Genomic DNA, 57,671 nt, shown 5'->3' on the forward strand with positions numbered 1-57,671 from the left:
TATTTTTGAGTTGTCATATTGACCTCTTTCTAAACGAAAAGTCTCAGACTTACTTCCACCATAAAAACACGTTTCAGACTAACTTCCAGTTTGACTAGAGGACTGGAACTTACTTTGCGAAGTTACCTCAATAGTTTCTTCATGTGTTTGTCGTGAAATGCTATTGACTCTAACCTAGCACCTCTGCTATAATAAATTGTCATACAATTATACGCAATTTATTAAAAAGAAAGGTATTTTAATGAAAGTTAAAAATACATACATCATTATTGGCCTGATGTTGTTTGCCCTCTTCTTCGGTGCGGGTAACCTCATCTATCCTGCATTTCTAGGTATCTACTCAGGAAGCAATCTAGCCTTGGCTGTCCTCGGTTTCTGCCTAACAGGTGTAACTCTTCCTCTTCTCGGAGTGGCCGCTGTCGCTTATTCAGGAACAACGGATGTCGAATCCTTTACCAAACCTGTTTCTAGCAAATTTGCGATTATCTTTGCCATAGCGCTCTATCTATCCATTGGACCCTTCTTTGCCATCCCTCGGACAGGTGCTACTTCTTTCTCTGTAGGAATTCAGCCAATCTTTGGTGACGGTTTGGTTGTTAAGATTATTTATGGTGTGATTTTCTTTAGCATTTCTTACTTGCTTGCTGTTCGTCCCAATAAAATCGCTGACGCTATCGGAAAATATTTAACACCTTTCCTACTACTGGTCTTAGCCATTTTGATTGTAGCATCATTTATCCACCCTGCAGACAGCATCGGAATTGCTCATAATGCCTCGCCAGCTGTCAATGATGCCTTCAAGGACCTTCCCTTTGTAGCAGGGCTCATTCAGGGCTATGGAACCATGGATGCTCTTGCTTCCCTTGCTTTTGCCATCCTAGTCATCAATGCCAGCAAGCAATACGGTGCCCAAACACAGACGGAGGTCGCTTCAATGACACTTAAATCTAGTTTGGTTGCGACTGTACTCCTTGCTCTCATCTACATCTTCGTCGGTCGCATCGGAGCAACATCACAGAGCCTATTTACCTTTTCAAATGGACAATTCCTGCTGAAAAACGCTGCTATCGATGGTGGAAATGTTCTTGGACAGGCAGCCCATTTCTACCTTGGTAACCTTGGTCAATCCGTCCTAGCCATTACCATTTTCCTAGCTTGTTTAACCACAGCAACCGGCTTGATTACAGCCTGCTCAGAATACTTCCATAAATTAGTTCCAGAGGTATCGCACGTCGCTTGGGCAACCATTTTCACCTTAATCGCTACTGTCTTTTACTTCGGAGGGCTATCCGAATTGATTAAGTGGTCGCTTCCAGTACTCTACCTGCTTTACCCATTGACGATGGTTCTCATCGCCCTTGTTTTCCTAAGTAAATTCTTCCACGGGGACAAGCTAGTTTACCAAATCACCATTGCTGCAACAGCAATTGCTGGGCTCTACGATGCCCTTTCGACTCTCTCAAACATGACTGGACTCTTTACCATCGCTGAGTCTATCACCAACTTTTTCACAAAAACAGTCCCGCTCGGTCAATATTCAATGGGCTGGATTAGCTTCGCTATCTGCGGATTTATCATTAGCTTGATTGTCCGTAAATTAAAGAAATAACCATCAAGGGGCTGAGCAAAAAGTCAAAATCTCATTGATTTTTTCAAATTTTCGAAACAAGAAACCGCATGAAATCAACGTTTGTAAACGAAAGATTTCATGCGGTTTTGTTTATATTAGACTTTTTCCCCATCCCCTTTTTAATACTAAAAAAGCAGCAGTCTGTTACAAAGACTACTGCTTTTTACTATTTATGACTAAGTTTACGCGTTAAGAAATCGCCGACAAATTGAATGACAAAAATTAAAATGACAATCAAAATGGTAGCTGTAATCGTAATGTCGTAACGAGAATAGTTGTAACCTTTGGTAATGGCAACAGAACCAAGACCTCCAGCACCGATAGCACCAGCCATAGCCGTTTCACCAACAAGAGAAATCAAGGTCACGGTTGACACACGAATCAAATCTGGAAGACCTTCACGAAGGTAAACAAGGATAATATCCCAAAGTGTTCCACCTGATGCTTGAGCCGCTTCGATAACGCCGCCATCAAGCTCTGCCAAGACTACTTGAACTTGGCGGGCAAAGAATGGAAAAACTGCCAAAGATAAGGGAACCAGCGCAGCTTTTGACCCCAAAGTAGTCCCCACAATGACACGTGTCACTGGCGAAATCAGAGCCAAGAGAATGATGAAAGGAAGGGCGCGGAAAACAGAGACAATCTTATCCAAAATATTAAAAGCAAGGCGGTTGCTAATAACACCACGCTCACTGGTCAATACTAAGAAAAGACCTCCCAGCAAACCTAAAAGACCTCCCACAACAAATGACCAAAAAGTCATGTAAAGGGTTTGGGTAATGGCTACTTGCCAACCGTAAGTTCCTGACCATCCCATCTGATAGACGTTGGGCAGATGTGTTTGAATCCAGTCAATCATGCTTGTCCTCCTTCTTTCAAGACAGTTAATTCAACGCCAGCAGCGAGAATGGCTTGGCAAGCTTGCTCAAGACGAGCCTTATCACCAGAGAGTACGACAACCATCTCACCGACAGGCACATTATCTAGAATTTCAATATTTCCATAAAGAATATTGGCTGTCACTTCAAAACGCTTGTAAATGTCATTCAAGATTGGTTCGTCTGTGCTTGTACCAGCATATTTCAACTGCACTAAGCGACTTCCAGCAGAAAGATTTTTCACCACATCTTGTTGTTCAATCTTAACCATGGCCTCTTCAATACCAGTTGCTGTTTTGATGAAGTCTTGGGTCAATTCTTGCTTAGGATGAGAGAAAATTTCTAAAACTGAGCCTTCTTCAATTAATTCGCCATTTTGCATAACAGCCACACGATTAGCGATGTCCTTGACAATCTGCATTTCGTGAGTGATGAGCACCACAGTCAAGCCTAACTTCTTATTCAAATCCTGCAAGAGTGCCAAAATTTGCTTGGTCGTTTTTGGGTCAAGAGCTGATGTTGACTCATCTGAAATCAGGATTTTAGGGTCATTGGCAAGGGCTCGCGCGATAGCCACACGTTGCTTTTGTCCCCCTGACAATTGTGAAGGATAGTTCTGAGCACGGTCTGACAAACCAACTAGGTCTAACAGCTTTGTCACCTTAGCAGCCTTTTCTTCTTTTGATAAGCCTGAATGTTTGAGCGCGAAAGCCACATTTTGCTCAGCTGTCAATTGTGACATCAGATTGAAATGTTGGAAAATCATCCCGATTTCACGACGTTGTTCACGCAACTGACCACCATTCAAGGTCACTTTGTTATCATAAGTCACTTGGCCATCAATGGTAATTTTCCCAGCCGAGGGCACCTGAAGAAGGTTAATGACACGAACAAGGGTTGATTTCCCAGCACCAGAATAACCAACGATACCATATATGTCACCTTGGTTGATGTGAATGGTCACATCCTTAACAGCCTTAATATCACGCTTCTTCTGATGGAAGGTAACATCAATATTGTCTAATTTAATAATTGCTTCTTTACTCATAAGATTCGATTAAAGCCTCCACTAATTCAATATGTGTGTAATAATCTGCGATTTTAACATTTTCATCGCCACCGTGGTCACGACTGTTGGCATGCCCGATTCCCATTCCAGCAATCGGCACACGCAAAGCATCATAGACGGTGTGCATTGGACCTGTCCCTGGCGAAGTCGGCAGCACTGAAACACCAGCCTCATAAAACTGCTCTGCAAGATTGATGAGCTTGAGAATGGCTGGCGCAGACATATCACTGCGGTAGCTCATTTCACCAAGAGTGTAGGTTACCTCAACCTTATCAAAGCCATTTTTGTCCAAATGCTGGCGCAAGAATTCAATAACACCGTCAGGCGTCAGACCAGGTACTAGGCGCATTTCAGCCTTACAAGAAGCTGTCGCTGGCAAAATCGTCTTAACACCCTGTCCCTGATAACCAGATGACACCCCTTCAATATTAAGCGACGGTTCAAAGAATAAATTCTTCAAGAAGGCTTGACGCTCCGCTTTCAAGATCGGCAATTTAAGACCATAAAGCTCCGCAACACTTTCAGCAGAGCGATTGGCAAATTTATTGATAAGCGCAAGTTCACGCTCATTAGGCTGATGAATCTTATCATAAATGCCGTCAACCAGAATGCGTCCTGTCTCATCACGCAGACTCGAAAGAGCGCGGATAAGGTACCAGCTGGCTGATTCAACAACACCACCCAAAGAGGAATGGACATCTACATCAGCTGACCGTACGGATAAATCAAAGGTCACAATGCCTTTGTTGCCACCAGCAATCTCCAACTGTCCTTGAGCATTTTTAGGACCATCTTCCCAAACTAGAAGTTCAGCACCACGCAATCGTTCTTTATGCTTGGCCAAATATTTGTCCAAATCAGTTGAAGCCGACTCCTCAGCTCCTTCTATGATGAAGGTAATATTGATCGGAAGATTATTAGCATGCGCTCGCATGTACTTCCGAACCGCTGATAAACGTGCGGTAATATGCCCCTTATCATCATCAACGCCCCGTCCATACATGATACCATAATGCACTGAAAGTGTAAAAGGATCATCTGTCCAAGGCTGGTCATTGTCAGCAGGAACCGTATCATAATGATTATAAAAAATAATGGTCGGAGCATCAGGATTTGAGGACTTAAACTCAGCAATCACAAAAGGCGCTGTGTAGGTATCATCCACAATAACATGGGCACCCGCTGCCGTAAAAATTTCCCCCAAATAATTAGCCACATCCTTGAGACCAATCTGCTGAGCAAAAATCGATTTTTTAGAAATGAGCGTCCGCAAAACCTCAAAGTAGTGCTGAGCCACCTCATCATTTTGAAATTTTTCAATCTGCTCAGTTTCTGTCGAAAATACCATGATCATCCTTTCTACGATATAGTTATTTAGTTTGCTTTTAGCAGGAGCAAAGACTGCTATGGCTTGCGTCGGAGGTTGGAAATAAGGAAAGTTTAGCTTTCCTCAAAACGACGACAAACCGAGTTAAGGAAGTAATAAAAGATAAGCTAAATAACTATAAAAACAAGTTAAGGTTGGAACAGCTATCCCAACCTCACTCTTATTGTTGCTTCGTCTTGACTTTTCGAGCAATCTCTTGCCTTTTGTTCAAAACTAAGATTTTCATTACTATCTTACCATTGTGGAATATCTGATGATGTTTCTTTGATGACTTTTTTCACTTCATCAGAGTGGTAAGCTTTGATGATAGCTTTGATAGCACCTGCATTCTTTTGTTTCTTCCAATCTTTACGAGCAGCAATGATGTTAATCCATTGTTTTGAGTTAGCGTCTTTCTTTTCAACATAGATAGCATCGTCAGTTGTTAGATTAGCTTGTTCGATGTAAGTATTATTGATAACAGCTGCATCCACATCAGAAAGTGAACGTGGTGTTTGACTAGCATCAAGCTCTTCAAATTTGATTTTCTTCTTGTTTTCTTTAATGTTAGATGGTGTTGCCACTTCAGTCCCTGAAACGTTCAATTTAATCAAACCAGCTGATTGAAGAACGTATAGGGCACGGCTTTCATTGGTTGCATCGTTAGGGATAGCAATAGTTGCACCTTTTTTAAGTTCTTTGATGCTCTTGATTTTATTTGAATAAAGACGGATTGGAGCCAAATAAGTGTCTGCAATGGCAACTAGATTTTGGTTATTTTCTTTATTCCAGTTGTTCAAGAAGTTATAATGTTGGAAGGCATTGATATCAATATCTTTGTTGGCAACAGCTTGGTTAGGCTGGCTGTAATCTGTGAATTCAGTGAATTCAATGTTGGCTTTGCTTCCAACCAATTCTTTAATTTTGTCCCAACGTGCTTTTTCAGTGTCAGAGAAGGTCATAACACCCACTTTAACATCTTTCTTAGAATCAGCTGAAACGGCTGATTGACTAGCGACAGCAAGTCCCAAAACGGTTGTAGCAAGAGCAAGTCCTGTTAATACTTTTTTCAATTTCATATTCTTTTCCTCTTCTTTTTCTTTGATGAATTTATTATCCCATAAGTAGCTATAGGAATCAAATTGTTATAAACAAGGTTTCCTTATAGTTTTAAACTATAACATGACAAGATTGTTTAAAAAATAAAGCTGATACTAAGCTCAACCTTACTCTTGATTATTAGTCTGCTAATGGTACTTTCAAGTCCTTAGTTGCAGGAACATAGTCACCACCAAGGTACTCTTTAGCCAATTTTGTCAAAGTGCCATCTTTTTGGAGAGCTTTAAGACGTTTGTTGACAAATTTTTGCAAATCATCTTGGTCTTGACCGAAAATGAAGTAGATGTATGGTTGCTCTTCTGATTTAAGTTCGATTGTTTTAAGGTTATCAAGACCTTGGTTTTTGATAACAGTGTTAACTGTTGGGGCATCGAAAATCTTGAAGTCAGCTTTGCCATCTGACAAGTTAGTCAAGATTTGAGTGATATTTTCACTAGTGTATTTCAACTCAACTGGTTTACTACTATGTTTAGTGTTGTAGTCTTCCAATTGTTTTGCAGTTGTTGTTCCTTGAACGACTTGTGTTGAATGACCACCGATTTGGCTATATTTTTTGATTTTGCTGTCTTTTGGCACTACCAAAACTGATGGTGTTGAACCGATTGGATATGAGAACAAATATTTTTGAGCACGTTCGCTTGAGAAGCTGATGTTGTTACCACCCATTTGATATTTACCTGAGTCAATCCCTGTAAAAACTGATGACCATTCTGTTTTTTGGAAGTTAACCGTATATTTATTTGAACCTTTGAAAACAGCTTTGGCAACTTCAATATCGTAACCAGTCAATTTTCCATCTTTTTCATATGAGAATGGTGCTGTTGTTCCAACTGTCGCAAAGTTAACCGTTTCTTTTGAAGCAGCTTGTGTAGTTGTAGCTGTAGCAAATACTACTGTCGCTGCGGCTGCTACACCAGCAAAACCTAGAATTTTCTTAAATGACATAAAATAATCTCCTTTGATGTTCATAAATTTATCTTAACATGTTTGGTTCACAAGTACCAATACTTTGTACCTATCGTCGTGATAGAAAATTTATATCACCCTTTTGGTGCAAAATAGTCCAGTAATAATTGCGCATTTTCAACATAATAGGTGACTGCTGTTTCCAGAGCCTCGTCCTTGACTGTATAAGTATCGTGATGGAGGTCAGCAGCTCCCTCATCACCATTGCTTCCAATCAAGGCAAAAACGCCAGGAACCTGCTCTTGGTAGGCAGCGAAGTCTTCACCAATGGACAAGGGCTCAACTTCAAAAACATCCGCAAATCGTTTGGAGTTTTCAAAAATTAGCGGTGTCAAGGTCTCATCGTTATAAGTCACAGTCGGAGTACGTCCCCAATCAATGGCAACGTCAACACCAAATTGGTCAGCTGTATTTTCGACAATTTTGTTAAATCGCTGGCGTAGGGTTGCACGGCCTGCTGGGTCAAAACTGCGAATGGTTCCTTCGAAGAAGCCGTCTTTAGGCATAACATTCCATGTAGAGCCGACTTCAATGTGCGTTACGGATAAAACCGTTGGTTCGAAGGGTGATGTCATGCAGGCAACGATGGCTTGGAGGCTGTTGATCATTGTCGTGATGGCAAGTACGGTATCAGAACCCAAGTCTGGTCGCGCGGCGTGGCCACTGACTCCTGATACTCGGACAGTGAATTTTTCAACCGCTGCCATTATCGCCTTAGAGCGCAAGCCAATTTGCCCCGGCTTAAAATGAGGGTAATTGTGATAGCCGATAACCGCAGAAACGTCCTTGAGACCATCAGCTTCAATGACTTGATAGGCTCCTTTTGAAACCTCTTCGGCGGGCTGGAAAAAGAGGCGGAGCGTCCCTTTAAGGTCGGGCTCCATTCCCTTTAAAATCTCGGCCGCACCAAGCAGGCTAGTCTGGTGAAAATCGTGACCGCAGGCGTGCATGGCGCCGTTGTGGCTAGCAAAATCGAGACCTGTTTTTTCTTTAATAGGTAAGGCATCAATATCTGCGCGTAGAGCGATGACCGGCAAACCGTGACCGATTTCTGCGATGACTCCTGTTTTCAAATCATCTTCAACGATGTGAATGTCAAGCTCTGCCAAGTAACCCTTTAGAAATTCGGTCGTGTTGTATTCACGCTCAGAAATTTCTGGATTTTGGTGGATATCATGGCGAATAGCCGCTAATTTTTGATAAAAGTCATTCATGATAAAATCCTCTTAGAGCTGATGCACCAAGTAATTGAAGATGCGCTTGCTGTCTCTTTTTTCTAGTAGTAATTCTGGGTGCCATTGGATGCCCAAAACTGGGAGATTTTGGGTACTTTCATAGGCTTCAATGGTGCCGTCACGAGGGTCTCTAGCTGTCGCTACCAAACCAGGCGCTAGCTTTTTGACACTTTGGTGATGAAAAGAATTGATGCGAACTCCTGATGAAACTAGGCTACCTACTCGACTATCTTTCGCAACAACCACTTCATGGGCAGTTCCTTCTAAGTCCTTTTGCCAATGATTGTCCACATCTTGATTGAGGGTACCACCTAGAGCGACGTTGAGAAGTTGCATCCCTCGGCAAACTGCGAAAATAGGTTTTCCTTGTTTCAAAGCCTCTTTAACCAAGGCAAATTCAAAGGCATCGCGTTCTGGAGAGTAATCATCGCTATCCACAAGTTTATCCTCACCATAGTAGGTTGGATCCACATTTTGACCGCCTGATAAAATGAGCTTATCAATCATATCCACATAAGCCTTGGCTAAATTCGGTGTTCCGACCGGCAAAATAATGGGAATACCACCAACTTCCTTGACACCATCCGATAAACTGCGTGAGACAGCATCAAATACCAGACCTGACATCACTGGCATCTCCTTTTCATTTCCTGTAATTCCAACAATGACTGGTTTCATTTGAGCTCCTCACTTTCAGATTTCTTAATATTAGTATTTTATACCTCTTTGGTCAATTTGACTAATACTGATTTCTTATCAGGTGATTAGGTTTCTTTATCGCAAGCGCTATTTCTCCAAATCTGCTTTATCTGGGACATATGATCCTTTAAAGAATTTTTGACTTAATTTTTCTAAAGTCCCATTTTTATACAATGTCTTGACGGCCTTATTAAATCGTTGACGAAAGTCCTTGCTGTCTTTTGAAAAGACGATGTAGTTGTTGGTGTTTTGGTCTGTTTTTAACTCTGTGACTTGTAATTCTGACAATCCTTTTTGCTTAATGATAGTATTGACCGAAATTTTATCAAAGATGAGATAATCAAAATTGCCATTATTCAAATCAAACAAGCGCTTGGAAACATCTTCTCCAGTATAATCAATCGTTGATGCTTTAGAAGCATGCGCTTTATTCCACTCTTCTACAATTTGAGCCGTAGATGTTCCTGTGTCATCGTGCGTCGTCTTTCCAGCGATATCTGCTAAATCTTTGATAGCACTGCCCTTTTTCGACACAATGACCAATGGATTTTTAGCAATCGGTAGAGAATAGCTGTACTTTTTAGCACGCTCCTCAGTGTAACTAAGATTATTGGCTGCTGCTTGATAACGCCCACTATCAATTCCCGGGAAAATAGATTTCCAGGCTGTCTTTTTGAACGTAACCTTATAACCATCAATCAGCTTATCTGCTGCTTTTAGTACTTCCGCATCATAACCAGTAATTTTCCCAGATTTATCCACAAAATCAAAGGGTTTCACATCACCAGCGGTAGCAACGACGATTTCCTTGTCTGCAGCAAAAACAGTCGTTGCTACAAGACTTGATAAGATGGCTCCCGCCACAATAATTCCTTTTTTCATAAGACTGACCTCCTAATCTTTTTCAATATCATAACACCTATTGGGCTTATTGAAAAATAGAGATTTTCTATCAAAACTTTAACATTTTCTATCAGTCGAAATTACAAAATAAAAAAGCCCGACATATTCTGTCGAGCTGTGCAATCATTCTTAGAAATCTGCCACATTGTGGTAAACTTTTTGAACGTCGTCATCTGCTTCTAAAGCATCAATCAATTTTTCAAATGTTTCTAAATCTTCACCTTCAAGGGTCACTTCTGATTGTGGAATCATTTCAAGTTCTGTTACTTGGAATTCTTCGATACCATTATCACGAAGAGCTTGAATACCTTTGTGAAGGTCAGTTGGTGCAGTGTAAACAGTGATTGAGCCATCTTCTGCTTCAACATCATCAACATCAACGTCTGCTTCAAGCAATTGCTCAAAAACAGCATCAGCATCATCGCCAGCAAAAACGATAACACCTTTTTTATCAAACATGTATGATACAGAACCTGATGCACCCATGTTACCACCGTTTTTACCGTAAGCAGTACGGACATTAGCAGCTGTACGGTTAACATTTGAAGTAAGGGTATCAACGATAATCATTGAGCCATTAGGACCAAAGCCTTCGTAACGACCTTCAACGAAGGTTTCATCAGTGTTACCTTTAGCTTTGTCGATGGCTTTATCGATAACGTGTTTTGGTACTTGCGCTTGTTTTGCACGTTCCAAAACGAATTTCAAAGCTGAGTTTGACTCTGGATCTGGTTCACCTTGCTTAGCAGCAACATAGATTTCAACACCAAATTTAGCATAAATCTTAGAGTTTGCACCGTCTTTAGCAGTTTTCTTAGCAACAATATTGGCCCATTTACGTCCCATGGGATTCACCTCTTGTATGATTTTTCTTATTTTGAAAATAGCAGAGCTACTTTACAATATCTCTATTATTATAGCACTTTGATAAGAAATCGTAAAATGGAAATTCTTTGACCAAAAATAAAATATAGAAACCTATCTGTTAAAGACCTAACCCTATAACCACTTGGGGAACAATCTCATCCTCACCTGTTAACGCGTCATCAACACAGCTGAACACAAAAAGCAAGAACCTTGATATATCAAGGTTCTTGCAGGAGATTATGAAAAAGAAAAGTTTTAGAATGGTTATAGTATATAAGCTGATGCTTAAATAAATCTAAACTGATGACAAATTTTTCCTCTTCTACCAGGCAAAGGCATTAGTTGGTGCTTGTAAATAGTCTAACCAAATCTTATCTTGTAAGAGACAAAGTGTGATGGAAAGACCTGCCATATCCAAGCTAGTAATAAGATGACCAGTCTTCGTAAAAACAATATTTAGCTCATCTAATGCCAAAAATTCAAGAACATCATTAGTAAAAATCTGCTCTTCCAAGGTTGAACTGCCACCAAGATTATTGATCAACAGAATAAAAGAATCCCCATCATGCCACTTAAATTTCATTTTTAATTTATTGATCAATTCATTAGCTAAGACCTCAGATGATTCAAAAGGAACCGTACGGTAACCTGGTTCACCATGGATACCAATCCCAAACGAAATTTGCCCCTCAGGTAATTCAAACATTGGTTGCTGATCCCAAGGCAGAGTTGCGGGCTTAGTTGCAACACCTAATGTCGCAACAGATGTTGATAAAGATAGCCCAATTTGTTCCAATTCATCCAAACTAGCTCCACGATGTGCAGCTTCACCTAAAATCTTATGGAGTAAAATGGTACCTGCAACCCCACGATGACGCATCTGGAAGTTTGATGTCTCCACTGAAATATCGTCGTGAGAAATCACATACTTGACTGGAATCCCTTCTGCACGCGCGTCATGAATGGCCTGACCAAATTCGTGCAAATCTGCCTCGAAGTTCTTGACAATGACAAAGACACCCTTGCCACGATTAAGAAAGCGAATCACTTCTAAAATATCTGCTGCCTTAGGAGGAACAAAGAGCGGTCCGCTAATGGCAGCCGTCAACATGCCCTCACCAACGTAACCAAAATGGGCTGGCTCATGACCACTGCCACCACCTGACAAAATAGGTATCTGTTGATCAGATGCTTGACTATTATAAATTGCTGGCAAGTCCTTAATTTGCTTGAGATGAGGATGAATGTTAACAATAGCTGCAATGCTCTCTTGCACATAATCCATTCCTTGATTGTAAATATGTACCATATTTATACCCTAATCGTCTTTTAAAGTTGTTTGAATATAGTGAATCACAGCTTGACTATCTAGTTGACAGCTCCGAGCTGAACTTGTCAAATGATGTTTAATCAAATTGGCCAAGGCCAAGCTATGATAAGTAACAAATAATTGGCGCTCTTCCGCCGTCGCAAACGGTTTATGCTCATAATCATCAATAATTTTACAAATAATCTGTTGGCAATAGCCTTCAAAATATGATGAGAAATCATTTTGATCAGCAATCTGAAATAATTTACTGTAAAAAGCAGCATTGACCTGAAAAAAATGAAACAGCTCAGTAATCAGTTGAAAGCCAGAAATGTATTCTAGATTATCTGTGATTTGTTCACTCAACTCGGTCTGAAAAATCCATTCTAGTAGCTCATACTTATCCAAAAAATAATTGTAGAAAGTTTGCCTGCGAATACCTGCTTCTTCCATAATAATACTAACGCTAATTTTATCAAAAGGTTGCGACACAAAAACTTTCTTAAACGCCTTAGCAATACGCTTTTTAGTAATAAGTGAGGAGACCATTTTTCCTCCCGTAATAGTATTAGCTGATTCTCTTCTGACAAGAAGCCTAAAAGCAAATCTACTTAGCTTTCCCACTATTAAGTTAGAGATAAGCTATAGATTATGAGAATCGTATTTTAGTTTCTTCTATAAGTTTAACACCTTTTGACAGCATTGCAAACCTTTTCAAAGAGGACAGAACTAATTTTTTGTCCATTCTCAAATATCCATTAAAGTTTTATAATGAAGACGAAAAATAACAAAAGGAGTTAGACTCATGAAAAAAATTATCAACAAACCAACAGATGTGCTTCCTGAAATGCTTAATGGTCTTGCCTTTGTCCACAGCGACCTTGTGCATCGTGTGGAAGGCTTTGACATCATTGCCCGCAATGCTGAAAAAACTGGCAAAGTCGGTATTATCTCTGGCGGTGGTAGTGGTCACGAACCTTCTCACGCAGGCTTTGTCGGTGATGGCATGCTGTCCGCTGCTATCTGCGGAGCCGTTTTCACTTCGCCTACTCCTGACCAAGTTTTTCAAGCTATCAAAGAAGCTGATGAAGGCGCAGGCGTTTTCATGGTCATCAAGAACTATTCTGGTGATGTCATGAACTTCGAAATGGCACAAGATATGGCTGAAATGGAAGGCATCAATGTTGCTAGCGTCATCGTTGACGATGATATTGCTGTTGAGGACAGCCTCTACACCCAAGGACGTCGCGGTGTAGCTGGCACTATCTTTGTTCATAAGATTCTGGGAGAAATGGCTCGCGCTGGTAAATCACTTGATGAGATTAAAGCTTGCGCTGATGAATTGGTTAAAAATATCCACACTGTAGGACTAGCCCTCAGTGGAGCAACGGTTCCTGAAGTTGGTAAACCAGGTTTTGTCCTTGCAGATGACGAAATTGAATTTGGTATTGGCATACATGGTGAACCAGGCTATCGCAAAGAAAAAATGCAGTCTTCTAAAGACCTAGCCAAGGAATTAGTTGATAAATTGACTGACTCATTTGATGCTAAAGCTGGAGATAAATTCGGTATCCTCATCAACGGCATGGGTGCTACTCCGTTAATGGAACAATATATCTTTGCCAACGATGTCGCGCAGCTATTGACCGAAAAAGATCTCGATATTACCTACAAAAAACTCGGCAACTACATGACTTCTATTGATATGGCTGGCTTGTCCTTGACTTTGATTAAGTTGGAAAATGAAGACTGGCGCGCTGCTCTTGAAAGCCCTGTGACAACTATTGCTTGGGGATAGGAGGAAACTATGGATGTACAAACTGCAAAAGCTTGGATAACAGCCTTCAACGCTAAAATCCAAGAAAATAAAGATTACTTATCAGAACTCGACACTCCTATCGGAGACGGCGACCACGGTGGCAATATGGCTCGGGGCATGACTGCCGTTATGGAAAACATGGACGGTGCTGATTTTGCCAGCGCAGCTGATGTCCTAAAAATGGTGTCTATGCAACTTTTGAGTAAGGTGGGCGGAGCATCTGGTCCCCTTTACGGCTCTGCTTTTATGGGCATGACTAAGGCAGAACAAGCTGGCGCTGGCATCGCAGATGTCTTGGCTAGCGGCTTAGAGATGATTCAAAAGCGTGGTAAGGCGCAGATTAATGAAAAAACCATGGTCGATGTCTGGACCGGTGTTGTTACAGCAGTCAAAGAGGCTACCTTAACCGAAGAAATTATCGACAATCTGGTTGAGGCAACCAAAGACATGAAAGCAACCAAAGGCAGGGCTTCTTATGTGGGGGATCGGTCTATTGGACATATCGACCCAGGCTCTTTCTCTTCAGGCTTGCTCTTTAAATCCCTTCTTGAAGTAGGAGGGGTCTAAATGGCAGATGTTGGAATGGTTGTCGTTTCTCACTCAAAGTATATTGCTCAAGGTGTTATTGAATTAATTTCTGAAGTGGCTAAAGACGTTTCCATCACTTATGTCGGTGGAACTGAAGACGGTGGCATCGGCACCTCATTTGACCAGGTTCAGGCTGTGATTGATCAAAATGACAAGGATACACTACTAGCTTTCTTTGACCTGGGTTCTGCCAAAATGAATCTGGAAATGGTAGCTGATTTTTCAGACAAAGAAATCATTATTAACTCAGTACCAATTGTGGAAGGGGCTTATACGGCTGCAGCGCTCTTGCAAGCTGGCGCTGACCTTGACAGCATTGAAACACAATTAGAGGAGTTAAAAATTAATAAGTAAAGGAGATTATCATGACTCAATTTTTTGGAGAATTTATTGGAACTTTCATCTTAGTTCTCCTTGGTGACGGTGTAGTTGCCGGTAATGTTCTTGGGAAAACCAAGGAAGAAGGTACTGGTTGGGTTCCAATTGTATTTGGTTGGGGAATTGCTTGTACTATTGCCGTTTACGTTGCTGGGCTTTTCAGTCCCGCTCACTTAAACCCTGCCGTCACTTTAGCTATGGCTACAACAGGATCTCTGCCATGGAACCAAGTTTTCACCTTCATCCTAGCACAAATGCTTGGAGCTATGGCTGCCGCTGTGGTCTTGTGGCTTCACTACTACCCACACTGGGCTGAAACCAAGGACCAAGTCGCTATTTTAGGTAGCTTTTCAACTGGTCCAGCCATCCGCCACACGGCGTCTAACTTTTTGGGCGAAGCCCTTGGAACAGCCATTCTTGTCATCACCATTATGGCGATTGGCCCAAATAAGGTAGCTTCCGGTCTCGGTCCGATTATCGTTGGCCTTGTTATTATCGCTGTCGGTTTTTCACTTGGTCCAACAACCGGCTATGCTATCAACCCAGCTCGTGACCTCGGTCCTCGCATTATGCACGCCATTTTACCAATTGCTAACAAAGGGGATTCTGATTGGTCTTATGCCTGGATTCCAGTCCTAGGACCAATTGCAGGTGGCATCCTCGGAGCATTACTTTACAACCTAGCACTCGGTATGCTTTAACAAATAACCTCCCAGAGAGTTCATTGACTTTCTGAGAGGTTATTTTAGTTGACAAAATTAATAATTGACCTTCCAGTCATACGAACATACTTGCAACAGCTACCGCTAGGATACTCATATGATATAAAGTCATACTCAAACAAACCTAAAATTGATATGCTTTTTCGCTTCTATTCTCCAAACCAGATTTCAATCTCACGTTTAGCTGCTTCTACGGAATCTGAACCGTGAACCATGTTGCGCATGTCGCCATTTTCATCTGGACCTTGAGCAAAGTCAGCACGAATAGAACCTAGTTCTGCTTCAGCTGGGTTAGTCACCCCCATTGTTTTACGCCAAGTCTTTACCGCATCAGAACCAGTGAAAGTTCCAACGATGATTGGTCCTTCTAGCATATAAGTCTCGATTTGATGGTAAAAAGGTTTCTCAAGCAAATCTTCATAGTGCTTCGCTAAAATTTCCTTGCTGGCTTGTAGCATCTTGATACGGGTTAGCTTAAAACCACGACGCTCAATGCGACGTAAGACCTCACCAGCCAAACCACGCTCAACGCCATCGGGCTTGATGATAAATAATGTCTCTTGCATAAGACACCTCCATAGTTTTTATTTTATTATATCAGAAAAGGTTTTCAAAACAAACTATCACCTATGACTCATTAAAAACTTTCAAGATAAAAGAAAGAACACCGTTATGATACGTAGCTGCTAAAAGTTTCTTGCTTACAGATACGGGGATACCAAAGCCTGTCTTCTGTAAAAAGTTTACTCTAAGTTTGCACCCTAATCTATCAAACTAACAGCACTTGTACAATCGAACCTTTCTTTTCAACTATTATCACTAAACACAAAAAGATAAGCTCTTGCTACTACTCAAGGGCTTATCTCGGAGATTTTACCGTAGTCGTAGACCTTCAGGTCGTACGAATACATATGCAACGGCTACTGTCAGATTGAACGGCAAAGCCGTGAAAAGATGACTAGTAGCCACTGCCATGAAAAAAGATACGTTCACTGTTTGAACTTTAATTCACTACAGTGACGAATACCGAAGCTTGCCTTCGGTGAAAGTTTTTAGGATGATTATAGTATACGAAGTTTCTCTTAAATAAACCTTAAAAGACAGCTACCAATCCCAACCTCACTGACAATAAATCTCAATAGCTTGTGTTATAAACTCTGCTGTTCTCTGACCACCTGCACTGTCAATGTTCTCGGTGAAGCGCTCATCAGCGACATACATTTTCTCCAAGCCTACCAAAATCTCCTTGGTACCGGGGTAGAAGTTATCGGTGATGAAGTCTTGCAAGACCTTGACTTGTTCCTGAACCTTGTTGTCTGACGCTGGCCGGTCCTTCATTTTTCCGAAGACCACCAGAATTTGGTTCATTTTCTCTTGTTTTTTTGAAAAATCGCTAGCGCTGTGTTTGCTTTCAAATGCTTGATAGGCTGATGTCTGTCCCCAACGTGCCTTGGCTTCCTCTTGAAATGCATCTAGTTCTGCTTGATCATATGCTGTAAAATCAGTCATTTTTAGTCCTCCTTGCATGTCTTTAGCCTGACTAATGACTGCTTCCAAGTGTTGTTTTTTCAGTTCTAACCAAGTGATTTGGTCAGTTAGGGCTTGGTTGCGGTCAATAGTTTGGGCTGTCCATGATTTCTTTTATAGTCGTTTAGTTTTTGGAGAGGAAACTCCAGTTCTCGAAAGAGGAGAATCTCCTGCAATCTAACTGGACTGTCGTCATCATAGTAGCGATAGCCATTTTCCCCTACAAAAGCAGGTGACAATAGGCCAATCTCATCATAATAGTGGAGCGTGCGCACGCTGATACCAGCAATGGCGCTCATGTCTTTAACTGTCTTCATGGTTACCTCTCTACTAGGAGTATAAGCTATGACGTGGCGGAAGGGTCAAGGGTTTGCTACATTTTTATCGGCACTCGTCCCCAAGTCTGCTCTGCTACTCCTTCCCCCCCCAGCTGATAAACAGCGTCAGCTTGCTGAGTAACTGTATCCCACGGCTCCGCCCCAATTCGTGCGACGATATCCACTGACTTTTTCACAGTTTTGAGGTGTTCTCTGCCTTTCTGTGTAAAACCAAGGATATGAACCGCCTCTGGCAGTGATTTTTCCACAGCGTTTACTAGAATGTAAGTCAAAATCCGTCGCACGCGCGCTTTAGTGTAGCGTTTTGTAGCGACTTTATCCACCAGTTCTTCCACTGTTTCCACATGGCGGATGTTGCTTGTGATACGATTGGCGACTTCGTCGTTGACTTGGTAAATCTGCGTCAAGTCTGGGTTTGTGAGAATTTGGTATTTGAGCAACTGGAAGTAGTTCTCCCATGACACCTGTGGACTTCCTAAGAGCAGCTCTGCATTGGGCATGAAGGCATTCACGAAATCCTTGTCAGCTTTGTGCTGGCGGATACTGGTTGCTGAGGCGTAGGCAACATCTTTTTCTTTGGAATGATAGCCTGCGCCCTGACGCTCTATGGGGGTTAAGCGGATGCCCTTTTGGCTTGCTGCCTTGGTGTAGGCAAGCCCCAAAATATGATTAGGGGTGTCGCCTGTGAACTGGATGCCTGCAAAATGCTCCCACATGGCCTGGGTCTTCTGTGGATAAGAGCGGTGAGTTGGCTGGTTCTCTAGAAAAGTCGCCATTTCTTGAGCCTTTTCTATATAGATGTCCCCAATGAGGTTGTAATCAAGGACGGACTCGGTGCCGAAGGTCAGGTTATCCACACCTAGCTTAGCCAAAATATCTATGGCGCCCTCAGCAAAATAGTCCGCCGACTGGACGGCGACCAGAAAAGGAAGCTCAACCACCAAATCAGCCCCATTTTCCAGCGCCATCTGAGCGCGGATCCACTTGTCAACGATGGCAGGTTCCCCCCGCTGCATAAAATTGCCTGACATGGCAACGATTTTCACGCCCTTTGCCTGGTCTAGGAGGTACTTGTGCCCGTTGTGGAAGGGATTGAATTCGGCGATAATTCCTGTGACTGTCATTTGAAACTCCTTTTTATTTCTTTTATTATAACATGTCAATTCAAACAAAAAATGCTTCCCGTTTAAAAAGGGAAACATTTTAGTAAACCTCCAACATCGGTTGGAAGATTGTTTTCGTTCTTCTCTATCTGAAAATGAAAACGGTAGGCTCTTAACTGTCTTGGTTGTGATTGGTCAGGGGGTGACTGGCTCATTAGGTTAAGTTGGGCTAGGCGTCTTTGTCTGAGCTATCTAGCTTTTGCTGTCAAGATTATCAGACTTGACTGTCTTTTGCTTGCTAGTAGTTTTTCGGTAACGGCTACGGATAGTATTTAGCTGGTCTCGTAGGTCGGCATACTTGGATTTATCAGGATAGGCGTAAGCATTGATAGCTGTGAAATCAGTCAGAAAATCATAGACTTCAATCATGTCAGCTCGCAAGGCTCTGCTATTTGACCTAACCGTACCCTTTTGCTCCTGCAAGCGAGACTTATAAAGGGCTTCAAACTTAGCTTGGGTCAGTCTGAGCTGTTCAAGGTGAGGCGTCAAATTAAGGGCCTCAAGTGCCGGCTGGTAGGTTTCCTTATCCAGCTGGGCTAAGAGGTGGTTGATGTTTTCCGTCTCTTTCTCATAAGCGGCAACAGTAACGTTTTTGTAGTTTTTAAAGAGGTCAGCTAAGAGCTTGTAGGCCTTAGCCATACTCTCCTGCTGGACGCAAGAGAAGGCAGCCACCAGACTCGTCAAAGTCGTCAGCGCATCATCTCTGTTCTTATCCGCTTTTTCCAAGTCTTTAGCAAACTGGCTGCTACGAGACTTGTGCAAACCTGCTTGAAAGTCGGCAAGGAGAGTTTTAAGAGTTTCATTTTTGGACGCATAGAGAGACTCTCTTTCCTTTGTCGCAAAGGTGGCAATGGCAGAGCTGCTCTCAATCATCAGTTGGGCAAGACTCGCATTATCAAGTTTCGTCAAATGTAATGGTGCAATTTGGTAATCGTGCATTGTCATCTACTTTCTATCTTTAGTCGGGTTTCCATCAAGTGGAAAATGAAAATGAGACCTGTCAACAACAAGCCCCAAAACCAATCAAGAAGCAGGAAAGTTAAGAACCTATCGTTTTAATTTTCAGAGAGAAGGGAAGAGGGCTGGTGGCATAAGAAGATGAATTAGTTCGGTAGCCGAGGAAAGAAGCGACGTGCGGAAATGGGGTGCCTAGCTCTTAAGGAGAGTGGCGGCGCTCGGAAATGAGATGCCTAGCTCTTGGGGTAGTTGGCGGTGCGCAGAAATATGTTGCCTAGCGCTCAGGGAAGTTGACGGCGCGCGGAAATATGTTCCCTAGCCACTCAGGAAGAGTAAGGGCGCGCGGAAATTTACTCCACAGCAGTTAGGAAAGATCAAATTCGGTTGGAAATTAGTTTTCTATACTTCAAGGAAACCCATTATCTAGCAGTTAATATTTTCTTTAGTAGTTTTCTTAGATAAAAAAACATTTTTAGAACTCATTACGAATAATAAATTGTAGACCTGTTACGACGTGACGTAGTTCTACGAAGCAAAGCGAGTTAGAAATACGCATGCTACAGATACTTAAAATGGCAAGATGGCAATCTTAGCCATTTTTTAGTATCCACTACGTGGTTCCGAAGTTTCTGTATGGCTTTCAAAGTCTGGGGGACTTTGAAAGGTGGGAAATAGGGAGAGCTTCGCTCTCCTCCTTCGTTTGCTTATGGAAATAAGTATTAAATCTAACAGAAAGGCTAGGCATTTACGCCAACTTCTATGGAAGATTGGCTATGCCTCGCACCAGTCTCAGTTGGCGAAAAATATCGTTTCGCCAACTGTGCCATCGGAGGAGCATTTTGTTAGCTGATGTCGTAATGGTTATCATAGCTTTCGCCAGTTTATTACTAGACTTGCTTAGCTTAATAATCGTTATCATCTTAGCAATCGTGGACAAAAAATAACCGTCAGCAAACTTTAATACAGTTCTGACGGTTATTTTTTAACCAACTAACTATGAATCACTGTTAAGCAGTTCTACAGAAGGTGTTGAGTTGGCGCTCAACACCTTTTTAATTAGTCTATCAAATTCCTGTCTATCTGTCAAAATAGACTTTTTACTGTCAACAACTAAAGCAGACTTATTTCTGCGCCACAAAGAACCAACGCGCAGACGTTTCAGTTGGCTCTTTGTCTTCAAAATCTGCATAGAGTTTGAAAGACTTAAACCCCGCTTGCTCTAAGAGAATATCATAAGTTAAGACCTCGTAAGTGCGTTCTTCATGAATTTCATCATGGCGCGTAAAGCTGCCATCCGCCTCTTGCACAAAAAAGGTCAGCTCATGCACGATAGAATGCGGAACCTCATCTTCATAAGTATCCCAAAGCATGGCAAACTCTTCAGCATTTTCATGGTAAGAATAGCCAGGGAAGACCTGGTCAGTCTGGTAGGTTGAGTGAACGTCAAAGATGAAGACGCCGTCGTCATTGAGGGCGTCATAGACCTGCTTGAAGACGTCGCCAACCTCAACCTCGTCCTGCATATAGCAGATTGAGTCCGAGTAGCAGGTCACAAAGTCGTACTTGCCAGCCTGCGACAAGTCCAACATATTGCCTTGGAGGAAGTCAATTTTCTTCTTGGCAGAAGCTGCGCGTTTCTCAGCAATCCTGAGCATATCAGCGCTCAAGTCAAGTCCAGTCACCTCAAAGCCAGCTTGCGCAAAGCGAATGGACTGAATCCCAGTCCCGCAAGCCAGCTCCAAAAGTTTCTTTTTATCCTTTGACTTTGGCAAATGTCGGAGCGAAAAGTCCGTCCACTTGTCATACAAAGAATCGTCCATCACCGCATCATAAACCGATGCGAAAGTTTCATAAGTTGCCATGGTTATACTCCAATTTTTTCTAATGCGTTCAGAAGGTCCTGCTTCATTAAAGCCAAGTCATTTGCTGTCGGTTTCTTATCCTCATCATACATAAGTTCCATAGGATACCACCAGACTGGTCCTTTTCCCTCATGACCATATTCTCCTAAGTCACCTGATCGTCTCGGAAATAGATGCCAATGAACATGCGCATCCCCATTTCCAAGCAACTCACAATTCATCTTATCCGCACCAAAAGCAACTTTAACAGCCTCAGCAACATCTGCCATATCAGATAAAAATAGATTACGCTCTTCTCTATCAAGTTGGTCTAGCTCGGTAATATGATTTTTCCCTAAGAAAAGTGTGTAGCCCCTAAAATGTTGGTGGTCTCCTAAGACAACATAACCTGTCCGTAACTCTTTGACAAAATAAGGATTTTGATTTTTTGCTATCATCTCAATCCGAGAACAAATTAAACACATAAAACTCCCCTTCTTTCACGAAAACCTTGTCATTTGACAAGGTTCTTTTTGCTCTATTTCAAAAAATCCTCAACATCAAGCATTGGTGCTTCATGCCAAAGTTTTTCAAGGTTGTAGTGCTCGCGCTCGTCTTCTGAGAAGATGTGAACGATGATGCTGTTTAGGTCAAGGAGAACCCAACCCGCTCTGCTGTCGCCCTCTGGTTGGGCAACGTAAGCGTCAGCTTCCTTGACTTTCTCACGAATATTCTCCGCAAGAGCATCAAGCTGACGACTATTTGACGCGCTCATAATCACAAAGTAATCTGCAAGGCTAGTCACCGGTTGCAAATCCAAAATTACCATATCCTCAGCACGCTTCTCATCAGCGGCCTTAACAACCAATTGCAAAAGTTCTTTTTCAGTCATATTAATCCTCATGTAAGCAATGCACGTAGGCATTGTAAGTTTCTATTGTTTTAGGGTAAATGGGCTGCGCTTTGCTAGCTAGAAAAGCCACTGTGTGGGCAGTTTCGTAAGCCACAGCCTTATCGAGACTAGCTTGCGCTATCACACGCGCCTCATCAACCCCAGGGAAGTTTCGGTTATGTTCAATGTAATCCGCCACATAAACAATCTTTTCAAGAGTGGTCATGTCAACAGCTCCAATGGTATGGCGCTCAATAGATCTTAAGATTTCAGGATCTGAAATCCCCAAGTCCTCTTGAATCTTGTAAATGCCAACCACACCATGCCAGATATTATTGTTCCAGTTTTTCAGGTCTGGGTCTAAGTCATACTTGTCAATGAGAGCCAGAAAATCAGCGTCAGCCACTTCTTTAGCGTAATCATGCAGCAGACCTGCAAGTCCTGCCTTTTCCACATCATAGTTGTGAAGCTCAGCCAATTCCTGTGCAGCCCTTTCCACACCTAGGACATGGCGGAAACGCTTGTCAGACATGACGCTCTGCACTTTTTCCAAAAGCACCTCACGGCTCATGCCAGTGTAAGATTCATAGGTCATTTGTAGAGTCCTTCTTCCTTGATGTAGTCTAGCACCGTTTTAGGGAGGAGATAGTTGGGGTCGCGACCATCTTTGATAAAGCTGCGCACCATGCTAGACGAGATATCCATGAGAGGAACGTCCACCCAGATGACAGGGTAAGAGGTGCCCGCCTTGTACTTGGGACGTTGAACACCCACAAACTGCACCATCTGAATGAGCTCGTCAATGCGGTGCCATTTAGGAAGATAGTCCACCATGTCAGCGCCAATGATGAAATAATAATCTACATCAGGATTCCTCTCCGTCAAAAGCTTCATGGTATCGTAGGTGTAGCTGATACCCTTGCGATCAAGCTCAATGGTTTCAATGCCAAGCCCAGCAACATCGTCAATAGCAAGCTCCAACATCTTGAGGCGGTGCTTTTCATCGATGGTTTCTTTTTTATCCACATGTGGCGGTGTAAACTCAGGCATGAGCAAGACCTCATCAAGGGATAATTGCTGGCGCACTTGGTCAGCTACAACCAAGTGAGCATTGTGAACAGGGTTAAAGTTTCCTCCCAAAATACCGACTTGCTTGCGGTTGCGGTCACGTTTTTTCTCTTCTAATTCAACTTTTGTAAATGGTGTAAGCAGTTCGAGTGCCATAGGTCCTCCATGAACAAATTATTCTTATTTTGTATTTCCTTTTCTTAGGTGGTGGCGGACGCAAGCGACCTCCTTCGAAGTCTCCAAAGTTCCGTTCATAGTAACAACTTCGTTGTTACTATGAAATTTACCACAGCGAAAAGAAAGTTGTTTGGGCTCACTGCGTTCGCGATGGCTGGCGCTGTGTGCTTGTTTTAGCTACTCTCGCTATTAGTTTGTTTTGATAGCTTTGACTTTTACTGAGAGTTTGCGGTTTTCTTTGCGGTTTGACTCCTTGTAGAGAATTAGGATGCGGCCGATTTTTAGGACGGTGTCACAGCCGATTTCGTCTTCTAGGATTTCAGCGACTTCGTGGATATCTTCGTCTGTGTTTTGAAGCAAAGTAACTTTGATCAATTCACGGGCATCAAGAGCGTTACGGACGCTGGTTTTAATTTGGTCGTTAAGACCATTTTTTCCGATTTGTATGATGGGTTTCATTGTGTGTGCCTCTGATTTTAAGAAGGCACGTTGTTTTGATGTTAACATAAATTTCCTTTTTCTGTTTTGTCATACTCCTCTTAGGTAGTGTGGACGCAAGCGACCTCATGCGGAGTTCCATTGCTAAACCTTGAACCTAAGTCTCAAGGTTTCCGTTGACCTTAATCAAAAATGCTTAAGGTCAATGCCACTACGGCGAAGAGTATTTGGTGTGTGCTCACTGCGTTCGCAATGGCAGAGCTGTTTATTAAATCAAGGCTTTGCGTAAAACCACTGCTACGCCTTCTGGTGCCCAGGCGGCAACGACCACTGGTTGGTCGGCGCTGGCTTTGACACGAATCCATCCTAGACCTGAATAGACGATGTCCATTTTGTCTTTGATGGTAAATTCGTGGCGGACTAGTTTAGGGAAGTCTTTGACTTCTTTATCAGTTGGCGGTGTTAATAGGCTTCCAACGTGCTTTTCATAAAAAGCACCAGCTCCCTCAAGCTTGGTACGGTGGAGGTTCAAGTTATTGTCAAAATAAGCTGTGAAGCCCTGCTTTTGTCCTGAAACAAAATCGAAGCGAGCCAGACCAGCTAAGAAAAGGGTTTGCTCTGGGTTGAGCTGGTAGGTTTTTGGCTTGATTTCCTTTTTAGGACTGATGTACTTGAGGTTCTTATCCGTCAAATAATGAGCCATCTGGTGGCGGTGGATAATCCCTGGCGTGTCAAAGATGTAAGAACCGTCGTCAAGCGGAATCTCAATCTTGTCAAGGGTTGTTCCTGGAAAACGCGAAGTCGTGATGACATCTCTGTTACCAGTAATTTCACGGATGATAGCGTTGATAAGGGTTGATTTTCCAACGTTGGTCACACCAACCACATAGACATCGCGACCCCTGCGCAATTTCTCGATGGTGTCAATCAATTCCTTGATGGCATGATGGTTTTGAGCGCTAGTCAAAATCACATCCACAGGACGAAGTCCCTCTTCGTGAGCGCGCTCGGTCAACCACTGAGTCACCTTACCGTCCTTGACAGACTTAGGCAAAATATCCTTCTTGTTCCCCACAAGAAGGACGTCATTTCCTGAAACAAAACGGCTAAGCCCTGGAATAACTGAACCGTTAAAGTCAAAAATATCCACAACGTTAACCACAAGAGCATCGCTGTCGCCCACTTCGTGAAGGAGTTTCAAGAACTCATCATCGGTGATGTGAACGTCTGTGATCTCATTATAGTGACGTAGTCTGAAACAGCGCTGACAGTATAATTCACCGGTTTCTAGCCCCTTTTCAAGAGCAGACTGGGGCGTGTAACCCGCTACTTCCTTGTTTTCTGTTTGAATTTTGGCACCACAGCCAATACAAAATAATTCTTCCATTAAATTCCTTTTTGATACTTGATTTTTCCGTATTTTTCTTCGATTTTTTTCCAAACGCGACGTTCACGCCAGCGATTAATTTTCGTATTCCAAGCATCCGATTTGACCAGTGGTTTAACGAGCACCGACTTAATGTCAGCGCGATGAGCTGCACGAATATCAGTCATGAGCTGGTCACCGACCATAATGACTTCATCGCGGTCAAAGCCGTAGCGCTCAATAGCCATGTTGATGCCTCGTGTAAAAGGCTTCATGGCGCGACTGACAAAGTCCACACCAAAGAGATCTACCGCACGTTCCACACGCGAATGCTTGTTGTTAGACACCACCACAACCGAAATATCAGCCGTCGTCATGGCATCCAACCAAGCCCGCACCTCAGGCGTTCCATCAGGATTATTCCAGGCGATAAGCGTATTATCCAAATCCACCAAAACCGCACGAATCCCGTGACGCAACAAATCTTCCGCTTTTAAATCATAAACTGCCTCAACCACGAAGGTCGGCCTATAATCATCTATACTCAATGTTATCTCCAAAAATATATTTTACTATTTATTTTACCATATTTTCTAGAAAATAGCAGAGCTTGGGACAGTAGTTCTTTTTTAGTTTCAAGTGTACACTGGCTCTACAAGCAATAGTCAATCCAAATCTCCGCGATTTAAAGCAAATACCGAACGTTATTATATAAATCTTGACGATTTAAGAAGAATTTCTGAAAATTAAGACTAAATCCTGGTGCTTGAGTAAGAATTTCTGAAAAGACAAGTCTAATTTCCAAGATTCAGAAGGAATTCTTAAAAATTCTAACTAAATCTTCGCACTTAGGAGCAATTTTGTAGCAAAAAAAGTCAGACTCTTTCGAATCTGACTTGGGTTAGTTCTTGCTCATTTTGCTAGTGGCAACCAGGTCTTTCAAACTGATTAAGAGCACCGCCATGAGGATGCAAAGCATCCCCAAAAAATCGCTGAGATAGAAGTGAGCGCCCATGATGAGGACGGTGAGGATGACGGAAGCGACGGGCTCGATGGAGGCGAGAAGACTTCCCTTGACCGCTCCAATCATGGTAACTCCCATAAGGAAAATGGTGTAGGCAAAGACGGTACCGACACCAATAATCCCGAAGTAGGCTAGGAGAATCTTGGCATCTAGGGATGTGCTTAGGGTCCAGGCGCGCGTCACGAGGGAGAAGGTGACCCCACCAATAAGCATGGCACTGCCAATAGTCATCAAGCTCCCCCACTCGCGAATCACCTTGACTGGAATCAGGATGTAGGCCGCATAGGTGACCGCAGAACCCAGTCCCCAGAAGAGACCAAGTGGCGTGATAGCCAAGCTACCAATCTTCCCATGAGTCGACATAATGAAAGTCCCAGCAATAGCTAGAATAATCGCACCAACTTCGACTGTTGTCGGCAAGGTGCGATTTTTCAAACAGACTAGCGCCAAGATGAGAACGGGGGTCATGTATTGGAGCACCGTTGCTGTACCAGCATTGGTGTGGTTGATGGCTTGCAAGTAAGCGTATTGATTCATCACCAAACCGAAAATACTGAACATAATCGTTGGAAGGACAAATGATTTACTTCTGACAGCTTTTTTAAGTTCCTTTGGTTGCTGAAAAGCCACAATGGCTATCAAAATAATTCCTGAAATAAGCAGGCGTAAAGAGGTCAGTAGATTGACCGACACGCCATGGCTCATCAGATATTGTCCACTGACCCCTGAAATGCCCCAGGCTGACCCTGCAATTAGGACCACAAGACTTCCTTTAAGTTCTTTTGACATAAACTCTCCTTGATGATTTAGTGGCTCTATTATAACAAAAATCACTAGTCAGTGACTAGCGACTTCTAATTATTTTTGCTGTAAGTTCCCGTGCTGTAATCGATGGTGAAGCCATTGGCAACATTGAAAACTTCCACTTGTTCGTCGATAACGCCGTCTGACGACTTCATGGACACCATGACTGAGCGAGGAACTAGCTCCTTGCCGTAATAGATGGTTTTTGCTTCATAGTAGAGAATTCCATTTTGATTGGCTTCCAGCCATTTCTGAGCCTTTTTCTCCGTGTAGCGCATGCCTCCATTTTGGTCCACGCCTCCGACATTTTGCGTTCTGGTTCCAGTGATGAGGTTTTGGCGAATGGCTGCGCCTCCCAAGCTATCCGCTACTAGGTGGCTGCGATTCCAGAAGTAACCATGATAAGCTCTGCCATTGACCCAAGAAATGGTTACCTTGTCGTTGTGCCCCCAACCAGCGGGGTTTGCATCCTTAGCAAAAGTCTGGCGAGTGCCGTAAGAATCAAAGACGTTGACATAAGTCAGCGTCGCACGAACAGTCTGCGTCCGTCCCAGCTCATCCAAGCCTGTGTAGTCAATCTTACCGATAGTTGAAGCTGTTTTGGGCGTTGAGGCATTATCATCGAAGTCACGGTAAACCGTCTCTGTCAGCGGAAACTGCGTCTCGTCCATGTCACTCTTGCCGATAACTCGGTAGTAGTTGGGATATTTCTCAAGCGTCCAGTTACCAGTGTCATTTGGGAGCGAGGTCACCGGTGCATCTACAGATTGCCAAGTGTCTATTTCACCGATGCCCTTGATGACCTGTCTGCTAGAATGTTCGCTCTCTGCAAGCCTTATTTTTGATTGTAGCTGGCTGACCATTTTTTGATATGAACTTGGAAATTGGTCCAGCGGAGCATAGGCTAGGAAAAAGTAACTAGCAATAAGCACCAAAACCACAGAGAGTACTAAAATAGCACGCAAGGGCTTATCTAAATTTCCCCACCAAACTCTACTGACAGGCTTAGACCGCTTAATGGATTTTTTCGTTTTCGGACTTGTCTTTTTCTTCGACACAGCATCTCCCCTCCCAATGATATGACTACTTATATTTTACTATAGAGAAAAGAGATTGTGGACTTTTCGGCTTAAGAAAATGGCTTGTTGGCAGACAAACTAGGCTAATTCAAAATCTAGTCAGCCTTCTTAACCACCTTAGCTAAGATGACCAGCTGACAGATACCTAGAACGAAAAGCAAGATGAAAGCGTGTTGTGAGCCTTGGGCTGTTGCCTTGGTATATGCCATTAAAGTATTTGTTTGGCTCATGGCTACAATCAAGGAAGCGACTGTTGTTCCCATAGCGCCAGCAAATTGTTGCAAGGTGTTAAAAATAGCGTTGGCATCTGCTTGTTCGACTTTTGAGACTGACTGTTGGCCGCTTGTCATGATATTTCCAAAAGACATACCGACCCCTAGCATAAAGACGATGTAAAGTGAAGCTAGGAGGGCATTTGACAAGTGCATCCCAAAGATACTGAAAAGCAGGTGAGCAAGGAGAACCAAGCTCGCCCCCGTTAAAATTGGTTTACGTGCGCCCAATTTATCCAAAATTGTTCCGCTAAATGGGGCAAAGCAGGCACCGATTACCGCACCAGGCAAGACCAAGAGCCCTGCAACTGTTGACGTTGAGCCATTGACCAGCTGAATGTAGTTTGGTAACAGGTAAGACATGGCTAGCGCTCCTAATTGGAAGAGGAAGAAGGCAATCGCATGTCCTGAAAAGGCACGATTTGCCAAGACAGATAAATTAATAATCGGATTGTCAATCGAGCGACTTCTAAGAACAAGTAAACTTAAGCCAAGACAACCAATCATCAACCAGCCAATAACTGAAAAGCTAAAGAATGCATGCTCAGCCAAGTGATTGATTCCCAAAATCAAACCGACAAAAGTAATAATAATAGCCAGCACACTTAACATATCCAAGGATGACCTAGACACAGCGCTCTTTTGTTCGATTGTCGCTAGACCAATCCCTAAAGAGAGGATGAGAATTGGCAAGAGCAACCAAAAGATGTACCGCCAACCAAGACTGGATGCGACGAAGCCTCCAAAGGTAGGACCAATAGCTGGCGCAACAGCGGTAATTAGGGTCCCCACCCCCATCATGATACCGATTTTTGACTTAGGTACTTGCTCAAGAATAATATTAAACATCAGAGGAAGAGCAATGCCGACACCGATTCCTTGAATGACCCTACCCAGCAATAAAATACTAAAATTTGGTGTCACTGTATCAATAACAAGACCAATCATAAACAAAAAGTTTGCCATTAGAAAGGCTGATTTTGTCTTAAAAGAGCGTTTGATATAAGCAGATAAGGGAACCACCATGGCTACGACCAAAAGGTAAATAGTTGTCATCCACTGAACAGTGGCTGTATTGACATGGAAAGTCTTCATCAAAGTCGGGAAAGTGATATTCATGGCTGTCTCCACAATAACCCCAGAAAATGATAGTAACCCAGTCGCTAATATAGCTCCTAATAATTTTTTTGAGATTTTCTGTCCATTCATTAGTCCTCGTCCTCCTTGTAAATGTAATAATCTAAGATTGCTTTAAACGTGTTCAGCTCATCAACTGAAAAACGACGATGCAAGTCTTCATTTTCTTTTTCAAGATAATCTTGACTAATCTGTGCCAGACTCTTAGCCTTATCCGTCAAAATGACCGACTTTTGCCGAGCATCTTTTTTAGAAACCGTTCTGCTAATAAGCCCCTTGGTCTCCATCCTTTGTAGTAAAACAGTCGTAGTTGACCGCTGAATATTGAATTCTCGTTCAATATCTCTTTGAAAATAGTCCTCTTTTTCTTGCCTACTTAAAAAATCAATGACAGACATCTGTGTACCAGTTAAGTTATTCTTCTTAGCAAAATAATCAAACCGCCGCCCCATTTGATTACTAGCTTGCTTTAATAAGCGACCATAACTATCAGTCATAAGCCCTCCTTTTTGTTAGCTTACTAACGTAATTATAGCAGTAAAAATCTGAATGTCAAGTACAAAAAAAGAAGTTAGGATACCCCAACTTCTAAAAGAGATTAGTCTTCTTTCAACTTAGCCAACTCTTGTGCCAACAATTTAAGGGCAACTTGCGGGTTAGCTTGACCTTTAGTAGCTTTCATGAGGAAACCAGTGAAGGCCTTGTCAGCATTACGTTTACCTGACTTGAAGTCGGCAACAGCTGCTTCATTGTCCGCAAAAACTTGGTGGATAATTGGAATCAAGATTTCAGGGTCTGAAATCTGAACCAAACCAGCTTTCTTAACGTATTCTTCGGCCGAACCACCATTTTTAGCCAAGTGAACAAAGACTTTCTTGGCAATTTTAGATGAAATAGTACCATCTTCAATCAAACCAATCATTTCAACCAAGTTTTCTGGTGTCAAGCCAATTTGCTCGATAGTCTTAGATTCACTGTTGAGGAATTGAGCCACTTCACCTTGCAACCAGTTTGAGACTTGTTTAGCATCACCACCAAGAGCGACAGCTTTTTCAAAGAAATCAGAGGTTGCTTTTGTTGCTGTCAACTGGCTAGCATCGTAATCAGACAAGCCAAATTGTGACACGTATTTAGCACGGCGCTCTTTTGGAAACTCAGGAAGGGTTGCACGCATTTCGTCAATCCATTCATCAGACACTTCAAAGAGTGGTAGGTCTGGTTCTGGGAAGTAACGGTAGTCAGCAGCACCTTCTTTGACACGCATAAGAATTGTACCTTTGTTAGCCTCATCGTAACGACGTGTTTCTTGACGGATTTGACCACCAGCGCGCAAGATTTTCGCTTGACGTTCTTGTTCAAATTCAAGACCTTTACGCACATTGCTAAATGAGTTCAAGTTTTTCAACTCAGTCTTCACACCAAATTCTTCTTGACCGTAAGGGCGAAGCGAAATGTTGGCATCCACACGCATTGACCCTTCTTCCATCTTAACGTCAGAAATGCCTGTGTATTGGATGATTTCTTTAAGGGCAGTCAAGTAAGCATAAGCTTCTTCTGGTGAACGCATGTCAGCTTCAGACACGATTTCAATCAATGGCACACCTTGGCGGTTAAGGTCAACGTATGAATAACCATCTGTACCGTGGGTATTTTTACCAGCATCTTCTTCCAAGTGGGCACGTTCAATGCGGATTTTCTTAGTTGAACCGTCTTCTAATTCGACTTCAATCCAGCCGTTGTAACCGATTGGCTCATCAAATTGTGAGATTTGGTAGGCTTTTGGATTATCAGGGTAGAAATAGTTTTTACGGTCAAAGTGCATGTGCTGGTGAATGTCCATGTTCAAAGCTAGCGCAGCCTTGATACCAGCATCAATAACACCCTTGTTCATGACTGGAAGCACACCAGGGAATGACCAGTCAACCACGTTGGTGTTGGTATTTGGGTCTTCACTAAAGCGGGCTGGTGTTGGTGAGAAGATTTTAGAATTGGTATTCAATTCAACGTGGACTTCAAGTCCAATGACTGTTTCAAAGTTCATTAGTTCTCACCTCCGAAAATGATAGGTTGTTGTTTATGGTAATCAGTGCTTGCTTCAAAAGCAGCTGCTACTTGGTAGATTGTTTCTTCACTGTATTTTGGACCAATCAATTGCATCCCAACTGGGAGACCTTGGTCAAATCCTGCAGGAATTGAAATACCTGGTAGCCCTGCCAAATTGACAGGAATGGTCAAGATATCCGCAAGGTACATAGCAACTGGGTCATGGTTAAGACTGTCCAAGTCATAGGCAGCTGTCGGTGCAGTAGGTCCCAAAATCAAATCATAGTCCGCAAAGACTTTCTCGAAATCTTGGATGATAAGGGTACGCACTTGACCAGCTTTCTTGAAGTAGGCATCATAGTAACCTGAAGATAAGCTGAAAGTTCCAAGCATGATACGGCGTTTAACCTCGTCACCAAAACCTTCTGAACGTGTGTTGACATAGATGTCATCCAAGTTATTGTAGTTTTCTGTGCGGTAGCCGTAACGAATACCGTCAAAACGTTGCAAGTTTGATGACGCTTCCGATGAAGCGATGATGTAGTAAACCGCTACACCGTATTTTGAATGCGGAAGGCTAACTTCTTCAACGGTTGCACCCAATTTTTCCAATTGCTTAGCAGCATTAAGGATTGTTTCCTTAACAGCAGGTGCGATACCTTCACCGAGGTATTCTTTTGGAAGGGCAATCTTCATGCCTTTGATGTCTTGACCAATTTTAGACGTAAAGTCACCAACTGCACGGTCTGAAGAGGTTGAATCTTTGGCATCATGACCTGAAATAACGTTCAAGAGCTGGGCATTTTCTTTAACGGTTTGTGAGAATGGCCCAATTTGGTCAAGTGAGCTACCGAAGGCAATCAAACCAAAACGCGACACGCGTCCATAAGTCGGTTTCATCCCAACAACACCATTGAATGAAGCTGGCTGACGGATTGACCCTCCAGTATCTGAACCAAGTGACAAACGGACTTGTCCAGAAGCAACAGCAGTCGCTGAACCACCAGATGACCCACCAGGAACCTTAGTTTGGTCCCAAGCATTTTTGGTTTTCTTGAAATAAGATGTTTCAGTTGAACCACCCATGGCAAATTCGTCCATGTTGGTTTTACCGATGACAATCATATCTTTGCCGTAAAGTTGCTCAACAGCAGTCGCATTAAAGATTGGATCGTAATTGTAGAGCATTTTTGAAGCAGCTGTTGTCAAAATCCCTTTTGTTGATATATTATCTTTAACCGCCAAAGGAATTCCTGACATGATATTACCAGCGTCAATTCCTTTTTCGTCCAAGGCTTTAGCTTGAGCTAGCGCTACTTCATCTGCAACCGTAATGAAAGAACCAATAGCTTCTTCACGCGCATGTACATCATCCAAAGTGGCTTGTGTCAGTTCGGTCGCTGAAATTTCTTTCTTGACAAGAAGGTCGTGCAACTCGTCGATTGATTTGTTATTAAATGACATTAAGCATCTCCTCCATCTTCAAGAATTGCTGGTACTTTGATGTAATGATTTTCATGTTGAGGGACATTTTTAAAAAGTTCCTCACGGTCATCACCAGCCTGCGCCACATCTTCACGCATAACCGTTTTGCGATCTGCCATCGTAGTTGTGATTGGCACACCATCTGTATCAACTTCGTTCAAAAGCTCTACCATGTCCACAATCTTAGACAAAGTTGTTGCAAATTCAGCCGTTTCTTCATCTGAAAATGCCAACTTAGACAGATTGGCCACATGACGCACTTCTTCTTCAGAAATTTTCATGTTTAAGATACCTAGAACGCCAAGAAAGCGACTGTATTTTAGGAAGTCAAGGGAAAATCCTGATTTTTTACTGACTTATCTAAATACCGAGCTTTCCATTCGGGTTCAATTCCTTTCTCCTCTGTAAATTCTACATAGTCTTTCAAATTATACCACAATTTAGGCTTTTTTGGAAAATAGCAGAGCATAAAAAAGCATTGCCGGTTAAGAAGATCAACATCTTCTTTCTCCGACAACGCCCAATCTAATCCTGCAATAATTGATACAAGGCTCCATACAAATTAGAATCATTTTCAAACTGAGCCTTGACAATAGCAATTTCTGGAAAATTCAATTTCAAAATAGGACTTTCATCAATGAAGGCCTGTAACTGGTGCTTAATCTCTTCAATCAAGATTGGCTGAGAGCTGATGCCACCACCAATAGCATAAGTCGTCAAATCATAATAAGCCTGTAAATTCAAAATCAAGTAAGCAATAGACCCTCAAAAATAGGATAAACCCGTTGATCTTTCTTATTGATAAGCTCAAAAGCCTTGATGCCATCACTCAAGTCCTTTTCACCAACAGCTTCATTAACTTGACTAATCATCCGCACAGCTGAACCAAGATAGCCAACCGTTTTTACCATTCCAGGACGATCAGCATCTAGAATGGACATGCTCAGTTCACCAGCTTGAAAATGCGAACCTAGTCGCAGCTTGCCATCTAAAACGATACCGCCACCGACACCCGTTCCAAGCGTAATGACAGCACCATCTTTGACATTTTTCAAACTGCCCAACCATAATTCTGCTAGCGCAGCCGATTTGGCATCATTTTGCACAGCCACAGGAAGCTGATACTTATCGCCCAAAGCAGTCTTGAAATTAAGACCATCCAAATAAGTCAACGAACCGCCAAAATAAACCGTTCTAGACAGGGTGTCCACTTTTCCCGGAACACTAATAGCAACTGCCTCAATCTCCTGACGGTAAGTATCAACCAAACCATAAAGGCTCTCTAAAAATGCCTCCAAGGAATCCGGTGTTGGGATTTTACTAGATGACAACATGTCAGCATCTTTGGTCATGATGGCATATTTGATATTGGTACCACCAATGTCGATAACTAAAACTTTCTTACTCATAGCTTATCTCCCAGCTAGGATTGCCCTTAATATCACATTCCTTGACTTAAAATTCTATTTTTGTTGTTCTTAGTCTACAATCTTAGCCCCAAGCACATGCTCAAAATGATTAAGCGCCCATTGGTGATTTTCCTCGGTCAGACTAGCAACTGCTGATTTTGGAATTTCGATGTCGTAACCTAGATTGTAAGCATCGATAGCCGTGTGCAAAACACAAATATCTGTCAAAACGCCTGTCAATACAACCGTAGTCACATGGCGCTCGCGCAAGCGAATGTCCAAATCCGTTCCAGCAAAGGCTGAATAATGACGCTTATCCATCCAAAAAACACGGCTATCGTACTTGATAGCTTCGTACACATCAGCTAATTCGCCGTAAAGGTCGCGACCCGATGTTCCTTTGATATTGTGGGGTGGGAAAAGTTTGGTTTCTGGATGAAAGGTATCACCCTCATCATGGCCATCAATAGCAAAGAAGATGTAATCCCCATTATCATAAGCCTTTTGGGTCAGGCTAGCGATTGAATTCTCAATAGCTTGCGCTGGCTGGCCAGCTGTTAATTTCCCATCATCAGCAACAAAGTCATAAGTGTAATCAATTGAAATCAATGCTTTAGTCATCTTTACTCCTTTAGATGAAAAGAGGCTGGGCAAACACGCTCAGTCTCCTTTCAATTGTCAATCAATCTTAATTGTATTCTTTTAATTTGTCAAAGATACCTTCGTTGATAACTTTAAGGTATGTTCCCTTCATACCAAGCGAACGGCTTTCGATAATACCTGCTGATTCCAATTTACGGAGGGCATTAACGATAACAGAACGTGTGATACCGATACGGTCAGCAATGACAGATGCTGTCAAACGCCCTTCAAGACCATCAAGTTCTCCCAAGATAGCAGCGACAGCTTTCATTTCTGAATAAGAAAGGGTGTTGATTGCCATCGTTACAGCTGTTTGTTTACGGATATTTTCTTCAAGATTTTCTGTCTGAAGGTTAAGCAATTGAATACCAACTACTGTGCTAGCAATTTCAACCAGAATCAGGTCATCATCATCGAAATCGTGGTCATTACGCCAGATAATCAATGAGCCAAGACGCATACCGCCACCATAAATTGGAGCAATGGTTGTGATGCCATCCGCAAATTCTTCCTTGCTTTCAACTGGGAAAATAGTCAAATCACTATCGACAGACAAGTTGGCTTCGGTATCGTAAACACGACTAGCAGCCTTGACATAGTAGTCAGGAAATTGTTTTGATTCGAAGAATTCTTCTACACGGTCATTGTTTGTTTTGTATTTCATGGCATAACCAAGGAGGTTACCGCTACCGTTGATAATACAAGAATTACAGTCAATGATGTCAGCTAATTGTGCAGCCATTGTGTTGTAGGGAAGGACTGTTTCCAAGCTATCAACAGAACGTTGCAAAATAGACGTAATTTTTCTTGTTTTTTCTAGTAAACTTAACATTTTTCTTCCTTTACATAGTTTGCAATCTTGATTATAACAAATTTATGATATTACCGCAAATAATTATCAGAAAATTACTTTACTTTTTAGACAATTGTGTGCAATTTTCCAAAAACATTGCTTTCCAAATTAACAACGGTATTGACTCAAGAAGCGTGTTATTTTTTCTTGTAACTCGCTCAATTCATCGACACGTGGAAGATAGACAATTCGGAAATGGTCAGGCGTCTTCATATTAAAGCCACTACCATGCGTCAACAACACTTTTTCTTGCTTCAAGAAGTTCAAGACAAAGGCCTCGTCGTCATCAACTCGGTACATCTCAGTATCAATTTTAGGGAAGATGTAAAGGCCTGCATGAGGTTTGACCGCAGAAAGTCCTGGAATATCCTTAATGGCATTATAGATGAAATCCCTTTGTTCATAAATTCGGCCACCTGGCAATAAGAGCTTATCGATAGATTGTTGTCCGCCCAGTGAGGTTTGAATGACCTGCTGCGCCAGCACGTTGGAACAAAGTCGCATATTAGACAACATGTTCAGCCCTTCGATATAACCTTTGACATTAGTCTTAGGACCTGACAAGACCATCCAGCCAACACGGAAACCACAGATACGGTGTGATTTAGACAAACCTGAAAGGGTTACGGTGAAGATATCTGGTGCAATCGATGCAATCGGAATATGCTTTTTACCATCCATTACCAAGCGGTCGTAAACCTCATCAGAAAAGATAATCAAGTCATTTTGACGAGCAATCTCAACAATTTCATCTAAAATATCACGTGGGTAAACTGCACCCGTCGGATTATTGGGGTTAATCAGCACAATCGCTTTTGTGTTAGATGTAATTTTTGATTTAATATCTGCAATATCAGGATACCAGTCGGCAGCCTCATCACAGACATAATGCACCGCCGTACCGCCAGCTAGACTAATACAAGCTGTCCACAGAGGGTAATCAGGCATGGGAACCAAAACCTCATCACCATCATCTAAAAGCGCCTGCATGGACATGGAAATTCCTTCACTGACACCATTCACCACGTAAATATCATCCATGCTGACATGAATATCCTGCAATTGATAATACTGCATAATGGCCTTACGCGCTGAGAAAATCCCCTTAGAATCAGAATAACCTTCTGAATCACGGGCATTGATAATAAGGTCATGAATGACCTCGTCTGGCGCTTCAAAGCCAAAGGCTGCGGGGTTACCGGTATTCAATCGTAAAATCTTCTCGCCGTTGGCACGCATACGGTCCGCTTCTTCCAAGATTGGTCCACGAATATCATAGGCAACGTGCTCTAGTTTTGATGATTTATCAAATGTTTTCATACTTATAATTCATTCCTTTCGTTTCACTCAAGGCACAGCACCGAATGAAAAGGTGTTGTGCTTTTTGTTTTTGTCTATAATATAAGGAGAAGCCCTATCACTACTACAAATCACGGGGAGGTGAATAAGTGAGTGGTATAGCCACTACCTCGCATTCTTATAGGTGTAGCCCATTCCATCAAGCACAACTAACTGTGACTAAGAGCACGTAAACTTATACTTGGATAAACGACTCGTTTGTGAAAAGGAAGAACAGTCAAGGGATAGGGGCTTCTCAATTATTTAGTGAAGGGAGACCCCTCATGTTAATCTTGTTTACCCTAATTGTTGTGGGATTGATGTCCATAAAATCTTTGTCGTAGCGGTTATTGCCATCACCAACAAGCAAGGCATCACTGAGCACCATCGTAAACGCTTCTCAACCTTTACCAATGGTCTCATTCAGCTACGCGATTGGTTGGAGTATTATTCCTGCTTCGATGCCTGTATGGAATCAACTGGTAAGTACTGGATTTCTGTTTTCAATATCCTCGAAGAAGCCTGCTCTATCTGCTTGGCTCACCCAAAGTATGTCAAAGCGATTTGAGGAAAGAAGACCGACAAGAAAGATGCTCAATGGATGACCGACCTCTTTTGCTATCGCATGAAGTTAACACAACTTCAAGTCAGTGAGAAAAATCGCTATCAGAATTGTCTCACTTGGTCTAACCTTCAAATTGCAAGTGTCGTTTCCGATGTGTTCGGAAAAAGTGCTCAAGCTATTATCAAGAGCATCCTTACAGCCCTGAAGAGAAGCCAAATATTGAGCAGCTGGTTCACAAGAGAATGAAGAATAAAGTTCAAGACTTGGAAATCGCTATGGATGGCGATGTGACACCCGAACAAGCTGAGAAAATCAGAGTTATCACAAAGTTTCATTACAATGCTCTCGCTATTTGTAAAGAGGATTTAGAGCAGATATGACCGTCTTTGACTCAGCTGGTAAACTCTGTTCTTGGGCAGGTTTAGTCCCAACTAACAATGAAAGTGCTGGGAGGAAATATTCTACTCGTATTTCTAAAGGTGGTAGATACCTCAAACCCTTCCTTGTTCAAATTGCCAACGCTGTCGTCAAGTCTGACAAGCATTCAGAATTGAGAAATAAGTATCTTAAACTCAAGAAGCGCCGTGGACACCGAAAAGCTATCATCGCTATCTGTCGCAAATTACTGGTCTCTATCTACCAAGTCCTCTTAAAGCAAGAAAACTACAATCCTCTTCTACAAGGGCTAACCGAAATACGAAATCCTGACAAAACAATGTCTATTCAAGATGCTATTCGTTTTGCACAACAACACGGATTCAATGTCAATTAAGGTCAAAAATCAGGTCTCAAGACCTCTCTTTAGTGTGCTCAAAATCAGGGTAAACAATAAATCAATTAGTCCTTATTTTTTTCAAACTTTACCTCGTAAATTGATTATATACTAAATTTTTCAAAAATTAAAGATTTTCCTCACAATATTGCTAAATTAGGTTTTGATATCGCTTTTCCCATTGAAAAATTTCAGAAATTTTCTATAAATCGCTTTCATTTTTCAGGTTAAAAGAGTATAATAACCTTGTAGAAGGTTGGAGGTCACTTATCTTTCAAGATAAGCTATTGATTGGCAAAAATCAGCGACCTATGTGCCTTAAAGTTAGTCAAGGAGGGCAATTTTATGTCACAAAAATATGAACGTATCTTAGTAGCCATTGACGGTTCTTACGAATCAGAACTTGCATTTGAGAAAGGGGTCAATGTCGCCCTTCGTAATGGTGCAGAGTTGTTATTAACCCACGTTATTGATACACGCGCACTTCAAAGTGTAGCAACCTTTGATAGCTATATCTATGAAAAAATGGAGCAAGAAGCTAAGGATGTTTTAGCTGACTATGAAAAACAAGCTAGAGAGAAAGGGCTTACAAGCATCCGCCAAGTTATTGAATTTGGTAATCCAAAGACCTTGCTCGCACGTGACATTCCTGATAAAGAAAAAGTTGATTTGATTATGGTCGGTGCGACTGGTCTTAATACTTTCGAACGTCTCCTTATTGGTTCTTCATCAGAATACATTCTCCGTCACGCCAAGGTTGACTTGCTCATCGTTCGTGATACTGAAAAAACATTTTAGTCTGTTAATAAAAAGAGGTTGAGTTACTTAAAGCTCAGCCTTTTTCTTATTGTCTTTTTAATGATTTTTGAATCTGACGATCCAGTTCCCGTTTGATGGCTGGTTCAGGTGCGAAGCGCTCTTCCCAGTCATCTGGCTTCAAAATTTTATGTGTCACAGGGTCAAAATGCGCCTTACCATCTGGAAAGACTTTCCCCATATTGGCTTCATGAACCGTATCAAAGAAAGGTTTAGGATCCACCCCCATAAGAACAAAGGAACCGTAAGTTAAGTAAAGCAGGTCTGTCAAAGCATCCACTTCACCAACCAAGGGTGTCTCAGGATGTTTTTTCGAGGTAACTTTATGAGCAGCCTTATCAACAGCCCTATGCAAGGCCTCGACCGACTCTTGAAAAACAGCCTGGTTGCCCTGACTGGCAGCATAGAGAAATTCAACGATTTCTTCAACTTTGAAGTCCGAACGATGCCCTGCTTCTAGGCTATCGTACAATCTCGGAGTGTCAATGGTACCGCCATCCATGACATGGTGGAAGTCCTTGACCTTATTGAAATTATCATCACTGCTCTTAAAGGATTTATCAGTCTCTACATGAATCAGACCGTAGTGGGATAGGGCTTTAGAAATCCCGTCATTATTGTTACTGGCGGTTGTGTAGTGGGCTCTTTCTTTAACGGTAGCAGAGCCATTGCCCATAGCAACTCCAACACCAACACCTGACAGCATCTCGATGTCATTGTCTGAATCACCAAAAGCCATCACCTCCGATAATTCAAAACCAAATAGATCTCCTAAACGCTCAATACCCTTGATTTTAGATTGTCCTTTAGAAACCAAATCTGCTGAATAAGGACTTGAGCGCGTCACATGAATCTGAGGGAATTTTTCCTGAATCCGAGCTGTCTCTCCCTCAGTTGCCACCAAGACAATCTGATAAATGGGCTGGCGCATAATGGTCACAAGACTGTCCATATTTTGTGGTTTAAAGCGACGAATCAGATGCTTGAAGGATCGCTCAACAACCTTAGCCCATTTTCGAGGAACAACTGACGAGACCACTTGACCAAAACGGCTAGTTCCAAGACCGATAATCCCTGAACCAACTAAACCTGAAGAGGTTCCCAGAGAAATCTCACGCCGCTTACTGCTAGCATAGCGAATGACACGATAAATGGTCGCTTTGGGTAATTGTTTATTGTACAGAATTTGGTTCCGCGTAAAAATGTACTGCCCGTTGTAGGTCACTGCAAAATCAAGCCCTAAATTTTCCAAAAATGGTTCAACAAAACTAGGACCACGTCCTGTCGCCACACCAACAAAAACGCCCTGCTCCTTCAAGCTCTTAATTGCTTGAAGGGTGGATTTTTGCACACGTTTACGGTCATTTAATAAGGTGCCATCAATATCAAAAAAAACTGCTTTAATTGCCAAGTGCCACTTGCTCCCCCCTCTTTTATGTTAAAATAGATTATATCATAATTTTGGAAAGAAGTTTTGACTGAAATGAAAAAAATCCTTGTCCTCCATACCGGCGGAACAATTTCGATGTCAGCCGACAATGATGGCAATGTGACACCCAATGACGAAAATCCCATGAATCAGGTAGGAGTTGGATTAGACAATCTGGACCTAACCATCCTTGACTTTTTTAACCTCCCCAGCCCCCACATCACTCCTCGCCACATGCTTGAGATTTATCAGTATCTTAAGGAAAATGCTGCGCGTTACGACGGAGTCGTGATTACTCACGGGACTGACACTTTGGAAGAGACCGCTTATTTTTTAGATACCATGGTGCTGCCCCAGATGCCAATCGTCATTACCGGAGCCATGCGTTCAGCCAACGAATTAGGAAGTGATGGCGTTTATAATTACCTGTCCGCCTTGCGAGTTGCTAGTCATGATAAAGCAGCTGATAAAGGTGTTCTAGTCGTCATGAACGATGAAATCCATGCCGCAAAATACGTCACCAAAACGCACACTACCAACGTTTCAACCTTCCAAACACCGACTCACGGACCGCTGGGTATCATCATGAAGCACGACATTCTCTTTTTTAAGACAGCTGAACCGCGTGTCCGTTTTGATTTGGACCACATTTCAGGAACCGTTCCTATTGTCAAGGCCTACGCTGGTATGGGAGATAGTGGCATTATCAGCTTCATGTCTCCTGATAACATTGAAGGGCTAGTCGTTGAAGCCCTTGGTGCTGGAAATTTACCACCTAAGGCTGCTCAGGAAGTGGAAGATTTGATGACCGCAGGCGTACCAGTCGTTCTTGTGTCTCGCTGTTTTAACGGTATCGCAGAGCCTGTTTACGCCTACGAGGGTGGCGGCGTCAAGCTGCAAGAAGCTGGCGTCATGTTTGTCAAAGAACTCAATGCACCAAAAGCTCGCCTCAAATTGTTGATTGCCTTAAATGCTGGCTTGAGAGGAAATGAACTCAAAGAATATATTGAAGGATAACTTGTGGTTAGCAATGGCTCAACTGATTTTATTCAAACCATCCTTAAATCAAGTCAAAATAATACATCATCATTCAAAAACACCCCCACCTTGTCATAAAGCAAGATGGGAGTTTTTGTTAGGGAAGGCTATTGCCTGCACTGCGATAAATATCATACCACTCAGGACGCGTCAAATGGATGTGCTCAGCGGCAGCAATTCGTTTTAGACGTTTAGGATTCATGGAACCAACAATCGCCTGCATGTTAGCTGGATGACGAAGAATCCAAGCGATGACTATCGCCTCATCAGAAACACCATACTGACTAGCATATTTAGCAATGGTCTCATTTAATAGCTGATAGTCCGGATGCCCTACAAAGAGGCCCTTTCCGAGGTCAATTTGAAAAGGTGACCAAGCTTGGATGGTCATCTTATGAAGACGACTGTATTCAACTATACCATTATCACGGTCAATGGCTGCGCTATTTTTCATATTAACATTGAGCCCTGCGTCAAACATAGGTGTGTGGGCTGGCGACAGCTGCATCTGATTAACCGCCAAGGGCTCCTCCAAATAGGCTTGAAGGAGTTCAATCTGATAGCGATTCTGATTGCTGACTCCAAAATACTTGACTTTGCCAGAACCCTTAAGTTGAGTAAAAGCTTCTGCTACCTCTTCTGGCTCCACCAAAACATCTGGACGATGGAGGACCAGAAAGTCAAGGTAATCAGTCCCCAGACGCTCTAAAATGCCATCAACAGACTGCAAAATGTGTTCCTTAGAAAAATCAAAATAGCCCTGCTGAATCCCACATTTGGATTGTAAAATCATATCCTCACGCGCTAAACCAAGATTTTTGACGGCTTCGCCAAAACGTTTTTCAGACTCCCCGCCACCATAAATATCAGCATGGTCAAAGAAGGTCATACCTTGCGCCATCGCTGTTCCAATCACCTGCTCAGCTTGCGCAAGATCAATCGCAGCCATTCGCATACAACCCAGGGCAATACGTGAGCCCTGCACACCAGTTTGACCGATTTCTTGTAACATGATTTACCTCTTCTATTCCTATCAGAAAATACCTAGCTTTATTATAACAAGAATAGCATGAAAAGGTTTTCTAAAACATTAAAATCCCTCAGTTTTTCCGAGGGATTTTACTTATTTCTTGGTCAAATCTCATCATCTGGCACATATTCTAAAATATCCCCTGGCTGACAACCTAATTCTCGGCAAATGGCGTCTAGCGTTGAAAAGCGAATTGCCTTGGCCTTGCCAGTTTTTAAGATGGATAAGTTGGCACTAGTAATACCGATGCGTTCTGCTAACTCACCAGAACGCATTTTTTTCTTGGCCAGCTCCACATCTAAATTAACACGTATCATGCTGACCTCCTAAATGGTAAATTCATTTTCTTCTGCGATAGCGTTAGCTTTTTCCAAAACCTTAGAAATGGTCCAAACCAAGACAGCTGATAGCAGATAAGTCAAATCAAAAATAGAAATTTTCAGACTACCAAGCTCCGCACTAAGCGCTCCGTTACTAGTGATAACAGCCCCAATGACCAACATCAGTGCAGCCATTCGCGCCAAGCGGACATTCTGCTCAATAAAAATCTCATCTGCCATGATGTTCTTCAAGAAAAGGCGGACACAAATCAAGAGGCAGGCTGTCACCAGATTGTGGATAAAGTCAGCTAGCGCCAACCACAAGGACATTTTTTCTACATTAAAGTTAAAACTTGTCCCTTGAGGCGTCTTACTAGCTAACCTAGCATTGAGCTGGTCAAGACCTCCTGCTAGTCCTAAAAGATTATAGGAGGTCGTCACAAGGAGGGCTGAAATCGAGAGAAAAATCCCGATATTAACAGCTACAATCACATATTTAAGGTAAGGCATTTCTTTGTTCATGGTACACTCATTTCTATTCAAATCACCTACTATTATACACTATTTTTAAGCGATAGCTTTGACCTTACGAACAAAATAGAGGATAACAAGAGCTGTGAAGAAGTAGCCTGTTAGATTGAGGTCAATTAAGAAGTGGTTGGTTTGACCAAGGTTGTATAAAATATTTTGTGGAATTGCTAGTAAGAAAGTAAAAGCTGTCGCTTTTTTAACAAACTTGTAAGTACTATCAGCCAAGGGGGGGGTTCAAAGTAAATGCTTTAACAAAGCGACGTAATTTTAAAAGTCCAAAAATAGCAAGACCATCATAAGCAGCGACTAGTAGAATCAAAAGCGGGCTATTTTGCAAACTAGAGCTGACCGCCCAATTAAGCATCGAGTGAGGTGTCGCAGCAAAATTTGCTAAATCAAGAAAAGGAATTATTAGGACAAGGATAAATTGAAGTCCGATAGCGAAAATAGCAAAGGCAATAACAAGGTTGATAAGTGTTTTAGCAAAGTTAAGAATAGTTTTCATGATAATATCTCCAGTTTTGTTTAGTAGTGATAATCAGCGCTTTTTATCTTTATCAAAAACAATAGTTTTTTTCAATATTTAATCATTGTTTTTCGATATATTTAGTATATCATAAGTTTTCTATTTTGCGACACTTTTTTATTCTTTTTCGATAATTTTTTATTTATTTTTAGAAAAATAGTATTTTATATCAAAAAACAACCAGAAGTTAGCTTCTGATTGTCGTATTTTCATTATCTGATTAAGTCTTACCGAGGAGTTAATTTAAGCGCCGTAAGCTACTTTTTGGTCTTGTTTAACATCAAAATGTTTTTTATAGGTTACTTTAATTGATAGAGTCATATGAACGACCTCTCTTTCTTTTGATGCTTTTATTATAGGGGGCAAAGCTTAAGCTAAACTTAGAGAAAACTTGCTCAAAACTTAACTAGTCAAAATCTGTTTTTTCCTTGAGGTTTTGGACAATGGGTGCCCACTGCTCATCAGTTTGCCAGTTTTTTTCTTTGACGATTTCGCTAGCGACACGGCGTGCCTCCTCCAAAATATTATAGTCTTCTACGATATCCGCCACTTGAAATTCAGGAATACCAGATTGACGGGTTCCGAAAATCTCACCTGAACCCCGCATTTTCAGATCCGCCTCTGCCAGAACAAATCCGTCCGTGGTTTCGGTCATAATCTTCATGCGCTCTTTCCCAGAATCTGTCTTAGGATTGGCTACCAAGATAGCATAAGACTGCTTGCTGCCACGACCAACACGACCGCGCAGCTGATGAAGCTGGCTAAGCCCAAATCGGTCGGCATCCATGATAATCATGATTGTCGCATTTGGAACATTGACACCAACCTCGATAACGGTCGTTGACACCAAAATCTGACTCTTCTTATCCTTGAAGTCTTGCATGATGGCATCTTTCTCATCATTTTTCATGCGACCGTGCATGAGGGCGACTGTGGCTTGACCCGCAAAATACTCAGACAACTCTTGGTGTAGAGCAACAGCATTTTTCAAATCTAAAGCCTCTGACTCCTCAATCAAGGGAGAGATAACATAGACTTGGGCATTCTTGGCAAGCTCTGACTTGACCCAATTTAAAACAGAATCCAGCTGCTGATGCTTGACCCAGCGTGTGATAATAGGCTTACGCCCCGCCGGCAATTCATCGATGATGGAAACATCCATCTCACCGAAAGCTGTGATAGCCAGCGTCCGCGGAATAGGAGTCGCAGTCATCATGAGAACATCAGGATTTTCCCCCTTCTCTCGAAAAAGGCGCCGCTGATTGACCCCAAAACGATGCTGCTCATCGGTAATGACCAAGCCCAACTTGTGGTAGACCACCGAATCCTGAATGAGCGCATGTGTTCCCACAATCATGTCAATGGAGCCGTCCGCAATGGCAGATAGAACCGTGCGCTTGACCGCAGCCTTCATGCCAGAAGTCAAAATTGCGATAGACAAGTCTGGAAATAGCTCCTGCAAACTCAGGTAGTGCTGCTCAGCCAAGATTTCAGTTGGCACCATCATGGCAGATTGAAACCCCGCTGTGTAGGCCGCATACATGGCCAGACTAGCTATAACGGTCTTACCTGACCCTACATCTCCTTGAAGCAGACGATTCATGTGACCGCCTGAGCGCATGTCTGCTAAGATTTCATCCAGTGAGCGCTTTTGGGCTCCTGTCAAAGGAAATGGCAGAGCAGCAATCTTATCTTGGACTTTTTGCTCATCATAAGCGATGGCCAGTCCATTTGACTCAGATTTATTTTCAGCCTTGAGAGCTTGAAGATTCATCTGGAAGTAAAATAACTCCTCAAACTTAACCCGTCGTAGCGCCTGCTTATACTCCGCCAAATCTTTTGGAAAGTGCATGGCAGCTGTCGCCTGACTTCGAGTCATCAGACGATACTTATCCATCAAAACCTGAGGCAGGGTCTCCTTCAATTCTAAATGCACACCAGTATCAAAAACTGCCTTGATAACCTTAACGAGACTGGCCTGACTGATACCTTGAGCCACCCGATAAACCGGCTGCATATCATCTTCAACCTGCGCTAAGACTTTCATGCCAGTGATGGATTGTTTAGCTGAATCCCATTTTCCAAAAACAGCAATTTCCTGACCCAATTCAATTTTATCGGCCAGATAAGGTTGATTAAAAAAGCTGACGCTAACAACAGCCTCTCCCTGCTTCAACTTGAAGCCCAGTCGATTGCGCTTAAAACCATAATACTGGACATTAGCTGGGGTCACCACGGTCCCAGTGATAACCGCCTTTTCGCCATCAATGAGCTCAAAGACCGACTTAGACTTAAAATCCTCATACCGAAAAGGATAATAAAGCAGCAAATCTTCCAGCGTATAAATACCTAACTTTTGGAATTTTTCCGCCGACTTTGGTCCAAATCCCTTCAAGACCGACAAAGGTTCTCTTACATTCATCCTACCACCTAAAAGGGCAGCTTGCGCCACCCATCTTATTTATCATCGTACATCCGCGGAATGCGGTCACTCAAAAGACAGAGCACCTCATAGTTGATAGTTCCGCGTTTTTGGGCAATAGCTGTCGCTGTGATTTCTTGATTGCCTTGACGCCCAATCAAAGTCACCTTGCTACCAAGCTTGTACTGGCGCGGTAAACGAATGGTCATCTGGTCCATAGACACACGACCAACGATTTCACATTCTTGACCATCCACCAAGACCGAAAAACCTTGCATATCACGGGTCCAGCCATCCGCATAACCAATCGGCACCGTACCAAGCCATTCACTTTCTTGGGAAGCATAAGTTGCACCGTAACCGACCTGGTCACCAGCAGACAACTCCTTAACATGGACAAGCGCTGATTCTAAGCTGAGAGCTGGCTTCAAATCATAAGGCAATTCCAAATCAGTGCCACTTGGATTAAGACCATACATGACAATTCCAAGTCGAACCGCATTAAAAATTGTCTCACTATGCCAAAGACTAGTCGCTGAATTAGACGCATGAACCAGTTCGGGACAAACATCAAGACCATCAATAATGGCTTTAAAAGTCACTAATTGTTGGTTAAATTTACGGTTATCGGCTTCATCGGCAGTCGCAAAGTGGGTAAAAATACCTTCAACCTTGGCGCCAGCCTCAGTCAGTTGAGTAATAGCCTGATTAGCGTCTTCAAGACTACGGAAACCAATTCGACCCATACCTGAATCAATTTTAATATGAACTTTAAGTTCTGCCAGATTAGCACCCAGCTTCTCAGCCAGCGCCAGCCATTCTAAGCTAGCAACAGTCAAAGTAATATCATAATCCTTAGCAATCGCCACTTCGTCAGGCATGACAACTCCTAAAACCAGAATCATCTTGGCAATACCAGCCTGGCGGAGCTCTAAGGCCTCATCCATATTGGACACACAGAAGCCATCCACCTGATGCTTAATATGCTGCGACACAGCCACCGAACCATGGCCGTAAGCATTTGCCTTAACGACAGCAAAGGTCTTTTTCCCTTGTGGAATGTGCGCCTGCACTACAGAAATATTTGCCGAAATAGCTTCCAAATCAATGAGAGCCTTAGTCGGACGACGATATGATGAAATCATGATTTTTCCTCCAAAATTACACTTGCTTGAACAAAATCACCGCTGTGAGAAATCGAGATGTGGACGCGTCCCTCAAAAGGGGACTTGGTGATGATTGGGGCTCCTTTATCATTCGTTAAGACCTCAATATCCTGAAAGCCAACCGTTCCAATACCTGTCCCTAGAGCTTTTGAGAAGGCTTCTTTAGCCGCCCATCGCCCAGCTAAATAGCTCATTTTACGCTTCATAGCACTGTAATGATTAAATACTGCCAATTCTTTAGGAGTCAGCACCTTGAGCGCAAACCGTTGATTTCTTCTATAAGCCTTCTCAATAGCACTAATTTCTTGCAGGTCAATCCCATGTCCAAGAATCATTCTCTTCTCCTCAAAAAGAGTGGGTAGGATTTTGATACCAATGCGTCTCCATCCTTCTCCCACTCCCTATTTTCTATAAACTGTCTAGTTTTCAGAAATCAATGCTTCAAATGACCATGACTCAATGTTGTATGAATCTCACGAATCATTTTTTCTGTTTTATCCCAGCCCAAACATGGGTCTGTGATTGATTTTCCATAAACTTCTGGACTATCTTGACGTCCATCTTCCAAATAAGATTCAATCATAAATCCACGAACGTACTGATTAACTTTTTCATTCCAATCACGGTTAATCAAGGTCTGACGGACGATACGAATCTGTTCCAAAAACTGTTTACCTGAATTATCATGGTTAGTATCGATGACGATAAATGGATTTTGAAGTCCCATTTTTTCATATTTAGCGATAGCCTTCAACAAATCATCGTAGTAATAATTCGGAACATTTTCACCATGTTCATTGGTAGCACCGCGCAAAATAACGTGTGCTAACGGATTTCCATCCGTGTCAACTTCTGCACTACGGTACATGAAATTTTGTTTATTTTGTGCTGCGTAAACCGCATTGAACATGACATTCAGGTTACCAGAAGTTGGATTTTTCATGCCAGTCGGAGCATCAATTCCAGAAGCTACAAAGCGGTGCTCTTGATCTTCAACCGAACGAGCACCGATAGCGTGGTAAGACACCAAATCATCAACCAATGAATAGTTGGCAGAATAGAGCATTTCATCCGCTGTGGTCAAACCAGTCTCGGTGATAACACGGTAATGCAAATGACGCACCGCTGCGATACCATTGATTAAATCTGGCAATTTAGATGTATCTGGCTGATGCATGAGCCCTTTATAACCATCGCCATTGGTACGTGGTTTAGCTGTGTAAACACGCATAACCATGAAAATTTTATCTTTCACTTCTTCTTGAAGTTTTGCCAAACGATTTGCATAATCAAGGACAGCCTCTTCATTATCTGATGAACATGGGCCAATAATCAAGAGCAGACGGTCATCTTCACCCTTGATAATCTTAGCCAATTCGGCATCACGGGTCTCCTTGCGAGCAAGAAAATCACCTTCTAATTTTGATAGTTCCTTAACTTTTGCAATATCGATTGTTTCACTTCGTTGATGAATTCCCATACTTATTTTCCTAACGTTTCATGAATTTCACGCACTAGCACTTCTGTATTTTCCCAACCTAGACATGGGTCTGTGATTGATTTTCCGAAGACTTGAGGTTGGTCTTGACGACCATCTTCCAAATAAGATTCAATCATGAAGCCACGAACATATCTTTTAATCTTTTCATTCCAATCGCGATTAATCAATGTTTGACGAACGATACGAATTTGTTCCAAATACTGTTTACCTGAGTTGTCATGGTTAGTATCAACCACAATCATAGGATTTTTTAAGCCATGTTTTTCATATAGGGCAATGGCGTCAAGAACATCGTCATAGTAGTAATTTGGCACATTTTTACCGTATTCGTTTGTGGCACCACGCAAAATCGCATGTGCCAATGGGTTACCACTTGTTTCTACTTCTTCGTTATTGAAAAGGAAAGATTGCTTGTTTTGAGCTGCGTAAATCCCATTGAACATAATATTAAGGTTACCAGATGTTGGGTTTTTCATACCAGTAGGCACATCAAATCCTGACGCTACAAAACGGTGTTGTTGGTCCTCAACAGAACGCGCTCCGATAGCCACATAAGACACAAGGTCTTCAACCAATGGCCAATTTTCTGGGTAGAGCATTTCATCCGCAGTTGTCATACCAGTTTCAGAGATCACTCGGTAGTGCAAGTTACGCACAGCCTTGATTCCATTGATAAGGCTTGGGGCTGCATCTGTGTCAGGTTGGTGCATCAAGCCTTTATAACCGTCACCGTTAGTACGTGGCTTAGCTGTGTAGACTCGCATCACCATAAAGACGCGATCTTTCACTTCTTCTTGCAATTTAGCAAGGCGTTTTGCATACTCAAGAACAGCTTCTTCATTATCTGATGAGCATGGACCAATAACCAAAAGAAGGCGGTCATCTTCACCCTTTATAATTGCTTCGAGTTCACGATCACGCGCTTCTTTTTTTGCCAAAGCTTCGCCCGTCAACTTAGACAGACTACGCACTTCTTCAATATTAATTTTTCCACTTACTGATTTAAATGACATAATAGGACTCCCTAATTCTGATAGTATTGCTATTATATCACTTTCAAGAAATAATTGAAAGAAATTTTCTGAATTTTCTTGTTTATTTAAATTGACTTCTTCCCGTGGCAGTTTTTGAATTTCTTTCCTGAACCACATGGGCAGAGCTCATTACGACCGACACCTTGGTAAACAGCATCAAGTTCTGCTGGGTCAGCATCAATAGACTGCGCAGCAATGTTTTTCTCAGCCGTTGTTATCGCATGTTCTGAAGCACGTTCACGTTCTTGTTCGTGAATTTGAGCTTTCATCATCGTACGTGTGACATCAAATTCGATAGCTCCGATCATGTCTTGGAACATACGAAAACCTTCAGATTGATATTCAACGACTGGGTTGTTTTGGGCATAACCACGCAAACCAACCGAATTACGCAATTGATCAAGGGCATCAATATGCTCTGTCCAGTTGTTGTCAACAATCATCAAAATCAAGACTTTTTGGAATTCGATAACCGCTTCTTCATCTCGTAATTTTGAAATTTGTTGTTGGTAAATGTCCATAGCACGCTCATAAAGCATATCCTTGATTTCATTGTCCTTACGGCGCGTAATATCTGATAAACCAATTGATGTTTCTGGCAGAAGGTTTGAGCGAGCAAAATTAAGAATAGCCTCTGCTGCGGAGTTTTTATCACTACGGCTATGAGAATCAACGGCACGGTTAATGGTACGTTTAATCATAGCCTTGATCTCAGGACCGAGGTCACGATTGGCGGTGATGACATCACGACGGTTAGCATAAATGATTTCACGTTGTTCACGCATAACATCGTCATATTGGAGGACTTGTTTACGGGTGTCGTAGTTGTTACCTTCAACACGTTTTTGAGCTGACTCTACTTGACGTGTCAACATACGTGATTTAATGACTGTCTCTTCTTCAGCAAGATTCATACGGTCAAGTACTGATTTAATACGTTCTGAACCGAAACGGCGCATCAAATCATCTTCAAGAGAAAGGTAAAATTGTGACTCACCCTTGTCCCCTTGACGACCAGCACGTCCGCGGAGCTGATTATCAATACGACGGCTTTCATGACGTTCTGTACCGATAACGCAGAGTCCGCCAAGATCAAGAACACCCTCACCAAGCTTAATATCCGTACCACGACCGGCCATGTTGGTGGCGATAGTAACCGCACCGCGTTGACCAGCGTTCATAATGATTTGGGCCTCTTTAAAGTGGTTTTTAGCATTCAAAACTTCGTGTGGAATTCCAGCTTCAACCAATTTTTTAGAAATCAAGTCAGAGGTCTCAACAGCAACGGTACCCACCAAGACAGGCTGGCCTTTTTCATGACGAGCCTTAACATCTGCAACAACCGCACGGAATTTAGAATCAAGTGTTGGATAGAGAAGGTCAGCATGGTCAATACGAGCCACAGGACGGTTGGTTGGAATTGGAATAACACGCATGTTATAAACTTCACGAAACTCATCTTCTTCCGTTTTAGCAGTACCGGTCATACCTGCCAATTTCTTGTACATACGGAACATGTTTTGGTAGGTAATTGAGGCACTCGTCTTAGATTCTTCTTGAATTGGCACACCTTCTTTAGCTTCGATGGCTTGGTGCAAACCGTCTGAGAAGCGACGTCCTTCCATGGTACGACCTGTAAATTGGTCGACAATCAAGATTTCTTGGTCTTCACTAACCACATAATCAATGTTCAAAAGCATGATATAGTTAGCACGGAGCGCATTGTCAATATAGTGTGTCAAAGCAACATTTTCAATGTCGTACAAGTTAGCCAGGTTAAAGTAACTTTCTGCTTTGTCAATCCCTGAGTCTGAAAGACCGATGGTTTTAGTTGGCACATCAATGATGTAGTCCTCTTCAACCAAGGTTTTCACAAATTTATCAGCACGACCATACAACTGACTCATTTCAGAACTTACTGCCCCTGAGACAATCAATGGTGTACGCGCTTCATCAATCAAAACAGAGTCGACCTCATCGACCAGTGCAAAGTTCAAGGAACGTTGAACCATGTCTTCTTGACGAACAACCATATTATCACGAAGGTAGTCAAAGCCAATTTCAGCATTGGTAGAGTAAGTGATATCGCAGTTATAAGCTTCACGTTTTTCAAAAGCCGATTTGGCTGCCAAGTTAATACCAACTGAAAGTCCAAGCCAGCTATAAACTTCACCCATTTCAGTCGCGTCACGTGTTGACAAGTATTCATTAACAGTGATAACGTGAACCCCTTCGCCAGCAAGCGCATTTAGGTAAACGGGCATAGTAGCTGTCAAAGTTTTCCCTTCACCAGTACGCATTTCAGGAATATCACCATGGTGGAGGACAATACCACCCATAATTTGAACACGGTATGGGAAAAGCCCTAGAACACGCTTAGCCGCTTCACGGACAACCGCAAACGCTTCTGGAAGCATATGATCAAGCGTTTCACCATTTTGGTAACGTTGTTTAAACTCTGGAGTCTTTGCTTTTAATTCGTCATCTGTCAAAGCGGCCATTTGGTCGGCATAAGCTTCAACTTTCTTAGCTGTTTTTTCTAATTTTTTAATTTCACCTTTATCGTTTTCAATAACGGTACGTAGGATATTTGCCATTACAATTCCTTTCGATAATCTGTATCGCTATATTCTAACATAATACAGCTATTTTTTCAAGAAATGACCCCGCGCTAACAAAAAGAAGTCAGGCTAAATCTGACTTCCCATACACAACTAATTGACTGCTACATGACTGGCAATAATTTCTAATTCACCATCGAATTTCCACGCTTTGACATCATTTGGAAGAATAAAATGGTGACCTTTTCTAATAGGATAAATCTGGTTGTCAATCGTCAAATGCCCTTCCCCATATAAAACACTGACTAGCAAGTAAGGTGCAACCTGTTCAAATTGCACTTCTCCAGCCACTTGCCACTTGTAAACAGTGAAAAATTCGTTGGACACCAGTAGGGTAGATTCAAGATTTTTCAAGGCTAACTTAGCAGGAACACTATTTGCAGGTTGTCCGATGGTCAGCACATCGATTGATTTTTCGATATGAAGCTCGCGTAAATTGCCAGAAGCATCTGGACGGTCAAAATCATAAACACGGTAGGTCGTATCACTTGACTGCTGCGTCTCTAAAATGAGAATCCCTTTCCCAATCGCATGCATGGTACCGCTTGGAACATAGTAAAACTCCCCAGCCTTCACCGGGATACGTGTCAATAGATGATCCCAGTCACCAGATTCAATCATCTGACGAAGTTCTTCTTTGGATTTAGCATTGTGCCCATAGATGATCTCAGAACCTTCCTCAGCTGAAATAATGTACCAACATTCGGTCTTACCGAGCTCTCCTTCATGAATTCTGGCATATTCATTATCAGGGTGAACCTGCACACTTAGCCAATCATTGGCATCTAAAATTTTGGTCAGTAAAGGAAAAACAGCTTCTTTAGGATTGCCAAATAATTCTGGATGTTCTTGATAAAGATGATCCAAGGCCTGCCCCTTGTAAGCACCATTTTTGATGACAGATACACCATTTGGGTGCGCTGAAATCGCCCAATATTCCCCAGTCGTCTCCGTTGGAATATCGTAGCCAAAGACATCTCTTAATTTTGTGCCACCCCAGATTTTATTGTGCATTGTTGATTGTAAAAATAATGGTTCTGCCATTAGATCACCTATTCCTCTTAAAATTCCCTTTAATTATAACACGCTAAGTCAAATTGTAAAGGCTTTATTAGCCAAAGATATAGCAAAAAGAGCTGTGCTCAACACAACTCTTTTAATAGTTTAACGTTCTGATACTTTTTTTGCCAAGGCAAAATTACCATAAGTCGCTGAGCCATTTTCAGCGATAGCTGGTATCACAATATACTCGCTAGCATTAGGTGTTGGAAGATAACCATTCATCAAGCTATCAAATTTTTCACGAACACGTTTAAGCATGTGTTCTTGAGCCATAACTCCACCACCAAACACGATGACTTGTGGACGGTAAAGGAGCGTAGCTTGGACAGCTGCTTGAGCAATATAGTAAGCTTGAACATCCCAGACATCAGAATTTTGCTCAATCAGTTCCCCACGAATCCCTGTACGAGCTTCAAGTGAAGGACCTGCAGCCAAGCCTTCTAAACAGCCATTGTGGAATGGGCAAGTGCCGTTAAACTCACGGGCAACATCTTGTGGGTGAAGTGCCACGTAAGTATGACCCGCCTCAGTGTGACCAGTTCCACCAATAAATTCACCACGTTGAATAGCACCAGCACCGATACCAGTACCGATTGTGTAGTAAACAAGGTTTTCAACGCCTTTACGAACAAGTGATTCACCATAAGCTGAGCTGTTTACATCTGTTGTAAAGTAAAATGGCACTTTAAAATGTTTAGAAATTTCACCAACCAAGTTGACATTTGACCAATGTGGTTTTGGTGTTTTAGTAATGTAGCCATAAGTTTTTGAATTTTGGTCGATATCAATCGGACCGAATGAACCGATAGCAACACCAGCCAAATCAGCTTCAAATCGTTGGAAAAATTCTACTGTTTTTTTTATGGTTTCAGAAGGTGTTGTTGTTGGAAATTGTACTTTTTCAACAACTTGGAAATTTTCATCGCCAACCGCACAAACGAATTTTGTCCCACCAGCTTCCACGCTTCCGTATAATTTTGGCATATCTTATCCCCTTAATTAGTTTGATTTGTTTTATATTTATTATAAAAAATTCGGGTCTATAAAGCAAGTAACTTAAGGCTTTACAAACATACAGAGGCTGGAATTCCTATTCCAACCTCTGTGGTCTTTATTACTCAGTGATTATTTCACTTCAAGAAGGTTAGCACCGTGTGCAACAGTTCCTTCAGCAACTGGTTTAACTTCTGCATAATCAGCAGTATTAGTTACGATAACCATCGTAGTATTATCTAAACCAGCGGCAGCAATTGCTGCTGAGTCAAATGTTCCAAGAACATCACCTTTTTTAACTTTTTGTTCTGCTTTAACTTTTTGATCAAAGCCTTTACCATCCATTGATACTGTATCAATACCAATGTGGATAAGGATTTCAGCACCGTTATCAGATTTGATACCGTAAGCATGACCTGTTTCAAAAGCGATTTGGATTGTACCATCAACTGGTGAGTAAACTGTTTTTCCGCTTGGTTTGATAGCGATACCGTTACCCATAACACCTGAAGAGAAGACTGGATCGTTAACAGTGTTAAGTGCTACTGTTTCACCATCAAGTGGGCTAACGATTGTTTCAGCCTCTGCTTTTGCTGGTGTAGCAATTGGTGCTGGCTCAGCAGCTGGTTTTTCAGCTTCTTCAGCTTCTTCAGCCTCTTCATAACCAAACATGTAAGTCAATACAAAGGCAAGAGCTGTAGTTGCAAGTACCATGATGACATATTTAAGAACTTGACCATTAAGATAAAGAAGAGTACCTGGAATGATAGTGATACCAAAACCAGTACCAGCAAGGTTAAAGATTGAAGCTAACCAACCACCAGCAGCACCAGCGATAAGACCCATGATAAATGGTTTACCAAAACGAAGGTTAACCCCGAAGATAGCAGGTTCAGTGATACCAAGTCCAGCAGAGAGAGCAGCTGGGAAAGCAAGAGCTTTCAATTTAGCAGATTTAGTTTTCACACCAACGGCAAGAGTTGCACCAGCTTGGGCAGTCATAGCGGCAGTGATGATTGCATTGAATGGGTCTTTACCATCAGCAGCAATCAATTGTGATTCAAGAAGGTTGAAAATGTGGTGAACACCAGTTACCACGATAACTTGGTGAAGTCCACCAATGATAAGACCTGAAAGACCAAGTGGCAAGTTGAGCAAGAATTTAGTTCCTGCAAGAACATAGTTTTCAACAGAGTGGAAGACTGGACCAATGACAAAGAGTGCCAAGATTGACATGATAAGGAATGTCAAGAATGGAACTACCAAGAGGTCAAGAACATCTGGAATGATTTTGTGAAGTTTTTTCTCAAGTTTTGCACCAAGAAGACCTACGAAGAAGGCTGGCAATACTGAGTTTTGGTAACCAACTACTGGGATGAAACCGAAGAAGTAGATTGGTTTTGCTGCGCCAGAAGCAACGTTCCAAGCATTTGGAAGTGATGAGTTAACCATCATCAAACCAAGTACCAAACCGATAACTGGGTTACCACCGAATACGCGGAAGGCAGACCATGAAATCAAGGCTGGGAAGAAGGCAAAGGCTGTATCAGTCAAAACAACTGTATAAGTATAGAAGTTTGAAGCTGAGAAGGCTTTTGAAGTTGTTCCAAAGAGACCCAAGATAGTGTCGTTATTGATAGCTCCGCGGATACCCATGAACAAACCAGTCGCTACGATTGCAGGAAGCAATGGAACGAAAACATCACCAAATGAACGAATAGCACGTTTGAAGAAGTTACCTTGTTTAGCAGCTTCAGCTTTTTGTTCTTCTTTTGAAGCTGTTGGCATACCTAGCGATACAACTTCATCATAAATTTTGTTAACTGTACCAGTACCAAAAATGATTTGGTATTGACCTGAATTGAAGAAAGCCCCTTGGACTTTTTCGATGTTTTCAACAGCGTCTTTGTCGATAGCATTTTCATCTTTGACCATGACACGAAGACGAGTCGCACAGTGAGCTACGCTGTTGACGTTATCAAGACCACCAATAGCCTTGATGACTTCTTTTGCAATTTGTGTGTTGTCCATTTGCAAAACTTCTCCTTTTGAATATTGAGTTCTGAAAGCGTTTCACTCTCTTTACTCTATTATTTTATCATGCTGTCTTAAAATATGTCAAGCGCTTTGCAGAAATTTTTATTTTTATTGGGAAATAATTGATTTTATAACCGAAAACGTTTACTATATTAGTATAGAATATTAGGTTATAGGAGACTGAATCAATGAATTTACCTACAGAAGTTCGTTACCGTCCTTACGCTGATTGGACAGCTGATGAAATCAAACATATTGAAGAAAATGTAGCCAAATCACCATGGCATGCGACTTATCATTTGGAACCAAAAACTGGATTGCTAAATGACCCTAACGGATTTTCTTACTTTAATGGTAAGTTTCATCTTTTTTATCAAAATTGGCCATTTGGTGCGGCACACGGTTTG

The 57,671-nt window shown here is 42.1% G+C and carries 57 protein-coding genes and 3 pseudogenes (1 of these 60 running past the window's edge); 10 read left to right on the forward strand and 50 right to left on the reverse strand.

The genetic code is table 11. The features are described 5' to 3' along the window. The first annotated feature begins 241 nt into the window (after positions 1 to 241). The gene (brnQ, locus tag IYQ92_RS03645) at positions 242 to 1,609 is read left to right on the forward strand and encodes a branched-chain amino acid transport system II carrier protein (RefSeq protein ID WP_195675392.1); all 1,368 of its coding nucleotides are present in this window, start codon (positions 242 to 244) and stop codon (positions 1,607 to 1,609) included. Between the two features lie 187 nt (positions 1,610 to 1,796). On the opposite strand, the gene IYQ92_RS03650 is transcribed toward brnQ, so the two are convergent. From IYQ92_RS03650 to dhaS, 11 genes are all read right to left on the reverse strand, one after another. Further along, a complete protein-coding gene (locus IYQ92_RS03650) occupies positions 1,797 to 2,489 on the reverse strand; it encodes a methionine ABC transporter permease (protein ID WP_195675393.1) in 693 nt (230 codons plus the stop codon). Next, positions 2,486 to 3,556: a methionine ABC transporter ATP-binding protein gene (locus IYQ92_RS03655; RefSeq protein ID WP_195675394.1), complete on the reverse strand. Its 1,071-nt coding sequence runs from the start codon at positions 3,554 to 3,556 to the stop codon at positions 2,486 to 2,488. Before IYQ92_RS03655 ends, IYQ92_RS03650 begins: the two co-directional genes overlap by 4 nt. Next, on the reverse strand, positions 3,549 to 4,925 hold the full coding sequence (locus IYQ92_RS03660) for a M20/M25/M40 family metallo-hydrolase (protein WP_195675395.1): 1,377 nt from the start codon (positions 4,923 to 4,925) through the stop codon (positions 3,549 to 3,551). Before IYQ92_RS03660 ends, IYQ92_RS03655 begins: the two co-directional genes overlap by 8 nt. 272 nt (positions 4,926 to 5,197) lie before the next feature. Next, the gene (locus IYQ92_RS03665) at positions 5,198 to 6,022 is read right to left on the reverse strand and encodes a MetQ/NlpA family ABC transporter substrate-binding protein (RefSeq protein WP_195675396.1); all 825 of its coding nucleotides are present in this window, start codon (positions 6,020 to 6,022) and stop codon (positions 5,198 to 5,200) included. Between the two features lie 160 nt (positions 6,023 to 6,182). Further along, positions 6,183 to 7,007: an amino acid ABC transporter substrate-binding protein gene (locus IYQ92_RS03670; protein ID WP_195675397.1), complete on the reverse strand. Its 825-nt coding sequence runs from the start codon at positions 7,005 to 7,007 to the stop codon at positions 6,183 to 6,185. A 95-nt stretch (positions 7,008 to 7,102) separates the two neighbouring features. Beyond that, positions 7,103 to 8,242: an amidohydrolase gene (locus IYQ92_RS03675; protein ID WP_229311292.1), complete on the reverse strand. Its 1,140-nt coding sequence runs from the start codon at positions 8,240 to 8,242 to the stop codon at positions 7,103 to 7,105. A gap of 12 nt (positions 8,243 to 8,254) precedes the next feature. Next, complete coding sequence (locus tag IYQ92_RS03680; protein ID WP_195675398.1) at positions 8,255 to 8,941, reverse strand: gamma-glutamyl-gamma-aminobutyrate hydrolase family protein; 687 nt, start codon at positions 8,939 to 8,941, stop codon at positions 8,255 to 8,257. Positions 8,942 to 9,049: 108 nt separating this feature from the next. Then, on the reverse strand, positions 9,050 to 9,844 hold the full coding sequence (locus tag IYQ92_RS03685) for a transporter substrate-binding domain-containing protein (RefSeq protein ID WP_195675399.1): 795 nt from the start codon (positions 9,842 to 9,844) through the stop codon (positions 9,050 to 9,052). A 150-nt stretch (positions 9,845 to 9,994) separates the two neighbouring features. After that, on the reverse strand, positions 9,995 to 10,711 hold the full coding sequence (locus tag IYQ92_RS03690) for a YebC/PmpR family DNA-binding transcriptional regulator (RefSeq protein ID WP_195675400.1): 717 nt from the start codon (positions 10,709 to 10,711) through the stop codon (positions 9,995 to 9,997). 343 nt (positions 10,712 to 11,054) lie between these two features. Then, complete coding sequence (gene dhaQ / locus IYQ92_RS03695) at positions 11,055 to 12,041, reverse strand: DhaKLM operon coactivator DhaQ (protein WP_195675401.1); 987 nt, start codon at positions 12,039 to 12,041, stop codon at positions 11,055 to 11,057. A gap of 9 nt (positions 12,042 to 12,050) precedes the next feature. Then, entirely contained in the window at positions 12,051 to 12,590 is a 540-nt protein-coding gene (gene dhaS / locus IYQ92_RS03700; RefSeq protein ID WP_195675402.1) for a dihydroxyacetone kinase transcriptional activator DhaS, read from the reverse strand. 256 nt (positions 12,591 to 12,846) lie between these two features. Here dhaS and dhaK point away from each other — a divergent pair, with 256 nt between their 5' ends. Genes dhaK through IYQ92_RS03720 form a run of 4 tightly spaced genes read left to right on the forward strand, consistent with a single transcriptional unit; the run spans position 12,847 to position 15,527 of the window. Continuing rightward, positions 12,847 to 13,839, forward strand: a complete 993-nt coding sequence (gene dhaK, locus IYQ92_RS03705; RefSeq protein ID WP_195675403.1) for a dihydroxyacetone kinase subunit DhaK — start codon at positions 12,847 to 12,849, stop codon at positions 13,837 to 13,839. A gap of 9 nt (positions 13,840 to 13,848) precedes the next feature. Further along, positions 13,849 to 14,427: a dihydroxyacetone kinase subunit DhaL gene (gene dhaL / locus IYQ92_RS03710; protein ID WP_195675404.1), complete on the forward strand. Its 579-nt coding sequence runs from the start codon at positions 13,849 to 13,851 to the stop codon at positions 14,425 to 14,427. Beyond that, entirely contained in the window at positions 14,428 to 14,802 is a 375-nt protein-coding gene (gene dhaM, locus IYQ92_RS03715) for a dihydroxyacetone kinase phosphoryl donor subunit DhaM (protein ID WP_195675405.1), read from the forward strand. It abuts the gene before it with no gap. A gap of 11 nt (positions 14,803 to 14,813) precedes the next feature. Then, the gene (locus IYQ92_RS03720; protein WP_195675406.1) at positions 14,814 to 15,527 is read left to right on the forward strand and encodes an MIP/aquaporin family protein; all 714 of its coding nucleotides are present in this window, start codon (positions 14,814 to 14,816) and stop codon (positions 15,525 to 15,527) included. Positions 15,528 to 15,697: 170 nt separating this feature from the next. On the opposite strand, the gene ndk is transcribed toward IYQ92_RS03720, so the two are convergent. The 24 genes and pseudogenes from ndk to IYQ92_RS03835 all read right to left on the reverse strand — a co-directional run bounded on the left by ndk (position 15,698) and on the right by IYQ92_RS03835 (position 37,383). Beyond that, positions 15,698 to 16,114, reverse strand: a complete 417-nt coding sequence (gene ndk / locus IYQ92_RS03725; protein WP_195675407.1) for a nucleoside-diphosphate kinase — start codon at positions 16,112 to 16,114, stop codon at positions 15,698 to 15,700. A 553-nt stretch (positions 16,115 to 16,667) separates the two neighbouring features. Further along, positions 16,668 to 17,392 (reverse strand): annotated as a pseudogene (locus IYQ92_RS03730) (MerR family transcriptional regulator). Positions 17,393 to 17,448: 56 nt separating this feature from the next. Beyond that, positions 17,449 to 18,537: a nucleotidyltransferase gene (locus IYQ92_RS03735; RefSeq protein ID WP_195675408.1), complete on the reverse strand. Its 1,089-nt coding sequence runs from the start codon at positions 18,535 to 18,537 to the stop codon at positions 17,449 to 17,451. A 231-nt stretch (positions 18,538 to 18,768) separates the two neighbouring features. After that, entirely contained in the window at positions 18,769 to 19,521 is a 753-nt protein-coding gene (locus IYQ92_RS03740) for a DUF6261 family protein (RefSeq protein WP_195675409.1), read from the reverse strand. Between the two features lie 1,133 nt (positions 19,522 to 20,654). After that, complete coding sequence (locus tag IYQ92_RS03745; protein ID WP_195675410.1) at positions 20,655 to 21,395, reverse strand: class I SAM-dependent DNA methyltransferase; 741 nt, start codon at positions 21,393 to 21,395, stop codon at positions 20,655 to 20,657. Positions 21,396 to 21,397: 2 nt separating this feature from the next. Further along, positions 21,398 to 21,859: an HIT family protein gene (locus IYQ92_RS03750; RefSeq protein ID WP_195675411.1), complete on the reverse strand. Its 462-nt coding sequence runs from the start codon at positions 21,857 to 21,859 to the stop codon at positions 21,398 to 21,400. Between the two features lie 53 nt (positions 21,860 to 21,912). Continuing rightward, a complete protein-coding gene (gene rsfS / locus IYQ92_RS03755) occupies positions 21,913 to 22,266 on the reverse strand; it encodes a ribosome silencing factor (protein WP_195675412.1) in 354 nt (117 codons plus the stop codon). A 1-nt stretch (position 22,267) separates the two neighbouring features. Continuing rightward, complete coding sequence (gene yqeK / locus IYQ92_RS03760) at positions 22,268 to 22,861, reverse strand: bis(5'-nucleosyl)-tetraphosphatase (symmetrical) YqeK (protein WP_195675413.1); 594 nt, start codon at positions 22,859 to 22,861, stop codon at positions 22,268 to 22,270. Continuing rightward, entirely contained in the window at positions 22,858 to 23,490 is a 633-nt protein-coding gene (locus IYQ92_RS03765) for a nicotinate-nucleotide adenylyltransferase (protein WP_195675414.1), read from the reverse strand. Before IYQ92_RS03765 ends, yqeK begins: the two co-directional genes overlap by 4 nt. A gap of 210 nt (positions 23,491 to 23,700) precedes the next feature. Beyond that, positions 23,701 to 24,018, reverse strand: coding sequence for a ribosome assembly RNA-binding protein YhbY (gene yhbY, locus IYQ92_RS03770; RefSeq protein ID WP_195675415.1), 318 nt, complete (start codon positions 24,016 to 24,018; stop codon positions 23,701 to 23,703). 199 nt (positions 24,019 to 24,217) lie between these two features. Beyond that, positions 24,218 to 25,336, reverse strand: a complete 1,119-nt coding sequence (gene yqeH, locus IYQ92_RS03775) for a ribosome biogenesis GTPase YqeH (RefSeq protein WP_195675416.1) — start codon at positions 25,334 to 25,336, stop codon at positions 24,218 to 24,220. Continuing rightward, complete coding sequence (locus tag IYQ92_RS03780) at positions 25,336 to 25,863, reverse strand: YqeG family HAD IIIA-type phosphatase (protein WP_195675417.1); 528 nt, start codon at positions 25,861 to 25,863, stop codon at positions 25,336 to 25,338. Before IYQ92_RS03780 ends, yqeH begins: the two co-directional genes overlap by 1 nt. A gap of 353 nt (positions 25,864 to 26,216) precedes the next feature. Continuing rightward, positions 26,217 to 27,128, reverse strand: a complete 912-nt coding sequence (locus tag IYQ92_RS03785) for a DMT family transporter (RefSeq protein ID WP_195675418.1) — start codon at positions 27,126 to 27,128, stop codon at positions 26,217 to 26,219. Positions 27,129 to 27,193: 65 nt separating this feature from the next. Further along, a complete protein-coding gene (locus IYQ92_RS10595) occupies positions 27,194 to 28,201 on the reverse strand; it encodes a DNA/RNA non-specific endonuclease (RefSeq protein WP_324253053.1) in 1,008 nt (335 codons plus the stop codon). 116 nt (positions 28,202 to 28,317) lie between these two features. Further along, the gene (locus IYQ92_RS03795) at positions 28,318 to 29,703 is read right to left on the reverse strand and encodes an MFS transporter (RefSeq protein WP_195675419.1); all 1,386 of its coding nucleotides are present in this window, start codon (positions 29,701 to 29,703) and stop codon (positions 28,318 to 28,320) included. Then, on the reverse strand, positions 29,703 to 30,128 hold the full coding sequence (locus IYQ92_RS03800) for a MarR family winged helix-turn-helix transcriptional regulator (protein ID WP_195675420.1): 426 nt from the start codon (positions 30,126 to 30,128) through the stop codon (positions 29,703 to 29,705). The genes IYQ92_RS03795 and IYQ92_RS03800 overlap by 1 nt, the downstream gene beginning before the upstream one ends. 101 nt (positions 30,129 to 30,229) lie before the next feature. Further along, positions 30,230 to 31,672: an Asp-tRNA(Asn)/Glu-tRNA(Gln) amidotransferase subunit GatB gene (gene gatB / locus IYQ92_RS03805; protein ID WP_195675421.1), complete on the reverse strand. Its 1,443-nt coding sequence runs from the start codon at positions 31,670 to 31,672 to the stop codon at positions 30,230 to 30,232. Continuing rightward, positions 31,672 to 33,138 carry an Asp-tRNA(Asn)/Glu-tRNA(Gln) amidotransferase subunit GatA gene (gene gatA, locus IYQ92_RS03810; RefSeq protein ID WP_195675422.1) on the reverse strand — a complete coding sequence of 489 codons (1,467 nt, stop codon included), beginning with the start codon at positions 33,136 to 33,138 and terminating at the stop codon, positions 31,672 to 31,674. The genes gatB and gatA overlap by 1 nt, the downstream gene beginning before the upstream one ends. After that, on the reverse strand, positions 33,138 to 33,440 hold the full coding sequence (gene gatC / locus IYQ92_RS03815; RefSeq protein WP_195675423.1) for an Asp-tRNA(Asn)/Glu-tRNA(Gln) amidotransferase subunit GatC: 303 nt from the start codon (positions 33,438 to 33,440) through the stop codon (positions 33,138 to 33,140). Before gatC ends, gatA begins: the two co-directional genes overlap by 1 nt. A gap of 244 nt (positions 33,441 to 33,684) precedes the next feature. Then, positions 33,685 to 33,909, reverse strand: a complete 225-nt coding sequence (locus tag IYQ92_RS10225; RefSeq protein WP_229311293.1) for a hypothetical protein — start codon at positions 33,907 to 33,909, stop codon at positions 33,685 to 33,687. Next, positions 33,906 to 34,568, reverse strand: coding sequence for an ROK family protein (locus tag IYQ92_RS03820; protein WP_229311294.1), 663 nt, complete (start codon positions 34,566 to 34,568; stop codon positions 33,906 to 33,908). Before IYQ92_RS03820 ends, IYQ92_RS10225 begins: the two co-directional genes overlap by 4 nt. A gap of 69 nt (positions 34,569 to 34,637) precedes the next feature. After that, positions 34,638 to 35,189 carry a cysteine hydrolase family protein gene (locus tag IYQ92_RS03825; RefSeq protein ID WP_195675424.1) on the reverse strand — a complete coding sequence of 184 codons (552 nt, stop codon included), beginning with the start codon at positions 35,187 to 35,189 and terminating at the stop codon, positions 34,638 to 34,640. Positions 35,190 to 35,256: 67 nt separating this feature from the next. After that, positions 35,257 to 36,042: a GTP-sensing pleiotropic transcriptional regulator CodY gene (gene codY / locus IYQ92_RS03830; RefSeq protein WP_195675425.1), complete on the reverse strand. Its 786-nt coding sequence runs from the start codon at positions 36,040 to 36,042 to the stop codon at positions 35,257 to 35,259. Positions 36,043 to 36,171: 129 nt separating this feature from the next. After that, complete coding sequence (locus IYQ92_RS03835; protein ID WP_195675426.1) at positions 36,172 to 37,383, reverse strand: pyridoxal phosphate-dependent aminotransferase; 1,212 nt, start codon at positions 37,381 to 37,383, stop codon at positions 36,172 to 36,174. 334 nt (positions 37,384 to 37,717) lie between these two features. Between IYQ92_RS03835 and IYQ92_RS10690 the strand changes: the two are divergent. From IYQ92_RS10690 to IYQ92_RS03845, 3 genes and pseudogenes are all read left to right on the forward strand, one after another. Continuing rightward, a pseudogene (locus IYQ92_RS10690) lies at positions 37,718 to 37,966 on the forward strand (IS110 family transposase); the annotation flags it as partial. A gap of 39 nt (positions 37,967 to 38,005) precedes the next feature. After that, a pseudogene (locus IYQ92_RS10485) lies at positions 38,006 to 38,738 on the forward strand (transposase); the annotation flags it as partial. 345 nt (positions 38,739 to 39,083) lie between these two features. Continuing rightward, a complete protein-coding gene (locus IYQ92_RS03845; protein WP_195675427.1) occupies positions 39,084 to 39,536 on the forward strand; it encodes a universal stress protein in 453 nt (150 codons plus the stop codon). Between the two features lie 46 nt (positions 39,537 to 39,582). Here IYQ92_RS03845 and IYQ92_RS03850 read toward each other — a convergent pair whose 3' ends face one another. Next, entirely contained in the window at positions 39,583 to 40,965 is a 1,383-nt protein-coding gene (locus IYQ92_RS03850; protein WP_195675428.1) for an HAD-IIB family hydrolase, read from the reverse strand. Positions 40,966 to 41,037: 72 nt separating this feature from the next. On the opposite strand from IYQ92_RS03850, the gene IYQ92_RS03855 reads away from it, so the two are divergent. Then, positions 41,038 to 42,000 (forward strand): asparaginase, encoded by a 963-nt coding sequence (locus IYQ92_RS03855; RefSeq protein WP_195675493.1) that lies wholly within the window; start codon positions 41,038 to 41,040, stop codon positions 41,998 to 42,000. A gap of 118 nt (positions 42,001 to 42,118) precedes the next feature. On the opposite strand, the gene IYQ92_RS03860 is transcribed toward IYQ92_RS03855, so the two are convergent. The 14 genes from IYQ92_RS03860 to IYQ92_RS03925 form a co-directional block, all read right to left on the reverse strand. Continuing rightward, positions 42,119 to 43,033 (reverse strand): aldo/keto reductase, encoded by a 915-nt coding sequence (locus tag IYQ92_RS03860; RefSeq protein WP_195675429.1) that lies wholly within the window; start codon positions 43,031 to 43,033, stop codon positions 42,119 to 42,121. A gap of 122 nt (positions 43,034 to 43,155) precedes the next feature. Next, positions 43,156 to 43,368 carry a helix-turn-helix domain-containing protein gene (locus tag IYQ92_RS03865; RefSeq protein WP_195675430.1) on the reverse strand — a complete coding sequence of 71 codons (213 nt, stop codon included), beginning with the start codon at positions 43,366 to 43,368 and terminating at the stop codon, positions 43,156 to 43,158. 9 nt (positions 43,369 to 43,377) lie between these two features. After that, positions 43,378 to 43,893 (reverse strand): DUF2975 domain-containing protein, encoded by a 516-nt coding sequence (locus IYQ92_RS03870; protein ID WP_195675431.1) that lies wholly within the window; start codon positions 43,891 to 43,893, stop codon positions 43,378 to 43,380. Between the two features lie 45 nt (positions 43,894 to 43,938). Beyond that, positions 43,939 to 44,127 carry a hypothetical protein gene (locus IYQ92_RS03875; RefSeq protein WP_195675432.1) on the reverse strand — a complete coding sequence of 63 codons (189 nt, stop codon included), beginning with the start codon at positions 44,125 to 44,127 and terminating at the stop codon, positions 43,939 to 43,941. Next, positions 44,120 to 44,407, reverse strand: a complete 288-nt coding sequence (locus IYQ92_RS03880) for a hypothetical protein (protein WP_195675433.1) — start codon at positions 44,405 to 44,407, stop codon at positions 44,120 to 44,122. Before IYQ92_RS03880 ends, IYQ92_RS03875 begins: the two co-directional genes overlap by 8 nt. Before the next feature lie 427 nt (positions 44,408 to 44,834). Beyond that, a complete protein-coding gene (recG, locus tag IYQ92_RS03885; RefSeq protein WP_195675434.1) occupies positions 44,835 to 46,850 on the reverse strand; it encodes an ATP-dependent DNA helicase RecG in 2,016 nt (671 codons plus the stop codon). A gap of 35 nt (positions 46,851 to 46,885) precedes the next feature. Continuing rightward, entirely contained in the window at positions 46,886 to 47,995 is a 1,110-nt protein-coding gene (gene alr / locus IYQ92_RS03890; protein ID WP_195675435.1) for an alanine racemase, read from the reverse strand. Continuing rightward, on the reverse strand, positions 47,992 to 48,351 hold the full coding sequence (gene acpS / locus IYQ92_RS03895; protein WP_195675436.1) for a holo-ACP synthase: 360 nt from the start codon (positions 48,349 to 48,351) through the stop codon (positions 47,992 to 47,994). The genes alr and acpS overlap by 4 nt, the downstream gene beginning before the upstream one ends. 98 nt (positions 48,352 to 48,449) lie before the next feature. After that, the gene (locus tag IYQ92_RS03900) at positions 48,450 to 49,496 is read right to left on the reverse strand and encodes a 3-deoxy-7-phosphoheptulonate synthase (protein WP_195675437.1); all 1,047 of its coding nucleotides are present in this window, start codon (positions 49,494 to 49,496) and stop codon (positions 48,450 to 48,452) included. Between the two features lie 2 nt (positions 49,497 to 49,498). Beyond that, entirely contained in the window at positions 49,499 to 50,530 is a 1,032-nt protein-coding gene (locus tag IYQ92_RS03905; protein WP_195675438.1) for a 3-deoxy-7-phosphoheptulonate synthase, read from the reverse strand. An 86-nt stretch (positions 50,531 to 50,616) separates the two neighbouring features. Further along, positions 50,617 to 53,148: a preprotein translocase subunit SecA gene (gene secA, locus IYQ92_RS03910; protein WP_195675439.1), complete on the reverse strand. Its 2,532-nt coding sequence runs from the start codon at positions 53,146 to 53,148 to the stop codon at positions 50,617 to 50,619. A gap of 117 nt (positions 53,149 to 53,265) precedes the next feature. Beyond that, entirely contained in the window at positions 53,266 to 54,216 is a 951-nt protein-coding gene (gene manA, locus IYQ92_RS03915; RefSeq protein WP_195675440.1) for a mannose-6-phosphate isomerase, class I, read from the reverse strand. A gap of 120 nt (positions 54,217 to 54,336) precedes the next feature. Continuing rightward, positions 54,337 to 55,218 (reverse strand): fructokinase ScrK, encoded by an 882-nt coding sequence (gene scrK, locus IYQ92_RS03920; protein ID WP_195675441.1) that lies wholly within the window; start codon positions 55,216 to 55,218, stop codon positions 54,337 to 54,339. 141 nt (positions 55,219 to 55,359) lie between these two features. Next, positions 55,360 to 57,258 carry a sucrose-specific PTS transporter subunit IIBC gene (locus IYQ92_RS03925; RefSeq protein WP_195675442.1) on the reverse strand — a complete coding sequence of 633 codons (1,899 nt, stop codon included), beginning with the start codon at positions 57,256 to 57,258 and terminating at the stop codon, positions 55,360 to 55,362. A 194-nt stretch (positions 57,259 to 57,452) separates the two neighbouring features. Here IYQ92_RS03925 and IYQ92_RS03930 point away from each other — a divergent pair, with 194 nt between their 5' ends. Beyond that, positions 57,453 to 57,671: the beginning of a sucrose-6-phosphate hydrolase gene (locus tag IYQ92_RS03930; protein WP_195675443.1), read on the forward strand. The gene runs 1,221 nt beyond the window's last position; the window shows 219 of its 1,440 coding nt (coding positions 1–219); the start codon lies at positions 57,453 to 57,455; its stop codon lies off the right edge, out of view.

Source organism: Streptococcus sp. HF-1907, from assembly GCF_015594605.1.
Classification (GTDB): domain Bacteria; phylum Bacillota; class Bacilli; order Lactobacillales; family Streptococcaceae; genus Streptococcus.

Coding starts and splice junctions, on each gene's coding strand:
- brnQ (WP_195675392.1), top strand. CDS start 242: ATGAAAGTTAAAAATACATACATCATTATTGGCCTGATGTTGTTTGCC.
- IYQ92_RS03650 (WP_195675393.1), bottom strand. CDS start 2,489: ATGATTGACTGGATTCAAACACATCTGCCCAACGTCTATCAGATGGGA.
- IYQ92_RS03655 (WP_195675394.1), bottom strand. CDS start 3,556: ATGAGTAAAGAAGCAATTATTAAATTAGACAATATTGATGTTACCTTC.
- IYQ92_RS03660 (WP_195675395.1), bottom strand. CDS start 4,925: ATGGTATTTTCGACAGAAACTGAGCAGATTGAAAAATTTCAAAATGAT.
- IYQ92_RS03665 (WP_195675396.1), bottom strand. CDS start 6,022: ATGAAATTGAAAAAAGTATTAACAGGACTTGCTCTTGCTACAACCGTT.
- IYQ92_RS03670 (WP_195675397.1), bottom strand. CDS start 7,007: ATGTCATTTAAGAAAATTCTAGGTTTTGCTGGTGTAGCAGCCGCAGCG.
- IYQ92_RS03675 (WP_229311292.1), bottom strand. CDS start 8,242: ATGAATGACTTTTATCAAAAATTAGCGGCTATTCGCCATGATATCCAC.
- IYQ92_RS03680 (WP_195675398.1), bottom strand. CDS start 8,941: ATGAAACCAGTCATTGTTGGAATTACAGGAAATGAAAAGGAGATGCCA.
- IYQ92_RS03685 (WP_195675399.1), bottom strand. CDS start 9,844: ATGAAAAAAGGAATTATTGTGGCGGGAGCCATCTTATCAAGTCTTGTA.
- IYQ92_RS03690 (WP_195675400.1), bottom strand. CDS start 10,711: ATGGGACGTAAATGGGCCAATATTGTTGCTAAGAAAACTGCTAAAGAC.
- dhaQ (WP_195675401.1), bottom strand. CDS start 12,041: ATGGTACATATTTACAATCAAGGAATGGATTATGTGCAAGAGAGCATT.
- dhaS (WP_195675402.1), bottom strand. CDS start 12,590: ATGGTCTCCTCACTTATTACTAAAAAGCGTATTGCTAAGGCGTTTAAG.
- dhaK (WP_195675403.1), top strand. CDS start 12,847: ATGAAAAAAATTATCAACAAACCAACAGATGTGCTTCCTGAAATGCTT.
- dhaL (WP_195675404.1), top strand. CDS start 13,849: ATGGATGTACAAACTGCAAAAGCTTGGATAACAGCCTTCAACGCTAAA.
- dhaM (WP_195675405.1), top strand. CDS start 14,428: ATGGCAGATGTTGGAATGGTTGTCGTTTCTCACTCAAAGTATATTGCT.
- IYQ92_RS03720 (WP_195675406.1), top strand. CDS start 14,814: ATGACTCAATTTTTTGGAGAATTTATTGGAACTTTCATCTTAGTTCTC.
- ndk (WP_195675407.1), bottom strand. CDS start 16,114: ATGCAAGAGACATTATTTATCATCAAGCCCGATGGCGTTGAGCGTGGT.
- IYQ92_RS03735 (WP_195675408.1), bottom strand. CDS start 18,537: ATGACAGTCACAGGAATTATCGCCGAATTCAATCCCTTCCACAACGGG.
- IYQ92_RS03740 (WP_195675409.1), bottom strand. CDS start 19,521: ATGACAATGCACGATTACCAAATTGCACCATTACATTTGACGAAACTT.
- IYQ92_RS03745 (WP_195675410.1), bottom strand. CDS start 21,395: ATGGCAACTTATGAAACTTTCGCATCGGTTTATGATGCGGTGATGGAC.
- IYQ92_RS03750 (WP_195675411.1), bottom strand. CDS start 21,859: ATGTGTTTAATTTGTTCTCGGATTGAGATGATAGCAAAAAATCAAAAT.
- rsfS (WP_195675412.1), bottom strand. CDS start 22,266: ATGACTGAAAAAGAACTTTTGCAATTGGTTGTTAAGGCCGCTGATGAG.
- yqeK (WP_195675413.1), bottom strand. CDS start 22,861: ATGACCTATGAATCTTACACTGGCATGAGCCGTGAGGTGCTTTTGGAA.
- IYQ92_RS03765 (WP_195675414.1), bottom strand. CDS start 23,490: ATGGCACTCGAACTGCTTACACCATTTACAAAAGTTGAATTAGAAGAG.
- yhbY (WP_195675415.1), bottom strand. CDS start 24,018: ATGTTAACATCAAAACAACGTGCCTTCTTAAAATCAGAGGCACACACA.
- yqeH (WP_195675416.1), bottom strand. CDS start 25,336: ATGGAAGAATTATTTTGTATTGGCTGTGGTGCCAAAATTCAAACAGAA.
- IYQ92_RS03785 (WP_195675418.1), bottom strand. CDS start 27,128: ATGTCAAAAGAACTTAAAGGAAGTCTTGTGGTCCTAATTGCAGGGTCA.
- IYQ92_RS03795 (WP_195675419.1), bottom strand. CDS start 29,703: ATGAATGGACAGAAAATCTCAAAAAAATTATTAGGAGCTATATTAGCG.
- IYQ92_RS03800 (WP_195675420.1), bottom strand. CDS start 30,128: ATGACTGATAGTTATGGTCGCTTATTAAAGCAAGCTAGTAATCAAATG.
- gatB (WP_195675421.1), bottom strand. CDS start 31,672: ATGAACTTTGAAACAGTCATTGGACTTGAAGTCCACGTTGAATTGAAT.
- gatA (WP_195675422.1), bottom strand. CDS start 33,138: ATGTCATTTAATAACAAATCAATCGACGAGTTGCACGACCTTCTTGTC.
- gatC (WP_195675423.1), bottom strand. CDS start 33,440: ATGAAAATTTCTGAAGAAGAAGTGCGTCATGTGGCCAATCTGTCTAAG.
- IYQ92_RS03820 (WP_229311294.1), bottom strand. CDS start 34,568: ATGAGTAAGAAAGTTTTAGTTATCGACATTGGTGGTACCAATATCAAA.
- IYQ92_RS03825 (WP_195675424.1), bottom strand. CDS start 35,189: ATGACTAAAGCATTGATTTCAATTGATTACACTTATGACTTTGTTGCT.
- codY (WP_195675425.1), bottom strand. CDS start 36,042: ATGTTAAGTTTACTAGAAAAAACAAGAAAAATTACGTCTATTTTGCAA.
- IYQ92_RS03835 (WP_195675426.1), bottom strand. CDS start 37,383: ATGAAAACATTTGATAAATCATCAAAACTAGAGCACGTTGCCTATGAT.
- IYQ92_RS03845 (WP_195675427.1), top strand. CDS start 39,084: ATGTCACAAAAATATGAACGTATCTTAGTAGCCATTGACGGTTCTTAC.
- IYQ92_RS03855 (WP_195675493.1), top strand. CDS start 41,038: ATGAAAAAAATCCTTGTCCTCCATACCGGCGGAACAATTTCGATGTCA.
- IYQ92_RS03860 (WP_195675429.1), bottom strand. CDS start 43,033: ATGTTACAAGAAATCGGTCAAACTGGTGTGCAGGGCTCACGTATTGCC.
- IYQ92_RS03865 (WP_195675430.1), bottom strand. CDS start 43,368: ATGATACGTGTTAATTTAGATGTGGAGCTGGCCAAGAAAAAAATGCGT.
- IYQ92_RS03870 (WP_195675431.1), bottom strand. CDS start 43,893: ATGAACAAAGAAATGCCTTACCTTAAATATGTGATTGTAGCTGTTAAT.
- IYQ92_RS03880 (WP_195675433.1), bottom strand. CDS start 44,407: ATGAAAACTATTCTTAACTTTGCTAAAACACTTATCAACCTTGTTATT.
- recG (WP_195675434.1), bottom strand. CDS start 46,850: ATGAATGTAAGAGAACCTTTGTCGGTCTTGAAGGGATTTGGACCAAAG.
- alr (WP_195675435.1), bottom strand. CDS start 47,995: ATGATTTCATCATATCGTCGTCCGACTAAGGCTCTCATTGATTTGGAA.
- acpS (WP_195675436.1), bottom strand. CDS start 48,351: ATGATTCTTGGACATGGGATTGACCTGCAAGAAATTAGTGCTATTGAG.
- IYQ92_RS03900 (WP_195675437.1), bottom strand. CDS start 49,496: ATGGGAATTCATCAACGAAGTGAAACAATCGATATTGCAAAAGTTAAG.
- IYQ92_RS03905 (WP_195675438.1), bottom strand. CDS start 50,530: ATGTCATTTAAATCAGTAAGTGGAAAAATTAATATTGAAGAAGTGCGT.
- secA (WP_195675439.1), bottom strand. CDS start 53,148: ATGGCAAATATCCTACGTACCGTTATTGAAAACGATAAAGGTGAAATT.
- manA (WP_195675440.1), bottom strand. CDS start 54,216: ATGGCAGAACCATTATTTTTACAATCAACAATGCACAATAAAATCTGG.
- scrK (WP_195675441.1), bottom strand. CDS start 55,218: ATGCCAAAATTATACGGAAGCGTGGAAGCTGGTGGGACAAAATTCGTT.
- IYQ92_RS03925 (WP_195675442.1), bottom strand. CDS start 57,258: ATGGACAACACACAAATTGCAAAAGAAGTCATCAAGGCTATTGGTGGT.